Source organism: Nocardioides sp. (assembly GCF_035576065.1).
Classification (GTDB): Bacteria; Actinomycetota; Actinomycetes; order Propionibacteriales; family Nocardioidaceae; genus Nocardioides.
The window spans coordinates 1-57,671 of record NZ_DATLWX010000044.1 but is presented as its reverse complement, the minus strand read 5'-3'; the positions used below and the strand labels follow the sequence as shown (position 1 = coordinate 57,671).

Annotated in this window: 54 protein-coding genes (1 of these 54 running past the window's edge); 23 read left to right on the top strand and 31 right to left on the bottom strand. The window is 69.5% G+C overall.

Translation table 11 applies throughout. The annotated features are described in order from the left end of the window. From VNJ48_RS20245 to VNJ48_RS20220, 6 genes are all read right to left on the bottom strand, one after another. Positions 1-164, bottom strand: partial view of an SMP-30/gluconolactonase/LRE family protein gene (locus VNJ48_RS20245; protein WP_325605507.1) — the start only. Its footprint begins 757 nt before the window's first position; only the first 164 of its 921 coding nucleotides appear in the window; its start codon is at positions 162-164; its stop codon lies off the left edge, out of view. Next, positions 161-1,456, bottom strand: a complete 1,296-nt coding sequence (locus tag VNJ48_RS20240) for an NUDIX domain-containing protein (RefSeq protein WP_325605505.1) — start codon at positions 1,454-1,456, stop codon at positions 161-163. Before VNJ48_RS20240 ends, VNJ48_RS20245 begins: the two co-directional genes overlap by 4 nt. A gap of 121 nt (positions 1,457-1,577) precedes the next feature. Then, positions 1,578-1,910 (bottom strand): hypothetical protein, encoded by a 333-nt coding sequence (locus tag VNJ48_RS20235; RefSeq protein ID WP_325605503.1) that lies wholly within the window; start codon positions 1,908-1,910, stop codon positions 1,578-1,580. A gap of 67 nt (positions 1,911-1,977) precedes the next feature. Further along, positions 1,978-2,604 carry a GNAT family N-acetyltransferase gene (locus VNJ48_RS20230; RefSeq protein ID WP_325605501.1) on the bottom strand — a complete coding sequence of 209 codons (627 nt, stop codon included), beginning with the start codon at positions 2,602-2,604 and terminating at the stop codon, positions 1,978-1,980. A gap of 52 nt (positions 2,605-2,656) precedes the next feature. After that, a complete protein-coding gene (locus VNJ48_RS20225; RefSeq protein WP_325605499.1) occupies positions 2,657-3,061 on the bottom strand; it encodes a YjbQ family protein in 405 nt (134 codons plus the stop codon). After that, positions 3,051-3,356 (bottom strand): MTH1187 family thiamine-binding protein, encoded by a 306-nt coding sequence (locus VNJ48_RS20220; RefSeq protein ID WP_325605498.1) that lies wholly within the window; start codon positions 3,354-3,356, stop codon positions 3,051-3,053. The genes VNJ48_RS20225 and VNJ48_RS20220 overlap by 11 nt, the downstream gene beginning before the upstream one ends. Positions 3,357-3,477: 121 nt before the next feature. On the opposite strand from VNJ48_RS20220, the gene VNJ48_RS20215 reads away from it, so the two are divergent. Then, entirely contained in the window at positions 3,478-4,314 is an 837-nt protein-coding gene (locus VNJ48_RS20215; protein ID WP_325605496.1) for an alpha/beta hydrolase, read from the top strand. Between the two features lie 5 nt (positions 4,315-4,319). On the opposite strand, the gene VNJ48_RS20210 is transcribed toward VNJ48_RS20215, so the two are convergent. The 8 genes from VNJ48_RS20210 to VNJ48_RS20175 all read right to left on the bottom strand — a co-directional run bounded on the left by VNJ48_RS20210 (position 4,320) and on the right by VNJ48_RS20175 (position 14,988). Further along, entirely contained in the window at positions 4,320-5,060 is a 741-nt protein-coding gene (locus VNJ48_RS20210; protein WP_325605494.1) for a DUF3105 domain-containing protein, read from the bottom strand. A gap of 22 nt (positions 5,061-5,082) precedes the next feature. Further along, positions 5,083-5,814, bottom strand: a complete 732-nt coding sequence (locus tag VNJ48_RS20205; protein WP_325605492.1) for a sulfite exporter TauE/SafE family protein — start codon at positions 5,812-5,814, stop codon at positions 5,083-5,085. Between the two features lie 116 nt (positions 5,815-5,930). Next, entirely contained in the window at positions 5,931-8,813 is a 2,883-nt protein-coding gene (locus VNJ48_RS20200) for an aconitate hydratase (RefSeq protein ID WP_325605490.1), read from the bottom strand. A 180-nt stretch (positions 8,814-8,993) separates the two neighbouring features. Beyond that, positions 8,994-9,344 (bottom strand): UBP-type zinc finger domain-containing protein, encoded by a 351-nt coding sequence (locus VNJ48_RS20195; protein WP_325605488.1) that lies wholly within the window; start codon positions 9,342-9,344, stop codon positions 8,994-8,996. Positions 9,345-9,354: 10 nt separating this feature from the next. Further along, positions 9,355-10,128 carry a helix-turn-helix transcriptional regulator gene (locus tag VNJ48_RS20190; protein ID WP_325605486.1) on the bottom strand — a complete coding sequence of 258 codons (774 nt, stop codon included), beginning with the start codon at positions 10,126-10,128 and terminating at the stop codon, positions 9,355-9,357. A 142-nt stretch (positions 10,129-10,270) separates the two neighbouring features. After that, on the bottom strand, positions 10,271-11,773 hold the full coding sequence (locus VNJ48_RS20185; protein WP_325605484.1) for a hypothetical protein: 1,503 nt from the start codon (positions 11,771-11,773) through the stop codon (positions 10,271-10,273). 9 nt (positions 11,774-11,782) lie between these two features. After that, positions 11,783-12,931 (bottom strand): class I SAM-dependent RNA methyltransferase, encoded by a 1,149-nt coding sequence (locus tag VNJ48_RS20180; RefSeq protein ID WP_325605483.1) that lies wholly within the window; start codon positions 12,929-12,931, stop codon positions 11,783-11,785. Next, positions 12,928-14,988 (bottom strand): APC family permease, encoded by a 2,061-nt coding sequence (locus VNJ48_RS20175; protein ID WP_325605481.1) that lies wholly within the window; start codon positions 14,986-14,988, stop codon positions 12,928-12,930. The genes VNJ48_RS20180 and VNJ48_RS20175 overlap by 4 nt, the downstream gene beginning before the upstream one ends. A gap of 93 nt (positions 14,989-15,081) precedes the next feature. Between VNJ48_RS20175 and VNJ48_RS20170 the strand changes: the two genes are divergently transcribed. Together VNJ48_RS20170 and VNJ48_RS20165 are read left to right on the top strand one after the other, a co-directional pair. Beyond that, positions 15,082-15,744: a TrkA family potassium uptake protein gene (locus tag VNJ48_RS20170; RefSeq protein ID WP_325605479.1), complete on the top strand. Its 663-nt coding sequence runs from the start codon at positions 15,082-15,084 to the stop codon at positions 15,742-15,744. A gap of 2 nt (positions 15,745-15,746) precedes the next feature. After that, entirely contained in the window at positions 15,747-16,418 is a 672-nt protein-coding gene (locus tag VNJ48_RS20165; protein ID WP_325605477.1) for a TrkA family potassium uptake protein, read from the top strand. Positions 16,419-16,459: 41 nt separating this feature from the next. Here VNJ48_RS20165 and VNJ48_RS20160 read toward each other — a convergent pair whose 3' ends face one another. Genes VNJ48_RS20160 through dut form a run of 4 tightly spaced genes read right to left on the bottom strand, consistent with a single transcriptional unit; the run spans position 16,460 to position 18,705 of the window. Beyond that, positions 16,460-17,170 carry a DUF3159 domain-containing protein gene (locus VNJ48_RS20160; RefSeq protein ID WP_325605475.1) on the bottom strand — a complete coding sequence of 237 codons (711 nt, stop codon included), beginning with the start codon at positions 17,168-17,170 and terminating at the stop codon, positions 16,460-16,462. Then, a complete protein-coding gene (locus VNJ48_RS20155; protein WP_325605473.1) occupies positions 17,167-17,532 on the bottom strand; it encodes an OB-fold nucleic acid binding domain-containing protein in 366 nt (121 codons plus the stop codon). Before VNJ48_RS20155 ends, VNJ48_RS20160 begins: the two co-directional genes overlap by 4 nt. Before the next feature lie 8 nt (positions 17,533-17,540). Further along, entirely contained in the window at positions 17,541-18,200 is a 660-nt protein-coding gene (locus tag VNJ48_RS20150; RefSeq protein ID WP_325605471.1) for a DUF3710 domain-containing protein, read from the bottom strand. 37 nt (positions 18,201-18,237) lie between these two features. After that, on the bottom strand, positions 18,238-18,705 hold the full coding sequence (gene dut, locus VNJ48_RS20145; RefSeq protein ID WP_325605469.1) for a dUTP diphosphatase: 468 nt from the start codon (positions 18,703-18,705) through the stop codon (positions 18,238-18,240). A 55-nt stretch (positions 18,706-18,760) separates the two neighbouring features. On the opposite strand from dut, the gene VNJ48_RS20140 reads away from it, so the two are divergent. Together VNJ48_RS20140 and VNJ48_RS20135 are read left to right on the top strand one after the other, a co-directional pair. Continuing rightward, a complete protein-coding gene (locus VNJ48_RS20140) occupies positions 18,761-19,234 on the top strand; it encodes a DUF3093 domain-containing protein (protein WP_325605468.1) in 474 nt (157 codons plus the stop codon). Positions 19,235-19,243: 9 nt separating this feature from the next. After that, the gene (locus tag VNJ48_RS20135; RefSeq protein WP_325605466.1) at positions 19,244-19,567 is read left to right on the top strand and encodes a DUF4235 domain-containing protein; all 324 of its coding nucleotides are present in this window, start codon (positions 19,244-19,246) and stop codon (positions 19,565-19,567) included. Between the two features lie 22 nt (positions 19,568-19,589). Here VNJ48_RS20135 and VNJ48_RS20130 read toward each other — a convergent pair whose 3' ends face one another. The 3 genes from VNJ48_RS20130 to VNJ48_RS20120 form a co-directional block, all read right to left on the bottom strand. Further along, a complete protein-coding gene (locus VNJ48_RS20130; RefSeq protein WP_325605464.1) occupies positions 19,590-19,880 on the bottom strand; it encodes a DUF4193 domain-containing protein in 291 nt (96 codons plus the stop codon). A 151-nt stretch (positions 19,881-20,031) separates the two neighbouring features. Next, entirely contained in the window at positions 20,032-20,859 is an 828-nt protein-coding gene (locus VNJ48_RS20125) for an inositol monophosphatase family protein (RefSeq protein WP_325605463.1), read from the bottom strand. Continuing rightward, positions 20,856-21,956, bottom strand: a complete 1,101-nt coding sequence (locus VNJ48_RS20120) for a ferrochelatase (RefSeq protein ID WP_325605461.1) — start codon at positions 21,954-21,956, stop codon at positions 20,856-20,858. The genes VNJ48_RS20125 and VNJ48_RS20120 overlap by 4 nt, the downstream gene beginning before the upstream one ends. Positions 21,957-22,001: 45 nt before the next feature. Between VNJ48_RS20120 and VNJ48_RS20115 the strand changes: the two genes are divergently transcribed. Further along, positions 22,002-23,303: a D-arabinono-1,4-lactone oxidase gene (locus tag VNJ48_RS20115; protein ID WP_325605460.1), complete on the top strand. Its 1,302-nt coding sequence runs from the start codon at positions 22,002-22,004 to the stop codon at positions 23,301-23,303. A gap of 11 nt (positions 23,304-23,314) precedes the next feature. Here the strand turns inward: VNJ48_RS20115 and VNJ48_RS20110 are convergent, their stop codons facing one another. Further along, positions 23,315-23,986, bottom strand: a complete 672-nt coding sequence (locus VNJ48_RS20110; RefSeq protein WP_325605458.1) for a trimeric intracellular cation channel family protein — start codon at positions 23,984-23,986, stop codon at positions 23,315-23,317. Positions 23,987-24,120: 134 nt separating this feature from the next. On the opposite strand from VNJ48_RS20110, the gene sepH reads away from it, so the two are divergent. After that, positions 24,121-25,098: a septation protein SepH gene (sepH, locus tag VNJ48_RS20105; protein WP_325605456.1), complete on the top strand. Its 978-nt coding sequence runs from the start codon at positions 24,121-24,123 to the stop codon at positions 25,096-25,098. A 28-nt stretch (positions 25,099-25,126) separates the two neighbouring features. Here sepH and VNJ48_RS20100 read toward each other — a convergent pair whose 3' ends face one another. Next, complete coding sequence (locus tag VNJ48_RS20100; RefSeq protein ID WP_325605454.1) at positions 25,127-26,128, bottom strand: LacI family DNA-binding transcriptional regulator; 1,002 nt, start codon at positions 26,126-26,128, stop codon at positions 25,127-25,129. A gap of 340 nt (positions 26,129-26,468) precedes the next feature. Here VNJ48_RS20100 and VNJ48_RS20095 point away from each other — a divergent pair, with 340 nt between their 5' ends. The 4 genes from VNJ48_RS20095 (at position 26,469) to VNJ48_RS20080 (ending at position 33,860) form a co-directional block, all read left to right on the top strand. Then, complete coding sequence (locus tag VNJ48_RS20095) at positions 26,469-29,129, top strand: ricin-type beta-trefoil lectin domain protein (RefSeq protein ID WP_325605452.1); 2,661 nt, start codon at positions 26,469-26,471, stop codon at positions 29,127-29,129. A 121-nt stretch (positions 29,130-29,250) separates the two neighbouring features. After that, positions 29,251-30,939 (top strand): family 16 glycosylhydrolase, encoded by a 1,689-nt coding sequence (locus tag VNJ48_RS20090; protein ID WP_325605450.1) that lies wholly within the window; start codon positions 29,251-29,253, stop codon positions 30,937-30,939. A gap of 48 nt (positions 30,940-30,987) precedes the next feature. After that, a complete protein-coding gene (locus VNJ48_RS20085; RefSeq protein ID WP_325605448.1) occupies positions 30,988-33,000 on the top strand; it encodes an SDR family oxidoreductase in 2,013 nt (670 codons plus the stop codon). A 23-nt stretch (positions 33,001-33,023) separates the two neighbouring features. Beyond that, positions 33,024-33,860: an MOSC domain-containing protein gene (locus tag VNJ48_RS20080; protein WP_325605446.1), complete on the top strand. Its 837-nt coding sequence runs from the start codon at positions 33,024-33,026 to the stop codon at positions 33,858-33,860. Positions 33,861-33,882: 22 nt separating this feature from the next. Here VNJ48_RS20080 and VNJ48_RS20075 read toward each other — a convergent pair whose 3' ends face one another. Together VNJ48_RS20075 and VNJ48_RS20070 are read right to left on the bottom strand one after the other, a co-directional pair. Continuing rightward, entirely contained in the window at positions 33,883-34,281 is a 399-nt protein-coding gene (locus VNJ48_RS20075) for a DUF5990 family protein (protein ID WP_325605444.1), read from the bottom strand. Continuing rightward, positions 34,278-35,099, bottom strand: coding sequence for a sulfurtransferase (locus VNJ48_RS20070; protein WP_325605442.1), 822 nt, complete (start codon positions 35,097-35,099; stop codon positions 34,278-34,280). The genes VNJ48_RS20075 and VNJ48_RS20070 overlap by 4 nt, the downstream gene beginning before the upstream one ends. Positions 35,100-35,185: 86 nt before the next feature. Here VNJ48_RS20070 and VNJ48_RS20065 point away from each other — a divergent pair, with 86 nt between their 5' ends. Then, positions 35,186-35,881, top strand: a complete 696-nt coding sequence (locus VNJ48_RS20065; RefSeq protein ID WP_325605440.1) for a thymidine kinase — start codon at positions 35,186-35,188, stop codon at positions 35,879-35,881. A gap of 123 nt (positions 35,882-36,004) precedes the next feature. Here VNJ48_RS20065 and VNJ48_RS20060 read toward each other — a convergent pair whose 3' ends face one another. Then, complete coding sequence (locus VNJ48_RS20060) at positions 36,005-36,262, bottom strand: hypothetical protein (RefSeq protein ID WP_325605438.1); 258 nt, start codon at positions 36,260-36,262, stop codon at positions 36,005-36,007. Between the two features lie 1,387 nt (positions 36,263-37,649). On the opposite strand from VNJ48_RS20060, the gene VNJ48_RS20055 reads away from it, so the two are divergent. Both VNJ48_RS20055 and VNJ48_RS20050 read left to right on the top strand, forming a co-directional pair. After that, the gene (locus VNJ48_RS20055) at positions 37,650-39,086 is read left to right on the top strand and encodes an HNH endonuclease signature motif containing protein (protein WP_325605436.1); all 1,437 of its coding nucleotides are present in this window, start codon (positions 37,650-37,652) and stop codon (positions 39,084-39,086) included. 134 nt (positions 39,087-39,220) lie between these two features. Next, on the top strand, positions 39,221-40,477 hold the full coding sequence (locus VNJ48_RS20050) for an MFS transporter (RefSeq protein WP_325605435.1): 1,257 nt from the start codon (positions 39,221-39,223) through the stop codon (positions 40,475-40,477). Positions 40,478-40,480: 3 nt separating this feature from the next. Here VNJ48_RS20050 and VNJ48_RS20045 read toward each other — a convergent pair whose 3' ends face one another. The 4 genes from VNJ48_RS20045 to VNJ48_RS20030 all read right to left on the bottom strand — a co-directional run bounded on the left by VNJ48_RS20045 (position 40,481) and on the right by VNJ48_RS20030 (position 46,152). Beyond that, positions 40,481-41,638, bottom strand: coding sequence for an alkaline phosphatase family protein (locus VNJ48_RS20045; protein ID WP_325605434.1), 1,158 nt, complete (start codon positions 41,636-41,638; stop codon positions 40,481-40,483). Next, on the bottom strand, positions 41,635-42,219 hold the full coding sequence (locus tag VNJ48_RS20040) for a DUF5998 family protein (RefSeq protein WP_325605433.1): 585 nt from the start codon (positions 42,217-42,219) through the stop codon (positions 41,635-41,637). Before VNJ48_RS20040 ends, VNJ48_RS20045 begins: the two co-directional genes overlap by 4 nt. Before the next feature lie 72 nt (positions 42,220-42,291). Continuing rightward, positions 42,292-43,326, bottom strand: a complete 1,035-nt coding sequence (locus tag VNJ48_RS20035) for a CAP domain-containing protein (protein ID WP_325605431.1) — start codon at positions 43,324-43,326, stop codon at positions 42,292-42,294. Positions 43,327-43,446: 120 nt separating this feature from the next. After that, the gene (locus VNJ48_RS20030) at positions 43,447-46,152 is read right to left on the bottom strand and encodes a GNAT family N-acetyltransferase (protein WP_325605429.1); all 2,706 of its coding nucleotides are present in this window, start codon (positions 46,150-46,152) and stop codon (positions 43,447-43,449) included. A 135-nt stretch (positions 46,153-46,287) separates the two neighbouring features. On the opposite strand from VNJ48_RS20030, the gene VNJ48_RS20025 reads away from it, so the two are divergent. The 5 genes from VNJ48_RS20025 to VNJ48_RS20005 are packed head-to-tail and all read left to right on the top strand — an operon-like array spanning position 46,288 to position 52,196. Then, the gene (locus tag VNJ48_RS20025; protein WP_325605427.1) at positions 46,288-48,786 is read left to right on the top strand and encodes a DNA topoisomerase (ATP-hydrolyzing); all 2,499 of its coding nucleotides are present in this window, start codon (positions 46,288-46,290) and stop codon (positions 48,784-48,786) included. Between the two features lie 17 nt (positions 48,787-48,803). After that, the gene (locus VNJ48_RS20020; RefSeq protein WP_325605425.1) at positions 48,804-49,517 is read left to right on the top strand and encodes an LppX_LprAFG lipoprotein; all 714 of its coding nucleotides are present in this window, start codon (positions 48,804-48,806) and stop codon (positions 49,515-49,517) included. Next, entirely contained in the window at positions 49,514-51,271 is a 1,758-nt protein-coding gene (locus VNJ48_RS20015) for an MFS transporter (RefSeq protein ID WP_325605423.1), read from the top strand. The genes VNJ48_RS20020 and VNJ48_RS20015 overlap by 4 nt, the downstream gene beginning before the upstream one ends. Positions 51,272-51,285: 14 nt before the next feature. Next, positions 51,286-51,780, top strand: coding sequence for a carbonic anhydrase (locus VNJ48_RS20010; protein ID WP_325605421.1), 495 nt, complete (start codon positions 51,286-51,288; stop codon positions 51,778-51,780). After that, on the top strand, positions 51,780-52,196 hold the full coding sequence (locus tag VNJ48_RS20005; RefSeq protein WP_325605419.1) for an SdpI family protein: 417 nt from the start codon (positions 51,780-51,782) through the stop codon (positions 52,194-52,196). Before VNJ48_RS20010 ends, VNJ48_RS20005 begins: the two co-directional genes overlap by 1 nt. A gap of 219 nt (positions 52,197-52,415) precedes the next feature. Here the strand turns inward: VNJ48_RS20005 and VNJ48_RS20000 are convergent, their stop codons facing one another. Beyond that, positions 52,416-54,488, bottom strand: coding sequence for a DNA topoisomerase IV subunit B (locus VNJ48_RS20000; RefSeq protein WP_325605417.1), 2,073 nt, complete (start codon positions 54,486-54,488; stop codon positions 52,416-52,418). Between the two features lie 254 nt (positions 54,489-54,742). Between VNJ48_RS20000 and VNJ48_RS19995 the strand changes: the two genes are divergently transcribed. From VNJ48_RS19995 to VNJ48_RS19980, 4 genes are all read left to right on the top strand, one after another. Beyond that, positions 54,743-54,997, top strand: coding sequence for a DUF7455 domain-containing protein (locus tag VNJ48_RS19995; protein WP_325605414.1), 255 nt, complete (start codon positions 54,743-54,745; stop codon positions 54,995-54,997). A gap of 88 nt (positions 54,998-55,085) precedes the next feature. Then, complete coding sequence (locus VNJ48_RS19990) at positions 55,086-55,565, top strand: DUF456 domain-containing protein (protein WP_325605412.1); 480 nt, start codon at positions 55,086-55,088, stop codon at positions 55,563-55,565. Continuing rightward, positions 55,565-56,392, top strand: a complete 828-nt coding sequence (locus tag VNJ48_RS19985; protein WP_325605410.1) for a DMT family transporter — start codon at positions 55,565-55,567, stop codon at positions 56,390-56,392. The genes VNJ48_RS19990 and VNJ48_RS19985 overlap by 1 nt, the downstream gene beginning before the upstream one ends. Positions 56,393-57,290: 898 nt before the next feature. Next, positions 57,291-57,671: hypothetical protein (locus VNJ48_RS19980; protein WP_325605408.1), on the top strand; the 381-nt coding region annotated here is incomplete at its 3' end.

The following is a 57,671-nucleotide window of genomic DNA, read 5'->3' as shown; positions in this document are numbered from 1 at the left end:
CCGAGTGGCCGACCGCCGGTGTGCGCCACGCGATCGATGCGACGACCGTCCGGGGAGAGCCGGACGATGGCGCCGTCATCGGTGCCGGTGAACACGCTGCCGTCGGGGGCGACGACGACGTCCTCGGCGCCGTGGCCGGGGACCGGGTGGACGGTGAAGGTCATCTGGTTGCTCCTGCGAGTCGGGGATGGGCGGCAGCGTCGAGGAAGGCCGGCACGATGTCCGTCGCAGCATGGCTCAGGGGAAGCTCTCTGGCATGCGTCGGGTCCACGAAGATGATCTGGCGGCCCTCGTGGCACTCGATCTCGGCGTCGGTGAGGGTGGTCGCCGCAACGAAGACCTGCATCCGGTCCCAGGTCCCGTAGGCCTCGCGGTGGTCGACCATGAACTCGCCGAAGAGGTCCAGGTCGCCGGGCTCGAGGCGGATGCCCGTCTCCTCCTCCAGCTCGCGGTAGGCCGCAGCTTCGAAGCTCTCCCCCGGGTCGACGTGTCCCCCGGCCAGTCCCCACGTCTCGGGATCGATCGGTGCGTGCTCGTCGCGCTCCTGCAGCAGGATCCGGCCGCGAGGGTCGACGAGGATGATGCCGGCGAAGCAGCGTTGACCTTCGTTGCGGACCCCGTGCGCCTCGGCGTACGGCGCCCGCCTGAGCACCGTCGGCAGCACCCGGGCAGTAGAGGTCGTCAGGTCGAGCGCCGAGATCTCCGCCGGCTCCCGGAACGTCATCTGGCGGCCCTCGTGGCACTTCACGTCGTGGTCACCGAGGTCGGTGAGGGCGCCGAAGGTGACGAATTCGTACCAGCCGATCGCGGGGTAGAAGCCACGCGTCGTGGCCACCTCGGACAGCGCGATCCCGGTGAGACCCGTCTCCTCCTCGAGCTCGCGGACCGCTGCGGCGTACGCCGTCTCGTCGTCCTCGATCGCCCCGCCGGGCAGGCTCCAGGCGTTCGGCGAGTGGGGAGCGTGCTCGTCTCGTTCCTGCATGAGCAACCGGCCCGTGGCGTCGGCGATCGCGACGTTGACGAAGAGCGGCACGATGCCGTCCCGAAGACGGTGCCAGGCGCGCACGAGAGGGAGGGCCAGCCTAGAGGCGTTGTTCAGGCCGAGGTCGCCGAAGGTGGCCGGGTCGACGAAGACCATCTGGCGCCCCTCACCACACGTCACGTCGGCGTCGGTCACGTCGAGGACGACCGCGAAGAGCTCGAACTCGTCCTCGGTGCCGCACGGCTCGCAGAAGAACCGGGTGAGGCCCAGACTGGTGAGCTCCTCCGGCCCGACCTTGAGGCCCGTCTCCTCCGCGAGCTCGCGGACCGCGGCCGTAAGGTAGTCCTCGCCGACCTCGAGCCCGCCGCCCGGCAGGCCCCAGAGGTTGGGATCGACCGGCGCGTGCTCGTCGCGCTCCTGCATCAGGATCCAGCCGCGGTCATCGACGACGGCAACAGCCGAGAAATCATTCACTGGGCGACCCTAGCGATCGCGGTCCAGGGCCGGCGCGCCCGCCGCACCAAACTGAATCCTTGGACCTGAGTCTCGAGAAGACTCAGGTCCAAGGAGCGGCCATGACGCGGCAGCCAAGGGCTCACAGTCGAGCGACGTAGCGCCGTCCGCGCAGGGCATCCTCGACCAGTCCTACGGACCGGCGCGTCGCCATCAGACGGGCCTCGTCCAGCTGGAAAGTCTGGACCGCGGCGTCGATGACCTCGAGGGTCGCCACGTCCTTGAGGTCGGCGCGGATCTGGCTCAGCCCGCGGCGGCACGCGGCCTGCTGCGCCTCGACGTGCAGGACCGCAAACCGGGCCAGGACGACGACGTGTCGGCGCAGCCCGGTGTAGCGCCGGTATTCGGCCGGGCACAGGTCGAGCAGCCAGCCGGCCGCCGTCGCCTCCCAGTCCGGGGTGTCCGGAGGACGCACCTCGCGAGGCCAACCGGGCGGTGCGACAGGCCTCATTCGACCAGTCTGGATCGAACATACGTTCGAGTCAATCTATGGGCGGGAACGTCCGGGCGAACAAGTCCTCGAGGAAGGCCAGGTCCGGGTCACGCAGCCCAACTGCGTCGTGTCGCCACCAGACCTCGGGGTAGACCACTCGCCCCCGCATCCACTCCTCGAACGCATCGAACAGAACCACCTGGAAGGCCGCATCGGGAGCGCGCGGCGAGGGCGCCTCGAGGCCGTGCTTGCTCGATCGGACGAAGCCGCGACTGCCGTAGAACGCCGGGCTCCCCTCGAGGAAGAGTGCCGGGCCGCCTAAGGTCCCGGCCGCTGCCACGGCTGCCGCGACGAGTGCAGTGCCGATGCCTTGTCCTTGGTAGTCCGGTGCCGTGCTCAACGGGCTGAGCACCGCCGCGTCCACCAGCGAGCGACGCGCGTCGATCCAGCACCGGCTCACGCCCACGTGGCCCACCACCCGGCCGTCACGGACGACCACCGATTCGGCCAGCACGTGCCCGCTCGCGTGGACGTCCGGCCACAGCGTGGCGACCTTCCCGCCCTCGCTCGGGTCCTCGGCACCGAAGGCATCCCGGATCACCCGGTCGATGCCGACGTGGTCGTCGGGCGTCGCGGGGCGGACTTCGGGTTGGCTGTCCAGGCGGGATTGGTTCACGGGCACAGATTATCGACGGCAGATCCGGCGCGGCCGCGCCACGCGACGTTGATCAGCCCTGCAGGAACGAGAACCGCACGTCCCGATCCGCGTTGTCGACGTTGAGGTCCACCAGGCAGATGCTCTGCCAGGTGCCGAGCGCGAGCCGACCGTCCAGGACGGGCACGGAGGCGTACGGCGCAACGATGGCCGGCATGACGTGGGAGCGGCCGTGCCCCGGCGAGCCGTGGCGGTGTCGCCAGCGGCCGTCTGCCGGCAGCAGGTCGCCGAGGGCCGCGAGCAGGTCGTCGTCGGAGCCTGCCCCGGTCTCGAGGATGGCCAGTCCGGCCGTCGCGTGGGGCACGAACACATGCACCAAACCGTCACCGCGACCCGCCACGAACGACGCCACGTCGCCGGTCAGGTCGAGGACGGCCTCCGTGTCGCCGGTGCAGTAGGAGCGAACCTCACTCTCCACCGGCGAGGGCCTCCTCGATCCGTTCCACCTTGGCGGCCAGCTGTCCGTCGTAGCCGGGGCGGATGTCGGCCTTGAGGACCAGTCCGACCCGCGGCGAGACCGCGGCGACGACGTCGACGGCGCGCTTGACCACCGCCATCACCTCGTCCCAGTCCCCCTCGATGTTGGTGAACATCGCGTTCGTCTCGTGCGGCAGGCCGGACTCGCGCACCACCCGGACGGCGGCCGCGACAGCCTCGGTGACCGACCCGGACGGGTCGCTGGACATGGGCGAGATCGAGATGGCAACGAGCATGGGACCACCGTAGCGACCTGGGTGCCGCCCACCTGTCGGGGTGGAACACCTCGCTCGGGCGCTGGCTACCGTGGCCACGGAAGGCGTTCCACCGACGAGCGCCCGGACGAGAGGAACCATCGTGGTCGAGGTCACCGCAAGCTCCGGACTGCTCAGCAAGACCAAGGTGCACGTGGACGACACCGGCGGCACCGGTCGCCCGGTCGTGCTGATCCACGGTTGGCCGCTCTCGGCCGAGTCGTGGAGCGAGCAGACCGCTGCACTCCGGGACGCCGGATATCGGGTCGTGGCCTACGACCGGCGTGGCTTCGGTCGCAGCGACAAGCCTTCCAAGGGCTACGACTACGACACGTTGGCCGACGATCTCGACAGCGTGCTGAGCGAGCTCGACCTCACCGACGTCACGCTGGTCGGCTTCTCCATGGGTGGCGGGGAGGTGGCGAGATACGTCGCCAAGCACGGTGAGGACCGGCTGCGCTCTGTCGTCTTCGCAGCAGCCGTGCCGCCGTACCTCATGAAGAGCGAGGACAACCCGGACGGTCCCCTCACCGAGGACGCTGCAGCCGCGAAGACCAAGGAGCTCGAGTCCGACCGCACGACGTTCTTCGACGGGTTCATGAACGCCTTCTTCTCGGTCGACGGCGAGGTCAAGGTCACCGAGGAGCAGCGTCAGGAGGCCATCGTGCTGAGCCACCAGAGTGACCAGACGGCCGCACTGGGGTGCATGGAGGCCTTCGCCACGACCGACTTCCGCGACGACCTGCCCAAGATCACGGTTCCAACCCTGGTGATCCATGGCGACGGTGACGCCACGGTGCCCTTCGAGGGGTCCGGCAAGCGGACCCACGAGGCCCTTCCGCACTCCGAGCTGGTCGTGGTCGAGGGCGCTCCCCACGGCTTCAACGTCAGCCACGCCGCGGAGTTCAACCGTGCACTGATCGACTTCCTCGGGCGCTGAGAGTCTCAGGCACCCAGACCCGGCTCGGTCACAGCGCCGGTCGGGTCTGGGGTCCCGCCGTGGCACGAGGCACCGAACTCCGGCGCGGTGTGCCCGTCGCCGTACTCCTCGACGAAAAGGGCCAGGCGCGGGTCGCCAGCGCGCTCCAGGGCCAGCTGGGCCCCCCAGACGGTCACCATGACGGCACTGGGCAGACCCTCGTACGGCGACATGATCCCGTTGTCCGGCAGCTGCTCCGCGAGCGCGTCGACCTCGCGCTCCGGCAGCGCGGGGTCGTAGGTGATCCAGACGGTGCCGTGCTCGAGGTCGTGGACCGCGTTCTCCTCACGGACCGGCTCGTCGTAGACGCCGCACTCCAGCCAGACCGGCGCGTGCGCCCCGCCAGCGGGCGGCATCTGCGGGTAGCCGAGGTCGTCGACGGAGTGGTTTCGATCGGTGATGTCGTAGGTCTGGACCCCCGACAGGTCGACCGGCTCTTCGGCGTAGCCGGCCACCTTCGCGACCAGCGGCGCCGCGAGCGCTCCACCGAGGACGACGGCCGACAGGAGCGCGGAGAGGACCAGCACGAGCTTCGACTCGCCGCCGTCGCCGCCGTCATGGCCGTCATGGCCGTCATGGCCGTCATGGCCGTCGACCGGCGTGACCAACTGCTCGATGGTGGGCCCGGAGCGACGGTCCTCATCAACGTCGGGTCGACCCTCGGGCGGGTGCCGGTAGGGCTCGTAGGGCGGGTCGGTCGAGGTCACCGCGTCAGGCTACCGGCGGCCCTCAGCCGAGCAGCGACTTCACCAGCAACACGGTGGCCGACCCGGCACAGAGCAGCAGCACGGCGCGACGGAAGGCCTCGCGCGGGATCCGGGTGTGGGCGTGGTGTCCCGCCCAGAACGCCAGAGCCACGAGCGGCAGGTAGGTGACGCTGAGTGCGACGGAGGCACGGGGCAGCTCGCCCTCGACCCAGAACAGCACGACGCTCATCACCGAGCCGATGACGAAGAACACCGACAGCGTCCCGCGGACCTCGCGCGGCGGACGGTGAGCCATCACGATCGCCATGGGCGGCCCGCCGATCGCGGCCGCGGTGCCTGCGGTCCCCGCCGCGAGCCCGGCACCCATGAGGGTCAGCGGCGTCTGTCGGACCTCGACGGTATGGAAGGTGAGCCAGACCGCCCCGAGCACCATGAGTCCCACGACGATGCCCAAGCCCCGGTCGGAGAAGGCCGTGGTCAGCCAGACGCCGATGAACGTGCCCGGGACACGGGCTGGAAGGGCCCAGGCGATCACCCGCCAGTCGATGTGGTGTCGCTCGACCCACAACACCCCACTGGACACCGGGACGGCGAGGATCAGCAGCAGGGTCGGCACGAGCGAGGGCTCGATGAGCGCGATCAACGGTGCGCCCAACAGGCCCAGGCCGAGGCCGATGGTGGCCTGCACGAAGGCCCCCACCGCAACGATGGCCGCGATCAGGACGACCGCCCAGAGCGGGACGCCGGCGATCAACGAGCAGCGAGCGTGGCCCGCACCTCTGCCGCGGGCCGGCCGAGCGGCAGGCGGCCGTCGTCACCGACGGCCGCCTGCGCGCGGTCCAGGAAGTCCCGACCGAGCTCGCGCACGGCTCAGGCCTTGAGCAGGTTGCGCAGGACGTACTGCATGATCCCGCCGTGCCGGTAGTAGTTGGCCTCACCCGGGGTGTCGATGCGGACGACCGCGTCGAACTCCGTGTCGCCGGCCTTGACCTTGACGGTCCGGGGCGTGGTGCCGTCGTTGAGCTCGGTGATGCCGGTGATCGCGAACTCCTCCTCACCCGTCAGGCCCAGCGACTCCGCGGTCTGCCCTTGCGGGAACTGCAGCGGGATCACGCCCATGCCGATGAGGTTGGAGCGGTGGATGCGCTCGTAGGACTCGGCGATGACCGCCTTGACACCGAGCAGCGAGGTGCCCTTGGCCGCCCAGTCCCGCGACGAGCCGGAGCCGTACTCCTTGCCCGCCAGGACGACGAGCGGCGTGCCAGCGTCCAGGTAGTGCTCGGAGGCCTCGAACACGCTCGTGACCTCACCGCCGGCCGTGAAGTCGCGCGTCACGCCACCCTCGGTGCCGGGGGCCAGCTGGTTGCGCAGGCGGATGTTGGCGAAGGTGCCGCGGATCATGACCTCGTGGTTGCCGCGGCGTGAGCCGTAGGAGTTGAAGTCACGGTGCCCGACGCCGCGCTCGGCGAGGTAGCGACCGGCCGGGCTGTCCTTCTTGATCGCACCGGCGGGGCTGATGTGGTCGGTGGTGACCGAGTCTCCCAGCTTCAGCAGCACCCGGGCGCCCTCGATGTCTGTCACCGGGGTGGGCTCGTCGGGCATGCCGTCGAAGTAGGGAGGACGCCGGACGTAGGTCGAGTCCTCGTCCCAGGCGAAGGTGTCGCCCTCCGGGGTCGGCAGCGAGCGCCACGTCTCGTCGCCGGCGAAGACGTCCCGGTAGCTCTCGTCGAACATGTCGGAGTTGATCGCGGCGGCGACGACCTCCTCCACCTCCTGCGCGCTGGGCCAGATGTCGCGCATGAAGACGTCGTTGCCGTCCTGGTCCTGGCCCAGCGGGTCGTTGAACAGGTCGACGTCCATGGAACCGGCCAGTGCGTAGGCCACCACGAGGGGCGGTGAGGCGAGGTAGTTCATCTTCACGTCGGGGTTGATGCGACCCTCGAAGTTGCGGTTGCCGGACAGCACCGAGACGACCGCGAGGTCCGCGTCGTTGACGGCTTGGCTGACCTCCGGGATCAGGGGGCCCGAGTTGCCGATGCACGTCGTGCACCCATAGCCGACGAGGTTGAAGCCCAGCTTGTCGAGGTACGGCGTGAGGCCGGACTTCTCGTAGTAGTCGGAGACCACCTTGGAACCGGGAGCCAACGTGGTCTTGACCCACGGCTTGCGCTGCAGGCCCTTCTCCACGGCCTTCTTGGCAAGCAGGGCTGCGCCGATCATCACCGACGGGTTGGAGGTATTGGTGCACGAGGTGATCGCGGCAATCGCCACGGCGCCGTGATCCACCTCGAACTCGGTGCCGTCCTCGAGGGTCACGGTGACGGGGTTGCGGGGTCGACCGTCGCGGGCTGCGGACTTTTCGTCGTGCCAGTCGTTGGGCTCGCCCCCGCCGTTGCCGCCCTCCTCGCTGTCGCCGGTGTTCGACGCAGGCGCGTCGCTCGAGGGGAAGGACTCGGCCGAGGCCTCGTCGACCTCCGACCTCACGCCCTTCGGCTGCTCCTGCTGGGGAACGCCCGGCTTGCGGTCGTCCCCACCGGTGGCACCGTCGGAGACGTAGTCGGCCAGTGCGGTGCGGAAGGCCTGCTTCGCCTCGGACAGCGACACGCGGTCCTGAGGACGCTTCGGGCCGGCCAGGCTGGGGACGACCGTCGAGACGTCGAGCTCGAGGCGCTCGGAGTAGCGCGGCTCAGCGTCGGGGTCGTGCCAGAGACCCTGCTCCTTGGCATAGGCCTCGACGAGCGCCAGCTGCTCGGCGGGACGGCCGGTCAGGCGCAGGTAGTCGATGGTCTGCTCGTCGATCGGGAAGACGGCGATGGTCGAGCCGAACTCCGGGCTCATGTTGCCGATGGTGGCGCGGTTGGCCAACGGCAGAGCTGACACACCGGGGCCGTAGAACTCGACGAACTTGCCGACGACACCGTGCTTGCGCAGCATCTCGGTGATGGTGAGCACCAGGTCGGTGGCGGTGGCGCCCTCGGGCAGGTCGCCGTTCAGCTTGAACCCGACGACGCGCGGGATGAGCATGCTGACGGGCTGACCGAGCATCGCGGCCTCCGCCTCGATGCCGCCCACTCCCCAGCCGACCACACCGATGCCGTTGACCATGGTCGTGTGGGAGTCCGTGCCGACACAGGTGTCGGGGTAGGCCTGCAGCTCGCCATCGACCTCGCGGGTGAAGACGGTGCGCGCGAGGTGCTCGATGTTGACCTGGTGGACGATGCCGGTGCCGGGCGGGACGACCTTGAAGTCGTCGAAGGCACCCTGGCCCCAGCGCAGGAACTGGTAGCGCTCGCGGTTGCGCTCGTACTCGATCTCGACGTTGCGCTCGAAGGCCTCCGGCGTGCCGAAGACGTCAGCGATGACGGAGTGGTCGATGACCATCTCGGCCGGCGCGAGCGGGTTGATCTTCGTCGCGTCGCCGCCGAGCTCGGCCATGGCTTCGCGCATCGTCGCCAGGTCGACGACACAGGGAACGCCGGTGAAGTCCTGCATGATCACCCGAGCGGGGGTGAACTGGATCTCCTTGTCGGGATCCGCCGTCTCGTCCCACCCGGCCAGCGCCCGGATGTCGTCCGAGGTGATGTCCGCGCCGTCCTCGGTGCGGAGCAGGTTCTCGAGGAGCACCTTCAGGCTGAAGGGCAGGGAGGCGACGTCGATCCCGTCGCCCTCGACCGCATCGAGTCGGAAGATCTCGTAGGACGTGCCGTCCACATCGAGGGTGCTCTTGGCGCCGAAGCTGTCTTGACTGGCCATCCGCCACATCTCCTGAGTTGTCTGGTGGATCTCTTCTGGATTTCGATCTGCCTGAGCCCGTGCGTACCCATCTTGCCCCGCGCCGGGCGACCGGTGAGAGCAAGGCGTACCTAAGTCAGTCCCTACGTGAGACGTTTGTCTTGATGTCAAGATACATGACAGCGAGAGACTTGTCATGCCTCACTCGTGGATGTGTTCGCGCCAGTCGTCGGGGACGCGACCCGCTGGACCGGGGACGGGCTGGTCGTCGGGATGCGAGCTCGGTGGAGCCAGCTCCGGGCCGAGGATGCCCTTCTGCTTCTGGTAGTCCCAGAACCAGGACTCGCCAGGCTCGAAGGACTGGACGGCCGGGTGCCCGGTTTCGTGGAAGTGCGCGGTCGAATGCTGGGCCGGCGAGGATTCACAGCACCCCACGTGGCCGCACTGCGCGCAGCGTCTCAGGTGCACCCACCAGCCGCCGGCCGCGTCGCACTCCACACACTCCGACCCACTGGGCGGGACCCCTGCCTCGATGCCGTTGTGGTGTGTCATGGCCGCGACGCTACTCACGTGCGGGCGCTGGCACGAGAGTGTGCGCACGACCGACAGGACTGGCTCGCGCGACACTGACCACGCGGGCCAGAGCGCGGAACTCCTCGGGACGCCGGTTGCGTGACTTCTTGGTGTCCTGCAGGGCCCACTCGGGGATCGACAGGATGTTGCGGCGCTGCGGCGCCCAGCTCTGCCTGGCCTCGGCCACGAGCTCGTCCCACGTCGGGTGCTCGTGGATGTCGTGGGTCGTCAGCCGACGACCCAGCTGCCAGCGCCGGCTGTATCGCACCCTCGGCAGCTCCAGGACTTCGGATCGCCAGCGGAACTGGTCGAACCATGCCGTCGTCTCTGAGCCCTCTGGCGCCCACCACCCCTCGGCCCACACGAACGTGTGAGCCGGATATCGGCGGCCGCCTGCGTCCCGGGCCGCTACCGACGCCATCGGCATGACCGCCTCCCCGGTGCCGTGCACGGTCTCTGCCCGCACGGCGGCCACCGCCAGGTCGACCACGCGCAGGATGCTGACCAACATGCGAGCCGTGGGACTCGTGCGCCCCGTCTCCCACTTGGCAACGGCCGATTGCGAGACGCCCAGCTCATGTGCGAGCTGACGTTGCGAGAGCTTTGCCATGCGGCGTACGCGTCGGATCAGTCCTGAGACCTGCTCATGATCCGCGGACGCGGTCACCCGCGCCCCCACCCGCGCCTGCTCGCCATTCATCGGCTCTGTCGGCTGCGCGTGTGCCTCGTCTGGTCTCTCTGCGTGTCCCTCGTCCGTGTCCATCTCGTCTCCCCCAGCGCCCCGTCCTCGTCCTGACACCATCAGAGCGGGAGGCACCGACATCGATGCTTGGACCTGAGTCCTCCCGAGACTCAGGTCCAAGCGACACAGATCAGGCGAGCGGCGACGGAACTGCCAGGACGGCTCAGAACCCCAGCAGCTTGCCGAGCCCCGAGAACATCGCGCCGAACGCCTTCGCGATCGGGTTGCTGGGCCCGCCGGCATCGGACTTCTGCCAGAAGAGCGGGTGGGGGCCCGTGAACTCGTCGTCGACAAGCGGCGTTGTGCCCCACAGGTACGGCCAGAACACCTCGGTGCGATTGACTCCCACGGTCAGGCGGGAGTCGAACCCCATCACCAGGTTCTGGTCCATCCTCGTGGACCTGCCTTGGGGGCTGGTAGCGACGACATCGCCGCTGCCCTGAACGATCAAGCTGCCGCTGCCGGTGAACATGATGTAGCGCACCTGCCACGTTGCGAAGGATTGGATGCCCCACCGCCAGCGCGTCTCCAACCCCGGCATGCCGATGACACCCACGACGTGCCTGGGACGCATCACCAGGCCTGGGTGGTCCGTGAAGTCGATGCGCATCAGGTACGAGTCGGGGTCGGCGGGCGTTGACAGCGTCACCGAGGTGATCCCCTCGTCGCCGGTGATCCGACTCAATCCGTAGAGCCCGGCCGCGTAGCTGATGAACGGCGACGACCAGTCGTAGAGAAGTCGGCTGCGGATCGTCCCTTGCACCGGACGAACATGTTCCGACCGCGCGGACAAGACCTCACCGGCGCTGAGCTGGATCGTCAGGGTCCGCTGAGCAGCGGCGGTACGGAGGTCAGCAGCCTCGTTCTCAGAGCCCGCCGCCAGGTGGATGGGCTTGTGCACCCGACTGACCACCGGCATCAGCAGGAAGTAGCTGACGATGCGCAGGGCTCCGGGTAGGACGAGAACGAGTAGCGCGATGGCAGCCAACCACTTCCAGGACTGGGCCCACTGGTTGACCACCCATCCCACTCCGGAGGCCTGGGCCTCCTCCAGGCTCTTCTCCTCGGCCTTCTTCTGGCCCAGCTCCGACTCCTTGTTGTCGATCTCTCTCTCGACGAGGGACTGGTCGCCACCTTCGCCGAGCCGGTCGAGCTTCTGCTGAGGGGTCAGGTCGGGGTCGGCAAGGACAGCGGCGTCGTCCTCAGCCCGGCCGAGGTTCCGTTCGATGGTGTCCAGCGTTTCGCCCGCCTTCTCAACCAACATCTCAGCGGCCTTGCACTTCTCGAAGGGTGTCAGGAAGTCGATGACCTCTTGTCTGAAGCTGCAGATTTCTTGCTGGTCGTCACGCAGGCGCTCGATCTCCGCCTTCCTCTCGGTGACGTTGCGGCGCCCGTCCTCGATCTCAGCGTCGATCTTGCCCTCGAGTGACGCGACCGCCTTGAGCTGCTCTTCCGCGGCGGCACTCCTCAGCTGCTCGAGGTCCTCCTCCAGAGCTGCTCGTTCCTCAGCCACCTGTTGCAGTCGATCCCGGTCTGCCACGGCTTCACGGAGAGCTGGCACCAAGGCCTGGATGAGCAGGTAGCCGAGGAACAGCGACAGCACCAAGGCAACCAGCAGACCCGCCTTCCTCAGCAGGAAGCCGAGGACAGACGACATCAGGCGCACGCAGCGATCCTAGTTCGCGTCGGGACCGCTTCTCGTCAACAGGGCGACGCACTCCACGTGGTGGGTCATCGGGAAGAGATCGAAGGCACGGATGGTCTCCAGCCGGTAGCCGTGCTCGGCGAAGATGGCGACGTCGCGAGCCAGCGCCGCCGGGTCACAGGCGACGTAGGCCACGGCGCGAGGTGCTCGGGCGACCACCTGCTCCACCACGGTCCGCTTCGCTCCTTCGCGCGGGGGGTCGAGGACGACGAGGTCGAAGGTCTCGTCGTACGCCGCAGCGAGCACCCGGTCCACCGAGCCGCACTCGACCACGGCGCCCGCGTGGGACGCCAGGTTCTCCGTGGCGTGCTGGGACGCCTTCCGGTCGCCCTCGATCATGACGACGCGCGCAGCCGGTCCGACGGCGTCCGCGAGGAATCGGGCGAAGAGTCCGACACCGGCGTAGAGATCGAGCACTCGCTCGCCGGGTTGGGGCGAGAGCAGGGACAACACGGTCGAGACGAGCACCGCCGGCGCGCCGGGATGCACTTGCCAGAAGCCGTCCGGCTCGACGAGGAAGTCGACTCCCAGCACAGTCTCCACGATCACGGGGCCCGGCGTGGGTTCTCGAGCCGAGATCTGTGCGATCAGGCAGTCGTCCACCGGGACGACCCGGCGCGAGCGGTGGGCGCGGAGTCCGCGAAGGCCAGTCGAGGCCGTCGCCCACTGCATGCGCGTGCGCCAGCGCAGCCCGTCCTCGTCCCCGGGGACCGCCTCGACCTCGACGGCCAGCTCGAGGCCGGCCAGGCGACGCAGCTGCTCCGACACCACGGCGGCCTTCAACGCCCGCTGCGAGGGAAGGGTGACGTGCTGGAAGTCGCAGCCACCGCACAGCCCCGGCCCGGCGACCGCACACGGGGCCGCCACGCGGTCCGGCGAGTCGTCGAGCACCGAGACCACGTCGCCACGCCAGAAGCGGTCGCCGTCCGTGCCCTCGGTGATCTCGACGACGACGCGCTCGCCGGGCAGCGCGTGCCGGGTGAACACCACGCGCGACTCGGGCGCTGGCAGTCGAACGATGCAGTGCCCACCGTGCGCGACCGGCCCGACGACTGCCTCGAACCGGTCGCCGACGCGCGAGTGGCCTCGCTCCTTGCGCGGTCGGGGACGTCGGTTCATTCGTGGATCTGCCGGTCTCGGTCGGAGTCATCGGACTTGCGCAGGACCCGTCCACGACGGAGGTCGCCCGCCTGGACGCGCTGGTCCTCGCGGGTCCCGCGCTCCTCGGCGATCAGGGAGGACCGCAGCTGGTAGGGCACCGAGGTGACCATCACGCCCGGCGTGAAGAGGAGCCGGCCCTTGAGCCGCAGGGCGGTCTGGTTGTGCAGGAGCTGCTCCCACCAGCGACCCACGACGTATTCGGGGATGTAGACCGCCACGACTCCGCGCGGGTTGGCTCGACGGATCTCCCGGGCGTACTCCACGATCGGTCGCACGATCTCGCGGTACGGCGAGTGGAGCACCTTGAGCGGCGTGTCCAGGTTGCGCTCGTCCCACTCCTCCAACAACCGGTTGGTCGCCGCCGCGTCGATCGAGACGTAGATGCCCTCCAGGATGTTGGGCCGCGTCGCCTTGGCGAAGGCGAGGGCGCGCAGCGTGGGCTTGTGGAGCCGGGAGACCAGCACGATGGCGTGCACCCGGGTCGGGAGCACCTTGTCCTGCTCGTCGGCGGCGAGCTCGAGCTCAACCATCGCGTAGTGGTTGCCGATCCCCCTCATGATCAGGAAGAAGATGCCCATCGCGATGATCGTTATCCAGGCTCCGGCAAGGAACTTGGTGGCCAGGACGATCACCAGCACCACTGCCGTCATGCCCAGCCCGAATGTGTTGATCGCCCGTGAGCGCATCATCCGGCGCCGCGACGCCGGGTCGGTCTCGGTCTTCAGGTGTCGCGTCCAGTGGCGGATCATGCCGAGCTGGCTGATGTTGAAGGAGACGAAGACACCGACGATGTAGAGCTGGATCAGCTTGGTCGTCTCGGCGTCGAAGACCACGATCAGGAGCACCGACATGGCGGCGAGGAAGACGATGCCGTTGCTGTAGGCGAGGCGGTCGCCCCGCGAGCCCAGCGAGCGCGGGGCGAGACCGTCCTGGGCGAGGATCGAGCCGAGCACGGGGAACCCGTTGAAGGCCGTGTTGGCCGCCAGCACCAGGATGATGCCGGTCACGGTGATGACGAAGTAGAACCCCGGCGAGAACCCGTCGAACACCCCGGCAGCGATCTGCGAGATCACCGGGTGCTGCTCGTAGCCGCGGGGCAACGCTCCCCCGGCGGCGTCCTGGAGCCGCTCGAGCTCGTGCGGGTCGACGTAGCGGATGCTCATCTGCTTGGCCAGCACGATGACGCTCATCATCATGGTGACGGCAATGAGGGCGAGCAGGAGCAGCGTGGTCGCGGCGTTCTTGCTCTTCGGCCGCTGGAAGGCCGGGACACCGTTGGAGATGGCCTCGACACCCGTGAGCGCGGCGCAGCCCGACGAGAAGGCGCGCGCCAGCAGGAACACCATCGCCACCTGGGTCAGTGGACCGTCCCAGCCCTGCGCAGGCTCGATGGTGAGGTCCGCGCTCTCGGCCAGGGGCAGGTCGCCCAACAGCAGTCGGGTCAGGCCGAAGGCGCACATCCCCAGGATCGCGACCATGAAGAGATACGTCGGTATGGCGAAGTAGGCACCGGACTCCCGGACCCCGCGCAGGTTGAGCGCCGCGAGGAACACCACCGCGACGCTGGCAGCCGTCGCCTCATGGTCGATCAGGGCCGGGATCGCTCCGGCGGCGTACTGCGCAGCCGACGAGATGGAGACCGCGACGGTCAACACGTAGTCGACGAGCAGAGCACTGGCCACCGTGATGCCGGCGTTGCGGCCGAGGTTGACGGTCGCCACCTCGTAGTCACCGCCGCCGGACGGGTAGGCGTGCACGGTCTGGCGGTAGGAGGCGACCACGGTGATCATGACGATCGCGACAGCCAGCCCGATCTTCCAGCTCCAGACGTACGCCGACGCCCCGGCCACGCTGAGCATGATGAAGATCTCGTCAGGGGCGTAGGCCACCGAGGACAGCGCGTCACTCGCGAACACGGGAAGCGCGATGCGCTTGGGAAGCAGGGTCTCACCGAGCTGACTGCTCCGGAGCTTGCGTCCGAGCAGGATTCGTTTAGATACGTCGCCGACACCCACGAGGGGACAGCGTAGTCACGGGTCGGCGCCTCCGTTCGCACCCCCGGCTCGGCGGGAGACCGTGGCGGCGACCGGCTGGGATACGGTTCGCTCGTGCACGTCGTCATCATGGGCTGTGGCCGGGTCGGTTCGACCCTTGCCCGAAGCCTCGAGGATCGCAACCATACGGTTTCCATCATCGACAGCGACCCGGACGCGTTCCGGCGTCTCGGTCCGTCCTTCAACGGCGACAAGATCACCGGCTACGGCTTCGACCAGGAGGTCCTGGAGAAGGCGGGCGTTCGTCGGGCAGAGGCCTTCGCGGCTGTCTCCAGCGGTGACAACTCCAACATCATCGCTGCCCGGGTGGCGCGCGAGACGTTCGGCATCCAGCAGGTGGTGGCCCGGATCTACGACCCCGGCCGCGCCGAGGTCTACCAGCGCCTGGGGATCACCACGGTCGCCACGGTCAAGTGGACCGCCGACCAGGTGCTGCGCCGGATCCTGCCGGCGGGCGCCGAGCCCGACTTCCGCGACCCGTCGGGCACCATCCGTCTCGACCACATCCAGGCGCCCGAGCAGTGGATCGGTGAGCGCACGATCCACTTCCAGGAGCAGTCACGCAGCCGCATCGCGTGGATCGACCGCCTCGGCGAGGGGATGATCCCGACCCGGGAGACCATCCTCCAGGAGGGTGACATGCTTCACCTCGTCATGCGCGAAGAGACCGCGGCGCACGCCTACTCAGTGCTCGACCGCGGACCGGAGGAGCAGTAGAGATGCGCGTAGCCATCGCCGGAGCGGGCGCTGTCGGCCGCTCGATCGCCCGCGAGCTCATCGGCAACGGTCACCAGGTGCTGCTGATCGACAAGTCCCCCAGCTCGATCCGTCCCGAGCGGGTGCCCGACGCGGAGTGGCTGCTGGCCGACTCCTGTGAGCTCTCCTCCCTCGAGGAGGCGCAGTTCGACAAGTGCGACGTGGTCATCGCCGCGACCGGGGACGACAAGGTCAATCTCGTGACCTCGCTGTTGGCGAAGACCGAGTTCGGTGTGCCCCGCACGGTCGCCCGGGTCAACCACCCCAACAACGAGTGGCTGTTCACCGAGGCGTGGGGCGTCGACGTCAACGTGTCGACGCCGCGCATCATGTCGGCGCTCGTGGAGGAGGCCGTCAGTGTCGGTGACCTGGTCCGGCTCTTCACCTTCCGCCAGGGCAACGCCAACCTCGTGGAGATGACGCTGCCGCCCGAGTCGCCCTACGTCGGCACCCCGAGCGGGCTGGTGCCGTTCCCCGACAACTGCGCGCTGGTGACGATCCTCCGGGACGGACAGGTCTACTCACCCAGTGGCGAGCAGCTGCTGGAGGCTGGTGACGAACTGCTGTTCGTCGTGCCGGCCGACGTCGAGGAAGAGCTCGAGCGACTGCTGTCGCCCACCAGCCACGGCGGCTGAGCCCACCGCAGGCCGCACCACAGGCGCGCCAGCGCCGCACGTCAGGTCGTGGGAGAGACCGGCGTCTGGTTGCGGGTGAGGAGCCAGGCCATGGACGCCAGAGCGGCGATCTGCAACGGCCATCCCAGGCCGATCTTGAGAGCCCCGAGGATGGCGACCGCCGTGTCCGGATCCATCGAGCCCGAGTTGCCGGCGAGCCAGACGGGAGCCTGGAGGGCGACCCGCAGCAGGCACGGCAGCACCAGGAGCCACGTCAGGCGGGTGCACAGCTTCACGATCTGCTTGTCCTGGTGCCATGCGGTCGGGTCCCCCGTGACGCTGCCGACCATGAAGCCGACGATCGGCCAGCCGATCAGGCAGGTCAGCGCCAGCACCACGGTGTAGGCCGAGTTGTAGAGGATCCCGGGCAGGAAGTAGGCGAGCGCCTGCTCCTCCTCGGAGCCTCCACTGGCCGCCGACCTGGCGACGAACAACCACCCGATGCCGATGCCGACCATCGCGTTGACCACGAACTGGACCGTCGAGCGCTGGAACAACCGGATGACGAGCAGCACCACGGCCGCCGACAGGCTCACGACCAGGGCGAGATTGAGCTCGCGGGTGGTCAGCCACAGGACCGTGAAGGCGATCGTCGGGACGGCCGCCTCGACCATGCCACGCCGCCCGCCGAGGGCCTGGGTGAGCTGGCGGCGTACGACGGCCTCCACCGTCTCGACGGTGGCGGGAGCCTCGGGCGTCGCAGCCTCGCTCACGGGATCAGCTCGTAGCGCGGGTTGAACAGGACACGGTGGCCGGTGGCCGAGCCGATCCGGCCCTCGACGCGCATCGCCCGTCCGGGACCGATCCCGGCGATCCGCCGCCGACCGAGCCACACGATCGTGATGACTCCGCTGCCGTCCTCGAGCTCGGCCTCGAGCGCCGGCACGCCGCCGCGCGGACGCAGCGTCACGGTCTTGATGGTGCCGCGCAGGCTCACGCGTTCGCGGTCGGGCGCCTCACCGATCGGAACGTCGCCGGCGGCAGCGTGGGCCGCGCGCAGGTCGCGCGCGTGCGCCTCGCCGGTGTCCGCCCACCGCGACAGGCTGCGCCGCAGTCTGCTCTTGTGCTCGGTCACGACGTCGGTCACTTCACCCGTCGGGCCTGCTCGGGCAGGGTGGCCGGCAGCGGCTCGCCCACGGGCATCGCGCCGGCACCGCGGCGTACGACGACCTGCGCCAATGCGTCCTCCCACTCCCCCGCTTCCTCGGGCTGCACCGCCGGCCGACCGAGGAAGGAGGCGCGCAGCATCCAGCGCTGGCCGTTGATGCCGACGATCCGGGTGGGCTGCAGCGCCACTTCGCCGTCGGGCTTGCGCACCGGCATCTGGCAGACGAGCTCGGTCCCGAACCGGCCTTCGCGCTCCTCGGCGCGCCCACCACGCCCGACGATGTCGTCGAGGATCTGCGGTCGCACGGTGCCCCACAGGTCACCGTTGCGGGGTGCTGCGAAGGCCTGCAGCTCGAGCGCGCCGTCCGGGCCGGTCAGCATCACGGCCTGGACGGCGCCGCTCGGCTCGTCGACCTGGAGCCGCAGCTCACGCCCGTCGCTGGGGATGATCAGGAGCGAGCCGAGATCGACGCGCTGGACGCCGTCGTCCTGGACCTGGGACTCGTCAAAGGGTCCGTCCGTGCGCGGTCCGGTTGATGCGTCCGGGGCAGGCTGGTCCTCGGCGACCTCCGCACTCGACGGGGAGACGGGTTCGGAGGTGGGCTCCGACTTGCGGCGGAACTTCACGTCAGTCACTCCATTCGTGGTGCTGCAGGTCCGGGCTGTGACGTGCTCACGACGGAGCGAAGCCACCGGTAGAACCGTAACCCCCCGCACCTCGTCGTGAGTCGGGGAGTACGTCGACCTCGACGAAGCGGGCGCGCTCGAAGCGCTGGACGAGGAGCTGGGCCACCCGGTCACCGCGCCTCAACGTCACCGGCAGGTGGCGGTCGTGGTTGACGAGCAGGACCTTGATCTCACCGCGATAGCCGGCATCCACGGTCCCCGGCGTGTTGACGATCGAGAGCCCATGACGAGCGGCCAGCCCGGATCGGGGGTGGATGAGGGCGACGAAGCCCGCCGGCAGGGCGATCGAGATGCCGGTCGGCACCAGGGCTCGCTCACCCGGCGCCAGGGTGACGTCCACCGTGCTGTGCAGGTCGGCTCCGGCGTCACCGGGGTGGGCGTAGGCCGGGAGCGGGAGGTCGGGATCGAGGCGGACGATCTGGACGTCGAGGTCAGTGGCGGGCTCGTCGGGCACCCGCGGAATCTACCCGCCCGCAGCGGCTCCCGGGAGCCCGCCTAGGCTCTTTGGCGTGGAGTTCGCGGAACGGCTGAGCGTGCCGCTGCGCTGGTGGGCGCAGGGAACCATGATGGTCGCCACCCTGTGGCTGGCCCTCGTCGTCGCGGTCCCACTCACCCTCGCCTGGGTCGTGACCGGGGTGGCCATGGCCCTCCTGAGCGCCCTCTTCATCTCGTACGGCGCCGCGCGGGTCAGCGTCGGCGACGGCGTCCTGCAGGCCGGTCGTGCGCAGATCGCGACCGAGCACCTCGGTGCCGTCACGCCGCTCGACCCCGAAGCCATGCGACTGCTGGCCGGGCGCGACGCCGACGCCCGGGCGTTCCTGCTCCTGCGCCCCTACCTCAAGCGTGGTGTGCGCGTGGACCTCGACGACCCGAGCGACCCTGCGCCGTACTGGCTGATCAGCTCGCGGCATCCCGATCGGCTCGCGGCCGCGCTGGTCGCTGCGACCCCCAGCAGCCGCCAGCGGCCCGGATCGTCTGGATAGGGTGGCGACATGGCATCTGGATCCAGCAGCAAGGTATGGACGGCGTTCTCCCTGGCCTCGGCGCTCGGAGCGGCGGCGGTGGCCCGGAAGGGTCTGAACACCACGTGGCGCGCGGCGACGGGCAAGAACCCGCCGGCCAACCCGGCCGACCCCGATGTCGACGTGTGGGAGGCAGTCGCCTGGGCCGCCTTCAGCGGCACGGTCATCCAGGTCGCCCGCATGCTCGCCGGGCGCAAGGCAGCGCACTACTACGCACGGTCGACCGGCCATCTCCCGCCCGGACTGCGGCCCCAGGACCGGGACGCCGATGACGCCCCGGCTCAGGTGACCTGAGCGGGACGTCCCGCGTCACGACTCAGGCGCAGTCGCGGCAGATCAGCTTCTTCTCGTCCGCGAGCTGCGAACGGTGATGCACCAGGAAGCAGCTCCGGCAGGTGAACTCGTCCTCCTGCCGCGGCATCACCTCGACAGCAAGCTCTTCGTGCGACAGGTCGGCGCCGGGCAGCTCGAAGGATTCGGCCGCCTCGGTCTCGTCCTCGTCGACCTTGCCGGAGTTCTTGTCGTGGCGACGAGCCTTGAGCTCCTCGATGCTCTCTTCGCTCTGGTCTTCCTCGGTCTTGCGCGGCGCGTCGTAGTCAGTTGCCATCTTCGTCCCTCTCACCCTCAGCGCGAGATCCGGCGGCGGGATCTCGTCATGCTCGTCGGCGCCAGATTGTGCACCATCGACGTGGCGCCTGCTACGGCGCACCCGTCGTGTCCCGTGAACAGAAGATGTGCACTTCCTATTCCCGCTCGGCTCAGGCGAGGAAGCCGGCGCCGCGAAGCGCCTCGACGAAGGTGTCCCAGCCCGCGGCCGGCGCACCGGTGGCGAGCCCGTGGGAGGCTGCCCCGGGGACAGCCTCGACCAGCCGCCCCGCCAGCAGGCCGAACCGTCCGCCGGCCTCGGTCAGCACCAGCGCTCCGGCGCTGTAGTCCCACGGCTGGGGCCCCTCCTCGACGTACGCGTCGCCACTGCCGTCAGCGACATGGCACAGGTCAAGGGCGCAGGAGCCCAGGCGTCGGATGTCACGCACGTGCGGCAGCAGCGCAGCCACGCACGCCCCCTGGTGGGCACGCACGTCCCCGCGGTAGCCGAAGCCGGTCAGCACGAGGCGTTCGGCCAGGGGCGGGCTGGGGCGTACGGCGATGGGCCGGCCGTCGCGCGTCGCACCGGCACCCAGCGCTGCGGCGTACTCCACGCCCGAGGAGCCGTTGATGACGACACCCGCGACCACCTCGCCCTCGACCTCGGCGGCGATGGAGACGGCCCAGTCGGGCAGCCCGTAGAGGTAGTTGACCGTGCCGTCGATCGGGTCGATGACCCATCGCACGGCGCTCGTGCCGGGATGGTCGTCGCCCTCCTCCCCCAAGATCGCGTCGTCGGGGCGCGCGGTGAGGATCCGTCGCCTGATGAGCTCCTCACACCTGCGGTCGGCCGCAGTGACGACGTCGACCGCGCTGCTCTTGGTGTCGGCGACCTCGATGCCGCTCTCCCGCATCGACCTGGCCAGGGTCACGGCCTCCCGGCCCACGACGAGCGCCAGGTCGCGCAGCTCGATGCCGAGGTCGTGCGGCGGCGTGCTCACGAGTCCTGCTCGCACAGCGCCGGGCGCTCACCTCGCGGATTGGGGCAACAGCCCACCGCGCAGACACCCGACCACGCCGCCAGGGTCCCCACCGACTCGGGCTGCACAGGCTCCCCGCGTTCGGCCGCCGCACGCTCAACGAGCAGGTCTCGCACCATCGCGACGAATCGTCCGTCCACCCCCGGGGTCGAGGCCCGGGCGGCCTCCAGACCGAGCTTCTCGGCCGTGGCCAGCGCCTCGGTGTCGAGGTCGTAGATGACCTCCATGTGGTCCGAGACGAAGCCGATGGGGATCAGCACGACGGCCTTCGTGCCCGTGGCGGCCAGCGCCTCGAGGTGGTCGTTCACATCGGGCTCGAGCCAAGGGGTCCTCGGCGACCCCGAGCGCGAGCAGTAGACGAGGTCGTGCCGCCGCCGGCGTCCCGTCTGGTGTCGCAGCCGTGCACTCACCTCCTCGACCGCGCTGAGGTGCTGTCTCACGTAGGCGTCGCCGTCGGGGCCGCTCGTCCGCGCCATCTCCGTGGGGATCGAGTGGGTGACGAAGACCAGCACGGCCTCGTCGCGCAGCTTGTCGGACAGCTCGGACAACGAGGTGAGGGCGGCGTCCACGACTGCTTCGATGAAGCCCGGGTGGTTGAAGTACTGACGCAGCCGGTCCAGGCGAGGCGCTCCCTCGACCTGGGCGACCGCCTCAGCGAGGTCCTCGCGATACTGACGGCACGAGGAGTAGGACGAGTAGGCCGACGTGGTCAGGACCGCTGCGCGCCGGATGCCGTCGTCGCGCATCTGCGTCATCGCCTCGGTCAGGTAGGGGTCCCAGTTGCGGTTGCCCCAATAGACCGGCAGGTCGATCCCGTTGCCTCGGAGGTCGTCGCGGATCGCCGCCAGCAGCGCGCGATTCTGGTCGTTGATCGGGCTGCGGCCACCGAAGAGGAAGTAGTGCTCCCCGACCGCCTCGAGTCGCTCCGGCGGGATCCTGCGACCACGGGTGACGTTCTCCAGGAACGGGATCACGTCCTCCGGCTTCTCCGGCCCACCGAAGGAGAGCAGCACGAGCGCGTCGTACGGCGAGACGTCTGGACCGAGCGAGGAAGACATGGCGTCAGCGTAGTGACCGCCCCCTACATCACTAGGCTCCTCGGCATGGCTCCATGGACGAACTGGGCGGGCACCGAGACGGCAGAGCCCGAGCGCGTGGTGGCGCCGCACGACGTGAGGGAGATCGTCGAGGAGATCGAGCGCGCCCGCACACGGGGGCGCACCGTGAAGATGATGGGCACCGGCCACAGCTTCACCGGCATCTCCGCCCCCGTCGACACGATGGTGCGACCCGACCACCTCGCCGGCATCGTCGCTGTCGACCGGGACGCGATGACGGTGACCGTCCGGGCCGGGACCCCGCTGCACGTCCTCAACGAGCAGCTCACCGTCCTAGGCCTCTCGCTGCACAACATGGGTGACATCGCCGAGCAGACCCTGGCCGGCGCCACCTCGACCGGGACCCACGGCACGGGCGGCAGGGTCGCCTCGCTGTCGGCCCAGATCGAGGGCTTCACGATCATCTCCGGCCAGGGCGAGGAGATCACGGTCTCGAGGGCGGGCGCCAGCGACCTGTTCGCCGTAGGCCGGGTCGGGCTGGGAGCGCTGGGCATCCTGACCGAGCTCACCGTGAAGGTCGAGCCGCTCTTCGCCCTCGAGGCGCACGAGCAACCGATGACGTGGGACACCGCGCTGGCGGCGTACGACGAGCTGACCTCGGACCACGACCACGTCGACCTCTACTGGTTCCCCCACACCGAGCACGCGCTGGCGAAGGTGTACGACCGGCGGACGGACCTCGACGGCATCCGCCCGCTCGGGCGGTGGAAGCACTGGCTCGACGACGAGCTCCTCTCCAACACCCTCTTCGGACTCATCACGACCCTGGGCACGCGTGCTCCCGGGGCCGTGCCCGTGCTCAACGGGCTGTCGGGCCGGGCGCTGTCGGAGCGCCGGTTCAGCGACATCGCCCACCGGGTCTTCACGGCGACGCGACGGGTGCGGTTCAAGGAGATGGAATACGCCGTGCCGCGGGAGGTGGGCCTGGAGGCACTCCGCGAGGTGCGCCGCGTCATCGACGCCTCGACGTGGCGGATCGGCTTCCCCGTCGAGGTCCGCACCACGCCCGCGGACGACATCGCGCTGTCCACGGCATCGGGTCGCGAGTCGATGTATCTCGCGTTCCACGTGCCGACCGGCGCTGACCACACCGACTACTTCACCGGCGTGGAGGACGTCCTGAGGCACTTCGAGGGACGCCCGCACTGGGGCAAGATGCACACCCGCACCGCTGGCGAGCTGTCGGCGCTGTATCCGCGCTTCGGTGAGTTCCTGGCCGTCCGCGACGCGCTCGATCCAGATCGGGTGTTCACCAATCCCTACCTGCGGAGCGTGCTGGGCGACTAGAGACCTGCGTCCTAGACGTTGGCCGGCCCCCGGGGCTTCGGAGCGCGGATGTCGAGCACGACCGCGAGCAGCCGGAGCACGAGGCACACCCCGAAGCCCGCGAGGGCGACCAGGGCGAAGGGCTGGTCGAAGTGGTCCAGCGCCACCGCGATGGCGGCGCCGAGCAGCGCCGGGGTGGCGTAGAGGCTGCCGGTGAAGACGACCGGTGGCCGACTGGCCAGCACGTCGCGCACCATCCCGCCGCCGATCCCGGTCACCATCCCCATCAGCGCCGCCGGCACGGGTCCGAGGCCGTACTCGACCGCCTTCAACGCGCCCGTGACGCAGAAGAGCGCCAACCCGAAGGCGTCCAGGACGTTGACCACGGGCTCGAGGCGCCCGAGGGTCGGGTGGAAGACGAAGGTGACGAGGCCGGCGGCCAGCGGCACGGTGAGGTAGCGCCAGTCCGTCAACGCCGCGGGCGGCGTCGCACCGATCAGGACGTCTCGCAGGAACCCGCCGCCGAGACCGGTGGTGCCAGCCAGCACCAGGACCCCGAACACGTCGAAGTCCCGGCGTACGGCGACGAGGGCCCCCGAGATGGCGAAGACGAAGATCCCGAGCAGGTCCAGGACGACCAGGGCGGCGGCTGAGTCAGGGACCCAGGCGGTGGCGGAGTCGACGGCGGAGGCGAGGGGAAGCACTGCTGAACGCTATCGGCAGGCACGCCGCTCGCGTGCCGTCCCCCACGCCCACGCTGGCGTAGGGTCGTGGCGACCGGAAAAAGGCGGCTCGAACCACCAGATCTCCACTCATCACAGCTAGGAGTGCAGCATCCATGGCGCACCTCACGCTCGCGGGACGAAGCGATGATGGCAAGCGTCTGCTGCTGGTGAGTGACAACGGAGCCGAGTTCACCCTCGACATCGACGCCCCGCTCCGTGCCGCCCTCCGCGGCGAACATGCCCGCATCGGCCAGTTGGAGATTCAGATGGACAGCTCCCTTCGCCCCCGTGACATCCAGAACCGCATCCGGGCCGGCGAGAGCCCCGACGCCGTGGCCCAGGCGGCGCAGACCACCGTCGAGAAGATCATGGCGTTCGCCGCTCCGGTCATCGCCGAGCGCGCCCACGTCGCCGATCGTGCGCAAGGTTCCTCCTTGCGCCGCAAGGCGGGCGACACCGGCGCCCGCACGCTGGGAGAGGCGGTGGGAGCCCACCTGCGCGGCCTCAACGTGGACCCCAATCAGGTCGAGTGGGACTCGTGGCGGCGTGAGGACGGCCGCTGGACGCTCACCGGCTCCTTCAACACCCCCCAGCGCCGTGGGACTGCGACGTTCGCCTTCGACCTCCGAGGCAGCTTCGTCACGTCCGAGGACGCCGACGCCCGCTGGCTGGTCGGGGAGGAGGTCTCCTCCGTGTCGACCGCTGCGAAGTCGTCGAGGGACGACCTCCAGCAGGCGCGATCACGCAGGCTCAGCGCCGTCCCCGCCGACGAGCTGCCCCTGGGCGAGGACGCGATCGAGCTCGCCGCCTCCGATCACGACGGCGACGTCGAGGAGGTCGAGGCGAGTCCGACCGAGACCACCCTGGACCTGACCGAAGCGGGCCTCCGCACCGATCAGGCATCCGAGGCACCGCCCGCCGACGACGACGCCGAGGGGGCCGACGATCCAGTCGTCGGCTCTGCGTCGGGGTCAGGGTCGAGCGACCCGGCTGCTGACGAGCCGGCGGCACGCCGGCCGGCTCGCAAGGGCCGGGGCCGTGCGTCCGTGCCGAGCTGGGACGAGATCATGTTCGGCGGCCCGAGCGACTAGGGACGAGTGCCAGCCGCCCACGGATCGGCTAGGCGGCCAGCGTCGAGCCGCGCACGACGAGGGTCGTGGGCAGGACGACATCGGTGGCCAAGGCAGCCGACCCGTCGAGGTACTGCATGAGCATGCTCGCCGCCGCACGGCCCATCTCGCGACAGGGCTGCTGGACCGTGCTCAGCGCAGGCGTTGTCCGGGCGGCGAGCGGGACGTCGTCGAACCCGATGACCGCAACGTCCTCGGGCACGCGCAGACCTGCCGCTTGCACCGAGGCCAGCGCGCCGGCGGCCGACAGGTCGTTGGCCGCGAACACGGCGTCGAACGCGATGGCCTCGGCGACGAGGCGCTCGACCGCTTCCGCGCCTGAGGCGAACGTGAACTCGCCGGGGGCGATGCGATCGGGGGGCACCGGCAGGCCGGCGGCGGCATAGGTGTCCAGGAAGCCGCTGAGCCGCTCGTCGGTACACCGCAGGCCCGGGATGCCGCTGACCACGAGCGGTTGACGGCGGCCCAGGGCGAGCAGGTGCTCCGCCGCCTGGCGCGCGCCGGTCTCGTTGGTCGTGGACACCGACGGAAATCGGCCGTTCGACATCCGGTCGTCGATGACGATCACCGGTCGACTGCGGGTGTGCAGGCCGCCGATGTAGTCGAGGGTCCCCTCCTGGTTGATGACGAGCAGTCCGTCGAACGTGGACGCTGAGACACGCGAGGCGAACCGCTGCATCGACTGGTCCGTGCGGTTGCAGGTGAACAGCACGATCCCGAGCCCGTGCTCCTCGATCACGTCGACCGCACCCTCGACGATGTCCCCGACCCAGGGCCAGGACAGCGAGGGCACCAGCATCGCCACGACGGAGCTCCGGACGCCGCCACGGCTCACGCCGCGGGAGCTGGGGACATAGCCCAGCTCCTCCATGACCTGGCGGATGCGCAGGGCGGTGGACTCGTGGAGGTCACCCTTGCCGTTCAGGACCCGCGACACCGTCGTCTTGCTGACCCCGGCCCTCGCCGCGACGTCGGAGATCGTGTAAGCCATCAAGGATCCGTCCCGAGAGGGAACCGGGCGACGGCGTTGCCCACCCGATGTAACCGCTCTCAGATTGAACCGCCTGCGGCCTGGGCCGTCAATGGCCGACGGTCCGCCACGGGGCCGACGAGGCGGCGCGGGCACGTCGGTGCGCGCGGTAGTTGCGGAACTTTCCGATTGCGTCCCCCACCGTTGACGCGGCTTCCCGCGCGGCACTAGAACGGTGTGACCGACCTCACTGGCAGGCCTCCCCCACCGAGCGGAGAGGCCCAGACGCGGGTCGTCGCCACGTCCAGGGGCCGTCGTCCGACGCGCCCCTGTCCCTGCTCGCCTCCACGATTGGTGTCACATGAGCCAGCCCTTGGCCAATCCGTTCCCGGGACGACGCTCTCGCGCGTCCACCCGGAGCCGATTCGCACTGTTCGCCCTTGCCGCCCTGATCGGCTCGCTGCTCGCGGTGACTCCGCTCGCGGAGACCGCCAGCGCTGCCGGGCCCCTCGTCTCCCAGGGCAAGCCGGCCTCCGCCTCAGGAGTGGAAGGGACCGGCACGCCGGCCTCCGCCGTCAACGACGGCAACACCGGCACCCGCTGGGCCAGCGCCCACGGCGTGGACCCGAGCTGGGTGCAGATCGACCTCGGGTCGACGCACGCGATCGACCAGGTCACCTTGAACTGGGAGGCTGCCTACGCGCGGTCCTACCAGGTGCAGACCGCTACCTCGCCGACGGGGCCGTGGACCACCCTCCACTCCACCACCACCGGTGACGGCGGCCTCGACACGCTCGCCGTCAGCGGGACAGGTCGCTATGTGCGGGTGAACGGCACCGTGCGCGCCACGCCCTACGGCTACTCGCTGTGGGAGTTCCAGGTCTTCGGGACCCTGAGCGGAGGTGGGGGCACCCCCACCGGGCAGCAGATCGTCGGCCCGGGCAACAAGTGCGTCGACGTCGCCGGCGACAACACGGCCGGCAACGGCGGCATCGTCCAGCTGTGGGACTGCCAGGGCACCGCCGCCACGGACCAGTACTGGGCGTGGAACGGACAAACCCTGCGTACCTTGGGTCGCTGCCTCGACGTGAGCGGCGGGTCGACCGCCAACGGGGCGCAGGTGCAGCTCTGGGAGTGCAACGGCAGTGGCGCACAGAACTGGGCGCAGGAAGCAGGAGGCTCCTTGCGCAACCCCGCGTCCGGCCGCTGCCTGGACTCGCCGAACGGCTCGACCGCCAACGGCGCCCGGCTCCAGATCTGGGACTGCAACGGCTCCCCGGCACAGGTCTTCCGTATCGGCAGCGACGGCGGGGGTGGCGGCACCTGCACGAACCAGCCGACCGTGCCGAACCTCGGCCCGAACACCCACGTCTTCGACTCGACGATGTCGTCGGCGACGATCCAGACCAAGCTCGACGAGGTCTTCGAGGCCCAGAAAGACACGCTGCGGCACCAGTTCCACGGTCGTCGTGACGCGGTGCTCTTCAAGCCCGGCACCTACAACAACTACGTCAACCTCGGTTTCAACACCTCCGTCCAGGGCCTCGCCCAGAACCCCGACGGCGTCCGGCTCAATGGCGCTGTCACGGTGGATGCCTTCAACGCGAGCGACCAGGGCAACGCCACGCAGAACTTCTGGCGCAGCGTCGAGAACCTGCAGATCAACACCAACGGCGGCCGCAACCGCTGGGGCGTCTCGCAGGCCGCGCCGATGCGACGGGTCCATGTGATGGGCGGGCTCGACCTGTTCCCGGCCAGCTACGGCTGGTCGTCGGGTGGGTACCTCTCCGACGTCCGCGTCGACGGTGGCGTCGAGTCGGCCTCACAGCAGCAGTGGTACACCAAGGACAGCAACCTCGGCAGCTGGTCCGGGAGCAACTGGAACATGGTGTTCTCCGGCACGGCGGGTGCTCCGGCGACGAACTTCTCCACGGCCCCGTCAGGGGTCCACCACACCAACGTGGGCGCGACGCCCACGTCGCGGGACGTGCCGTACATGTACATGGACGGCGCCGGGCAGTACCGCCTGTTCCTCCCGAACCTGCGTACGAACGCGCACGGCGCGAGCTGGAACATCGGCAGTCCGACCCCCGGCACCTCGGTGAGCTTCAACAGTGTGTTCGTGGCCCGTCCGTCCGACAGCGCCGCGACGATCAACGCCCGTCTCGCCGACGGCTGCCACCTGGTGTTCACGCCGGGTGTCTACAACCTCACCGAGACCATCCGGGTCAACCGGGCGAACACCGTGGTGTTGGGCATGGGTTACGCGACGCTCATCCCGCAGAACGGGGTGACGGCCATCCAGGTCGGCGACGTCGACGGCGTGCGCATCAAGGGCATGTTCATCGATGCCGGGACGACGAACAGCAACTCGCTGCTCACCGTCGGCACGCCCGCCGGCGTCGGCACCTCACGTGCGGCCAACCCGGTCACGATCCAGGACGTCTACTTCCGCATCGGCGGCTCCATCGCCGGGAAGGCGACGAACTCCCTGGTCGTCAACAGCAGCAACACCATCGTCGACCACATCTGGGCATGGCGGGCCGACCACGGCAACAGCGGCACCTGGGGCTGGACGATCAACACGGCCGACACCGGCGTCGTCGTCAACGGCAACAACGTGCTGGCGACGGGCCTGTTCGTCGAGCACTACCAGAAGTACGAGGTCATCTGGAACGGTCAGGGCGGACGGATCATCTTCTTCCAGAACGAGAAGCCCTACGACCCGCCCAACCAGGCGGCGTACATGAACGGCCCGCGTCAGGGCTGGGCGTCGATCAAGGTCGCCGACCACGTGACGTCTTTCCTGGCCCAAGGTCTGGGCGCATACACGTTCTTCAACGTCGACCCCTCGATCAACGTCTGGAGCGCGTTCGAGGCACCCAACAACCCGAACGTCCGCTTCCAGAACATGGCCATCGTGTCGCTCGGCGGCGTGGGCAACATGTCGCACGTCATCAACGGAACTGGTCCGGGGGTGAACTCCACCACCCACAACGCGTACATGCTGCAGTACCCGTAAACCTCTCGACGACGTCGGGCGGCCACATGGTCGCCCGGCGCCGTCCGTTCCACCGCGATGCGCTCTCGGGGCGCGGTGCGGCGTACGACCTCTCACGTCTCTCGGAAAGCGAGTTCCCTCGATGCTGCTCTCCCCCTCCCGCCCGCGACGCAGGCTCACTGCCCTCGCTGCGTCCATCTCGGTCCTCGCAGGCGTGGGTCTCACCGCGGCGCTGACCACAACCACCTCGACGACGGCAACCGCCGCAGCCCCACCGACGCCATCGGGCTGGACGTCGGTGTGGGTCGAGGACTTCAACGGCCCTGCAGGGAGTCTCCCGGACCCGACGAAGTGGAACATCGAGACCGGAGGGGGCGGATGGGGCAACGCCGAGCTGCAGAACTACACCAACCGGCCCAGCAACGTCAGTCTCGACGGCGCAGGCAACCTGGTGATCACCGCTCGCAAGGAGGCGTACGGGAGCTGCTGGTACGGACCCTGCACGCACACGTCGGCCCGCCTCCAGACCATGAACAAGTTCACCCAGAAGTACGGCCGCATCGAGGCCCGGCTCAAGGTGCCCGGCGGCCGCGGCCTGTGGCCGGCCTTCTGGATGCTCGGGGACGACATCGGCAGTGTCGGGTGGCCCCAGTCGGGCGAGATCGACATCATGGAGGTCCTTGGCCACGAGACCAACAAGACCTATGGCACGCTGCACGGCCCCGGCTACTCCGGCGGTGCCAGCACCGGCGCGAGCCACACCCTGCCGAGCGGGTCGTTCGCGGACTCCTTCCACACCTTCCGCGTCGACTGGGCCCCGGATTCCATCAAGTGGTACGTCGACGGGGTGCTCTTCTCGACCAAGACCCCCTCAGACGTCGGCTCGAACAAGTGGGTCTTCGACCACCCGCACTTCATCCTGCTCAACCTCGCCGTCGGCGGGAACTGGCCCGGCAGCCCTGACGCCGCCACGCCGTTCCCCGCGCAGTACGTCATCGACTACGTCGCGACGTACCAGGCCGACACCTCACTGCCTCCGGCGCCTGCGGGCGCCTCGATCGCCGGTCCCGGCAACAAGTGCGTCGACGTGGGAGGTGACGACACAGCCGCCAACGGCGGAGTCGTGCAGCTGTGGGACTGCATCGCCGCCGCGTCGGACCAGAAGTGGACGTGGAACGGCACCTCGCTCCGCACCCTGGGTCGCTGCCTCGACGTCACGAGCGGATCCGTGGCGAACAGCGCGAAACTCCAGCTGTGGGACTGCAACGGCAGCGGCGCCCAGCAGTGGCAGCAGATGGCCGACGGCTCGTTGCGCAACCCGGCCTCCGGACGCTGCGTCGACTCGCCGAGCGGGTCCACCGCCAACGGCGCTCGGCTCCAGATCTGGGACTGCAACGGCTCGGCGGCGCAGGTCTTCCGCGTGGGCGGCACGCCTCCTCCCACGAACACCCTGCTGTCCCAGGGACGTCCGACCACCTCGTCGACGAACGAGAACGCCGGCACGACGGCGAACCTTGCGACGGACGGCAGCACCGGCACCCGGTGGGCGTCGGCGTTCAGCGACCCGCAGTGGGTCCAGGTCGACCTCGGTTCGACGCGGACGATCAACCGCGTCGTCCTGAGTTGGGAGGCGGCGTACGCCCGGGCCTTCCAGGTCCAGACGTCCAACGACGGCGTCAGCTGGACGAACATCTACTCGACCACGACGGGCACCGGCGGGACGCAGACACTCAACGTGTCGGGCTCCGGACGCTACGTGCGCATGACCGGCACCCAGCGTGCGACGCCCTACGGCTACTCGCTGTGGGAGATGCAGGTCTTCGGCAGCTGATGTGCCCGGCCCTCGTCAGCCGGCCGCCCGGGACACTAGTCTCCGGAGATGTCGTACTTCCTCACCGGTGCCACCGGGTTCATCGGTCGCCACCTCGTCGAGGAGCTCCTCGGGCACCGCCGGGGCGACGTCTTCGTCCTCGTCCGGTCCGGCTCGAAGGCTCGACTCGATGCGTTGGTCGACCAATGGGCGACCGACCGGGTGATCCCGGTCGTCGGTGACCTGGGCCAGGACGGTCTCGGCGTCGACCCGACGTGGGTGAAGGCCCAGCGCGGCCGGATCGACCACTTCTTCCACCTGGCCGCGATCTACGACATGACCGCAGACGCCGCGGCCAACGACGCGATGAACGTCGAGGGCACTCGTCACGCCCTCGACCTCGCCGAGCAGGTGGGCGCGGGCTGCTTCCACCACGCCTCGAGCGTCGCCGTGGCCGGTGACTTCCGCGGCGCCTTCGACGAGACGATGTTCGCCGAGGGCCAGCACCTCCCTTCTCCCTACCACCGCACGAAGTACGAGTCCGAGGCGCTCGTCCGCGACGAGGCGACGGTCCCGTGGCGGGTCTACCGGCCGGCGATCGTCGTCGGCCACTCCGAGACCGGTGCGATGGACAAGGTCGACGGGCCCTACTACCTCTTCCCGCTGCTCAAGCTGCTGCGCGACAGCCTGCCGGCCTGGTTGCCCCTGGTGGGTGTCGACCTGGGAGACACCAACGTGGTCCCGGTCGACTACGTAGCCAAGGCAATGGACCACCTGGCGCACCTGCCCGGGCGTGACGGCGAGGCCTTCCACCTCGTCAACCCGGAGCCCCAGCCGGTGGTCGACACGCTCAACCTGTTCTGCGCCGCGGCCGGCGCGCCCCGCTTCGCCACCCCGATCGACCGTCGGGTCGCCCGGATGGGTCCTCTGGCGCTGGTCCCCCACGCGCTGCGGCCCTCGGCCATGGTGGGTGCCCTGGTCCGCTCGGCTCCGGTGCAGCTGCTGCTCGACCAGACGATCGGCCGGGCCGGCATCCCGGCGGAGGTGCTGGGACACACCAGCTTCGCGGCGGTCTTCGACTCGCGGCGTACGGCGAAGGCACTGGCCGGATCGGGCATCGCAGTGCCCGACCTGGAGTCCTACGCCCGCACGCTGTGGGGCTACTGGGAGGACCACCTCGACCCGACGACGGGCACGAGCTCGGCCAACCGCGCGGCCCTTCAGGGCAAGCACGTCGTCATCACCGGCGCCTCCTCGGGCATCGGTCTGGTCACGGCGCTCAAGGTCGCGCAGGCCGGTGGTGTCCCGGTCCTGGTCGCCCGCGGGAAGGACAAGCTGGAGGAGACCCGCGCGTTGATCGAGAGGCACGGCGGCCAGGCGCACGTCTACGCGTGCGACCTCTCCGACCTCGAGGCCATCGACGCGATGTGCGAGCAGATGGTGGCCGAGCTGCCGTCGGTCGACGTCATCGTCAACAACGCCGGTCGCTCCATCCGGCGCTCGCTGCGGCTCTCGCAGGACCGCTTCCACGACTTCGAGCGGACCATGCAGCTCAACTACTTCGGCGCGATCCGGCTCGTGATGGGCCTGATGCCGAAGATGCAGGAGCAGCAGTCGGGTCACGTCGTCAACGTCTCCTCGATCGGGGTGCAGACCAACCCGCCCCGCTTCTCCGCGTACGTCGCGTCCAAGTCTGCCCTCGACTCGTGGTCCAACGTCGTGGCCAGCGAGGTCGTGGGCAACGGCATCACGTTCACCAACATCCACATGCCCCTCGTGCGGACGCCGATGACCGCGCCGACGACGCTCTACGACAAGTTCCCCATGATCTCCCCCGCCCAGGCCGCTGACATGCTGGTCCGGGCGATGGTCGAGAAGCCGCACGAGATCAACACTGCGCTCGGCAATGTCGGAGCGGTCATGCACACGGTCGCGCCCAAGCTCACGTTCCGGATCCTCAACATGGCCTACAACGTCTTCCCGGACTCGGCTGCGGCCAAGGGCACGGTGCCGGAGGGCGGCGGCACCCGTGAGTCCGAACAAGTCATGCTCGCCAGGATGTTCAAGGGCGTCCACTGGTAGTCGCCTCACCTAGGCTGGCCCGCATGCTGCTGACCGGTCTCGCCATCCATCCCGTCAAGAGCACTGCGATCCGCCCGGTCGGGTCGGCCCGGGTGCTGCTCGGAGGCCTCGAGGGCGACCGCGCCTGGGTCGTGGTCGATGCCGACGGGGTGATGGTCACGGCGCGCGAGGAGCACCCGCTCTTCACGATCGTGGCCGACACCCCCGCCACCGATCCGTCCGTCGCGTCGGCGCTGCGGCTGCGTGCCCCGGAGATGCCGGACCTGCTCCTCGACCAGCCGGTCGGCGACCGCGTCCGCGCGCGGGTGTTCAGCCAGGAGCTCGAGGGCATCCCGGTGGGTCTCGAGGCAGACGCCTGGGTCCAGAAGTCCCTGCGTCGCGACGACCTGCGCCTCCTCTGGTGCGACGACCCGACCCGGCGCACCCTGGACCCCGCGCACTCCCGCCCCGAGGACTTCACGGCGTATGCCGACGGCTACCCGGTCACGATCGCCTCCGAGGCGTCGTTGCGGCAGCTCAACGACTGGATCATCGAAGGCGCGCTCGAACGCGGCGAGGACCCGTCCGCCCCGCTGCCCATGGAGCGCTTCCGGCCCAACCTCGTGGTCGACGGCGACACGGCGTTCGGCGAGGACGACTGGACCTCCGTGCAGGTCGGCGACGTCCGTTTCCGGGTGGCCAAGCCGAACGCTCGGTGTGTGATCACGACCATCGACCTGGACTCGCTCCAGACGAACAAGGAGCCGATCCGCACGCTGGCCCGGCACCGGCTCGTCGACAGCTTGACGATGTTCGCGACCAACCTGATCCCGGAGACGACGGGCATCGTCCGGGTCGGCGACCACGTTGACGTGAGCTGAGGCCGGGTCGACTGGGTCCGCGTCAGCCGAGGTCCTCGGACCACTCGACCGCGGGGGGAGACAGCCGTGCACACCGCGGCAGGCCGCACTCGTCGGTGAGGTTGACGCGCGCCGTGACCGAGGGTGCGTCGGGTGCGCCGGCCAACATCAGCTTGGCGCGCCGGAACATCGTCGCGTCGGGGCCCTCGAGCCACGTCAGGTAGATGAATCGCTCGCCGCGCTTGCCCTGCACGGCCGGACCACGGAAGTCGCGGTCGCCTGCGGCGTACGACTCCGCGACATCGATCTCCCAGACGGCGTGGGCGACGTCGGCGGGCACGACCTCCACCGGATCTCGGCGGAGCTGGATGCCCACCTGCACGTCACGGTGGCCGCCCGGATTGCGGCCGGGCAGCGTGTGACCCTCGATCCGGATCCTCATCCTCGTTCGACCTCCCGGGCCGGGTCGGCGACCCACCCCGACCAGCTGGCGGGGAAGAGCGCGGCCCGGGTGCCGGCGACCTCCATGGCGAGGATGTCGTGGGTCGCGGTGACGCCGGATCCGCAGTAGGCCGCGACGTTCCCGCCCGGGGTGACGCCGACGCCCGCATAGAGGGTGCGGAGCTCCGTGGCGTCGCGGAAGCGCCCGTCCTGTGCGAGGTTGCGCCCGGTGTCGACGTTGACCGCTCCCGGCACGTGCCCGGCGACCGGGTCGACCGGTTCCACCTCGCCCCGGTGGCGCTCGGGTGCGCGGGCGTCCACGACCACGTCGACGGCGAGCAGGCCGTCAGCGTCGACGACCGGCATCGATCCGGGTGTCCCGTGGAAGTCGCCGCGCAGTGTCGCCGGCTCCCCTGTCTCCACGTCACCGCCCGCTGCCACCCAAGCACCCCAGCCGCCATCGAGCACCCGCACGTCCCGGTGCCCGTAGTGGCGAAGCAGCCACCAGGCACGGCTCGCTGCGCGCCCCTGCCAGTCGTCGTAGACCACCACTGGCAGGTCCGTGTGCACCCCCGCCCTCTGCATGGCGGCCACGAACACGTCGGGGTCAGGCAGCGGATGCCGCCCGCGGTCGTCGACGGGCTCGGCGGGAGCGTCCGCGAGGTCCGTGTCGAGATCGACGTACGCCGCACCGGAGATGTGGCCTGCGGCGTACTCCTCGCGACCGGGAGGCCCGCCCATGCGGTAGCGCACGTCCAGGACGATGACGCGGCCGAGCGACGAGGCCAGCTCGGCGGCCGAGATCAGCGGTGAGCTCACGTCGCCCACCGTAGCGCCGCTCATCGGGGACGAGGAGCGCAGACGGTGCGAGGCAGCACCCGGAGCATGTGAAAGGATCCCGCCTCGTGGCTGAACTGCAATTCTTCACCGGCACGATGGACTCCGGGAAGTCGACCCTCGCGCTGCAGACCAACCACAACCACGCGACGCGCGGGCGGGTCGGACGGATCTTCACCACCCACGACCGCGCCGGACAGGCGGTGCTGTCGAGCCGGCTCGGGCTGACGCACGACGCCCTCGAGGTCGACTCCGACTTCGACTTCTGGCGCTACGTCGTCAGCTCCCTCACTGCCGGCGGCCGAATCGACTACCTGATCTGCGACGAGGCCCAGTTCTACTCCCCCGACCAGATCGATCAGCTCGCCAAGATCGTCGACGAGCTCCAGATCGACGTCTTCGCCTTCGGCATCCTCACCGACTTCCGCTCGTTCCTCTTCCCCGGCAGCGCCCGCCTCGTCGAGCTCGCCGACCGGATGAACGTCCTCCAGGTCGAGGCGTTGTGCTGGTGCGGCAAGCGCGCCACGCACAACGCCCGCACGGAGGACGGCGTCATGGTGGTCGAGGGTGACGTGGTGGTGGTCGGCGACGTGGCCGACGGGGACGACGAGGGTTCAGTCCCGCGACCGCGGCCACGGGTTTCAGACCACCCGACCCCCGAGGTCGCCTACGAGGTGCTGTGCCGTCAGCACCACCGGCGCCGCCTCACCGCTGCTCGGGCCAAGGCGGTCTCGCTGGCGCCTGAGCCGCTGCCCTTCGGCTGAGGCGAGCCAGCGACTCCTATCAGCCCCTGCGGCGAATTCTTACCGCGCTTGGCGGTCGAGCCCGGATGCTCGAGTCGCGCCAGTTGCGAACGAGCGTGGCCGCCTGCAACGCGGCAGCAGAGGCTAAGCGGAATTGATGTCGCCGACCGACGCTCGAGGGAACCGAGCCACGGTCACGACGGCACCGCCACGAATCTCCAGTGCGTCCGGAGACACCTCGTACTTGGTCTCATCGTCCGGGTCCAGATCGATGATGACGCTGAACTCATAGTCCTTCTGATCCGCATCACCTCCCGTGTACCCGTCAGCCCAGACGTCCACTATCGAGCCGTCAGCAAGCGTGACTCGCCAGCGAGAAGGAGGGAGGAACGCAAATCCCATGAGCCGAGCCTAGCTTAGCTAGGCGGTCAGCGGGTGAATGAGCCTGAGCGGAGGTCCCCTCCCGTGGTGCACCGAACCGACGATCCGTGCGGTCAGGCGGCGCCTGCAGATCGGAAGATCCGGACGCGTGTTGGGCTGAGCTTGACTGGCCACATGAGTAGCGAGTCGGAGCAGCCACTGCCAGTGACCGTTAGCGTGCGGGCTCTGGACGGACGCGGGCCCCATTCAAGCTACGGGTGTCCTTCAACGAGAACGAGAAGCTGGTTGGCATTCAAGGCAACCGAGCCGCGCTGAGCTCCCTGCGAAGCACTTGCTCGCCCAGCCCGGAACACTTTCGGGTTACACCTGTCGTGGGAGGCAGAGTCCGGCTGGTTCGAGACCGACGAAGCGGACCTTCACCTCATGCTCACCGGGTGACCGCTCATCGGCACGAGGGACGTGTTCACGCGGCAGATCTGGCCGGTCGGTGGCAAGATCGCGGTGTGGAGGACCGGCACCCAGCCATCGAATTCGTGACCGACGGCAGGTTCTACGTGCCGAGCGGTCGCACTGAAGGCGAGTTCATCGTTGTGTTCGGCAGCCTCGTGTCGGGCCCCAAGGGTCCCGCTCCCGGAACCTTCATCACACCGTTCATCGCTGACGTGATGCGGGCCAACCACGGCGACTCTACAGTCTTCGAGGCTCGACTGGACTTCCCTCTGGAGGACGAGCCCGAACCTAGAGAAGGGCCGTCCGTGCTTCTCTACGGAGCGTCGCTCGAGGAGGTCCCTGCCGGGTCCAGGGTCACCAGTCGTTCGGCTGGCTGAGCGAGCCCAGCCCCCGTGAAGGAGACCTGCCACGTCCCCGGTCGTGCAATGGCGGCCACAGTAGGAGAGTGGCGCGAGCCGTTTGCCCAGTGCCGGCGGTGCGTCGAGCTGGTCCTGACGGTGGACGTCCCTCACCATGGAGGCATGTCGAGACGCAGATCGAGCCGGGCGCTCGACAGTAGAGACGCATCGCCGGAGAAGGCCGTCGGAGTGTTACTCGACGAACTCTGCGGTCGGCTGGGCTTCATCCTTTCCGGCGAGGCACGAAGGGACCTGTTGGCGAGCTTGCCCACCACTGTGGACGAGTTCACAGACGCCGTCTTCGTCGCAGACGGCTCGGATCCGACATACGCGGACTCGTCGTCGCGCCGCACGGTGCGAGACATGGTCCAACAGCGAATAGCCCACCTGCTCCGAGTGGATCGCTAGTCCAGAGCGGCAGATGCCAATCCTCGGGTGCTGGCACTTGCCCTTCTTGCCACCAGTCGGCTGAACAAGATTCTCAAGGTTTCTTGCACTGGACCGCCGAGAAGGGCCGATTTCGGGCCGTCGCTGTCGGTGGCCCCTGCTTGGGTTGAGTCATGCAAGCGACCGCCACCACCGCCACTTTGCCGGACTCCCCAGCAGAGGTGTTGACTGCGTTGCGGTCCGAGCAGGACCTGCGGCGGGCCTCCGACGTCAGGTCGATGCAGCTCGCAGCGCACTGGGTCGCACTGCACCCGGCCGCGAACTCGGAGGACCCCGCCGGGTGCTTCCAATCGCCCAAGACCCTCGCCGGGGAGGGGTCGCCGGCGATTGACGAGTTCTGCGTCCCTGAGGTCGCGACCAAGCTCGGCACGACGTGCGACTCGGTCGGGTCGTACCTCACCGACGTCATCGAGCTCCGCTACCGCCTGCCACGGCTGTGGGCCGCGGTCCTGATGGGCGACGTGACGCCGTGGCGGGCGCGGGTCATCGCGCAGACCACCGTCGACCTCACACCGGAAGCGGCTGCGTTCGTGGACCAGCAGACCGCGTGGTGCGCCAACCGCGTCACCCCCTCCCAGCTCATGCGACTCGTCGCCCACGCCCGGGCCCGGTTCATGCCCGACCAGCTGGCAGCAGAGATCGAAGCCGCAGCAGACAAGCGGCACGTCACCTTCGTCTGTGACCAGGTGTCCTTCGACGGCACCATGCACCTCGAAGCCGACCTCGAGGTCCCCGACGCCCTCGGCCTCGCTCAGGCGGTCGCAGACGGGGCCGCTCGGCTTGCTGACCTGGGCTCGACCGACACCCTCGACGGGCGCCGCGCCACCGCGCTCGGTGACCTGGCCCGCCACCAGCTCGCGTTCGGGTTCGACGATGTTTCCTCCGACGAGCGCACAGCCACGTCAGCCAAGCCGGCGACGACGCAGATCGTGCTCCACGCGCACCTCTCCGCCGACGCGATCCTCCGCATCAACCCCGACGGGGACAAGTGCCTGAGCGGGTACGTCGAACAAGCCGGCCACCGCGGCCTCACAGCCGACCAGATCCGCGACTGGTGCGGACGCCCCGGCGTCCAGATCACCGTGAAGCCCGTGATCGACCTCCACGAGCGGTTGGAGACGGCCGGCTACACGCCCACCGACCGGATCCGCGACCACGTCATCACCCGCGACCGGACCTGCGTCTTCCCGTGGTGCGGCCGCAACGCCAGGCGCTGCGACCTCGACCACGTCGTCCCCTTCGACCACACCGACCCCACCCGCGGCGGACCCACCAGCACCGACAACCTCGCACCGCTCTGCCGACGACACCACCGCCTCAAGACCAAGGGCCGCTGGCGATACCGCATGACCGACCCCGGGGTGTTCATCTGGACCAGCCCCCTGGGAGACCAGTTCCTCCGCGACCACACCGGATCACGCCCCCTCGAGCCGGAACCACGACCCGAACCACGACCCGAACGCCCGACCGAACGCCCGACCCAGAGCCCGACCGAACGCCCGACCCACGGCCCGGCCGAACGCCCCACCGGCCACCCGCCCGACCAGTAGCGACACCGCCCCACACCCCGCAGACCACCGGCCGCGGGGCCACGGGCATGTCCCGAGGACGAAGGTGCAGGCTGAGCGGTGGCTCCAGTAGGTTCCCGAGCGTCAAGAGCAGGCACAAACACTCGGGGGCAGTAGTGACGGATGCACCATCCACGGACCAAGAATCGCGCGTCGAAGAGCCGCGGCAACACCCGGCCTCGGTCTTCTGGCGCTACTGGACGGCCACGACCACCAGCCAGGTCGGCTCGGCCTTCACCGCGGTGGCCCTCCCGCTCGCAGCCGTCAGCCTCCTTGACGCGACCGCATGGCAGGTCGGGCTGCTCGTGGCCGCGGGAGACCTCGGCTGGCTGCTGCTGACCCTGCCGGCGGGCGCGCTCGTCACCCACCTCCCCCTGCGCGGCCTGCAGGCCACCGTCGACTTCACGCGCGGGTTCGCCATGCTCCTCCCGGCGGTGATGTGGATGCTGGGCGACCTCTCGATGGTGCATCTCTGGGTGGCCGCCCTGACCGTCGGCTTCGCCAACGTCTTCGCCTTCGTCGCCAACACGACGTACATCCCGAGCGTTGTCCCGCGGGAGCAGCTCGTGTCCCGCAACTCGCTGATGAGCGGCACCGACGCCATGACCCAGCTCGGCGCCCCGCCGGCAGCGGGCGTCTTCGTCGGCTGGCTGGGCGCACCGGTCGCCTTCGTGCTGGACGCGGTCAGCTACCTGGTCTCCGGGGCCCTCATGTGGACGCTCCCCCGCTCCATACCCGTCGCGGTGGAGCGCCAACCGATGCGCAGCCAGATCCGCGAGGGGTGGAACTTCGTCGTCACGCACCCGCTGATGCGACCGATGATGCTCGACGCAGCTGCGATCAACCTCGCCTGCGGCTTCCTGCTCACCCTGACCCCGCTGTACGTCGTCCGCGAGCTGGGCGCATCGCCGGGCGTGTTCGGCCTGGTCCTGGCCACGGAGGGAGTCGGCGCGCTGCTCGGTGCGACGTTCGGTCCTCGCCTCACGCGACGGTGGGGTAGCGGCCGGATGCTGCTGTGGAGCGCCTGGCTCTCCGTGCCGGCCGTGGCGCTGATGCCACTGGGAGACGCCACCCTCGGCCTGGTCGCGTTCGCGGCGGGCAACGCACTCTTCGCGTTCTTCACGGTGATCCTCTCGGTCATCACCAGGACCTACCGGCAACAGGAGAGCCCGCCGGAGATGCTCGCGCGGGTGATGGCGACGGTGCGCTTCGTGTCGTGGAGCATGATCCCGGTCGGCGGGGTGCTGGGCGGGTGGGCGGCCGGTGCCTTCAGCTCGGGCACCGCCTTGTGGCTGCTCGTTCCGGTGACGGCGCTCTCCCCGCTCGTCCAGACGGCCAGTCCGTTGCGGCACCTCCGTGAGGTGATCGAGTGAGGCTCAGCTGACCAGGATCGGGATGAGCATCTCATCCGGCGTCAGCGAGCCGTGCAGACCGACGAGCGACTTCTCGTAGGGGAAGTCGCGGGTGGTGACGACTGCCGCATCCCCGCGGCAGGCGACGAGGACGTCTCCGACCCGAGGAGCCACCGCGGGTGCCATGTCGCCGAACCAGCCACGCGCGACCGCGTCGTCGCGGGTGAGGACGAGCGCCCGGTCGCCGAGCACCTCGCGCCAGGTCGAGACGACGGAGTCGAGCGCACCGCGCGAACAGTAGAGGTGCCGGAAGCGTGCCTCCCCGCCGAGCAGGTCGACGCCGTCACGCAGCCCCGGCACGTCCTCGACATCGACCCGCGACGACTTCGGCGAGTCGACCATGCCGTGGTCGGCCACGACGACGAACCGGACCGAGTGCGGCAGCGCCTCTCGCATCTGCTCGGCCTCCGCGTCGACCATGGCCAGCTGCTGCAGCCACTGCGTCGAGGCCACGCCGAACTTGTGACCGGTCCAGTCGAGGTCGGAGTCGTAGACGTAGGTCAGCGACGGGGTGTGTCCGGCGGCCGTCACCATGGCCGCGATCCGCTCACCGACGCGATCCGCCCCCACGAAACCCGCTCCCCGGTGCGCCGCCAGGGTCAGGCCGGACCCGGCGAAGTCGCGCTTGTTGACCACGGTGACGTGGACGCCCGCGGCGGCGAGCCGGGAGAACGCGGTCGGGTGGGGCTGCCACTCAAGAGGATCGACCGACTTGTCCCACGAGAGGTGGTTGAGCAGCCGGTCGGTGCCGGGGATGCGCGCGGTGTAGCCGATGAGCCCGTGCGCGCCCGGGACGAGCCCGGTCCCGAACGACGTCAGGCTGGTGGCGGTCGTCGAGGGGACCCCCGCGGTGCCGACCGCCCCACCCTGCACGAGGGAGGACAGGAAGGGCGCCGAGCGCCGGTGCCGGTCCAGGAGCTCTGAGCCCAGCCCGTCGATGAGGAACACGACGTACGCCGACGCGTCAGGCATCACCAGGTCGGAAGGCGGCTGCCCGGCGACCGTGGCCGCCAACCCCAGCCCGCGCGCGACCGCCGGGACCACGTCACCGAGGGAGCGTTCACCGTAGGCGGGGAGGGTGAAGTCGATGGCGGGCGTGCCCGCGTCGCTCCGCTCGCTCATGCGCCCCGGGTCAGGGACGAGAGGGCCTCGGCGAACGCCAGCAGTCGCCCGACCGCTTCGCCGCCGTCGGCCGCCGCCGAGACCCGGAGCGAGAAGTCGTCGCCGGCGATGGTGCCGGTGTAGCCGTGGTCCGCGTCGCACTCGGGGTCGGCGCAGCCGGCAGGCTCCAGGTCGATGCGACCCACCCCGCCCCAGCCGATCGTCATGACGGCCTCGGCCGGCGAGGACGGGCCGGACGTCGGGTTGGCGATCATCCGGGTCACCACGACCGAGCGGATGGTCGACAGGGACACCGCCTCGGTCGACGTCGAGGTGTAGGGGTCAGGGAGCAGGTCGTCGCCCGGGTGCTCGTCGGTGTGCGCCAGGACCAGTCGTGTCGGCGTGAGCACCGCGACGGTGAGGTGGCGACGCACCTCGTCACGGTCGAAGGTCGGCTCGTGGTGCAGGTAGAAGGCCACGAGCTCCTCGCCACCGACGGCGGAGAACACGCCGTCGGAGACGACCTCGGGGTAGTAGCCGGTGTGGTCGATGGCCCGGCGGAGGTCTGTTCCCGGCCCGGGCTCGCTCGTCTTGCTGCGCATGCGGGGCAGTCTGTCACGCGACGTACCGACCGGGTCGAGCAGTCAGTGGGCGGTCAGTGGGTCATGGGGGTTCTAGCCGGCGTGCTGCGGGCAGTCGCCACCCCAGAGGCGCTGGACGACACCCACGCGCCAGATGCCGGGCAGGTCGCTTCGGGCGAGGCCGACCCCGACCCCGGTGCGGCTGTAGGCAGCATCGACCATGACCTGGTGGGGCTGGGGCGAACTCACCCAGGACGCCACACTCAGACGTGCCTGCTCATCGGCCACCTCGTCGCTGAACCCGTCCACCAGGGTGAACCCGTAGATGAGCTCAGAGACGACGCGCTGCTCGGTGCACTGTTCGACCCCCGGGTTGTTCCTCACCTCGGTCGCCGAGGCAGGCTCGAGGACCTCGCGACTGGTCATGGACTGCGCCCTGTCCTGCGCTCCGGTCGTCACCGGCTGCATCGTCGTGAGGGGCGCCACACTCGCCCTGGCGCGCTCGATGTTGGTGTATGTCACGATCGCCGCGCGGACATTGACCGCGAACGCCTGGAGCTCCTCGGTCGTCGGCGGACGGGGCCCCGGGGACGGGACTCCCAGTCCCCGGGACTTCTCCATGGCGTCTCTCGCGGCCGTAGCAGTTGCTCTCCTGACCGCTTCCCCGCGGATCCGATCCCTGCCCCTGTGCGTGGCCTGCGTGATCGCGTTCTTGCGTGCTGCCACCCGCTGGGGGTGCCGCACGCGCGCGACCCGTCCGATCCTGGTCCCGGTCCAACCGGCGGTCCTGGTGACCGCCTCCGGACCCGGCCTACCGATCGGACAGGCATCAGCCTTGACCCGGACCGTGGCCCACGCAGTGCCCTTCACGCCAACGCTCGCGTCAGCGACGAACCCGCCGCCAGCGGCAGGGCGGACCCGCACCGTCGACAGGCTCGTGCGGGAGACCCGCACCCGAGAGCGCCGCAGGTCCACCGACTTGGTCCCGGACGTGCATCGCGCGTCTGCGACCTCGCCATGCCGTTCGCCCGGGACGGACGGCGTGGCCGCGGCGGGCAGCGTGAGCAGCGTCGTCAGCAGCGCCCCGACGCCGACCGCGGCCCAAGTCCTCGTGTGATGTGCGCTCATCGTCTAGGTCCTCCCAAAACCTGGTCACGCCCGACGAGCCGACCCGGGCATGCACGGCAGTGGCGTCCGGGCAGGATACGCGGCTCCGCTCCGCGCAGGGTCAGCGCTCGCCGGCTCCGCTCAGTCGGGCAGGGTGTCGCCGGGGGGCGTGGACAGGCGGCGTACGAACCAGTCCGATCGCGGATCCACGACGGGCTCGATCCGGATCGCCGCTCCCAGCACCGACGCTCCGCTGGCGCCCGCCAGGATCAACGGGAGGTCGAGCGACCGGACCTGCTGCAGGTCGTGCTGGATCTGCGCCGCCCGGCCGACCAGCCGCTCGATCTCGGTCACGTCGACGATCTCGCTGCCGCGGTAGCCGAAGAGGATCGGCGACGCCTTGATCTCGCGCACCATGTCCTGTGCGTCGTGATCGGCCAACGGCGGGATCCGGAACGACCGGTCGCCCAGCAGCTCGGTGAGCGGTCCGCCGATGCCGAAGGAGATCACCGGGCCGAACAGCGGGTCCTCGAGGGTCGAGATCGCGACCGGCACGCCGGGCGGTGCGTTCCTCTGCACGACGAAGCCGGCGTTGGCGGGCTCGGTGATGACCGCGCTCAGCGAGTTCCACGCGTGGGCCATCTCCGCGGAGTTGTCGATGTTGCGCCATACGTGCGCCAGGTCGGGTCGGTGCCGCAGGTGGTCGGCCGTCGCCTTGAGCACGACGTCCCACCCGAGGTGCTCCCCCGCGGCGGTCGCCTCCTTGACGCTCGACACCGAGAGCGTCTCCCACAGGTCGATGCCGTAGGCCCCCAGCAGCTGCTTCTGCTCCTCCAGGGTGAGGTCGTGCCCGTCCGGGTGCTTCATCAACAGCTCGTTGACCAGGCGCCGCCCGGCCTGGGGGTCCACGCGGTCCGCGCTGCTCGCCGCCTTGTCAGGGGTGCGCAGCCACACGGCGTATTCAACGACGTGCGCCAGCGCGCGGACAGCGGCTTCCACGGCCGGGTAGGACGGCACCGAGCCGCGCCCGGCGCTCGATCCCGCGACATCGGGGACCCGGAGCAGCTCGGGGACACCCTCCGCGCCGAGGAACGTCGAGACGATCGGCTTGTCGGACTGCTCCCCCACGGCGGCGAGCACGTTGGCGACGTCCTCGCCGGAGACGTTGAGGGGCGGGATGTAGATCGCCGCGACGGCGTCGACCTCGGGGTCGTCGATGGCTGCGTCGAGCGCGTCCTCGAAGTCCTCTGCGCCGGCGTCCGCGCCCAGTGCCACCTGCTTGTTGACGACCAGGCCGACGCCGGTGGCCGCATCGGCCGCGAGCAGCCCGAGGGCGTCGGAGTTGCCCACGACTGCGACGCGGCGACCCCGGGGCAGCGGTTGGTGGGCCAACAGCTGCGCGACGTCGAACATCTCCTCCAACGTGTCGACCTGGATCACCCCCGCCTGCCGGAACATCGCGTCGACGGCCTGCGAGGGAGCGGCGATCTTCCGCACGGCATGTCCCATGGGTACGCCCTGGGTGCTGCGGCCCGACCGCACCGCAATGATGGGCTTGCGGCGGCTGACGCGCCGGGCAATGCGGGAGAACTTGCGCGGGTTGCCGATCGACTCGAGGTAGAGCAGCACGACCTCGGTGGCGTCGTCCTCGAGCCAGTACTGCAGGAGGTCGTTGCCCGACACGTCTGCACGGTTGCCGGCGCTGACGAAGGTCGACAACCCGAGCCCCCGGTTGTTGACCTTCTCCAGGATCGCCGAGCCCAGGGCACCGGACTGGCAGAAGAAGCCGGCGCGACCCCGGGGCGGCATCAGCGGGGACAGGGACGCATTGAGGCTGACGTCCGGATCGGTGTTGATCACGCCGAGGGCGTTGGGACCGATCAACCGCAGGCCGTAGGAGCGCGAGAGCCCGACCAGTCGCCGCTGCCGCTGCCGCCCCTCCTCGCCGGTCTCTGCGAAGCCCGACGAGATGACCACCAGGCCGTGCACGCCCTTGGCCGCGCAGTCGAGCACGACGTCCTGCACGGCGTCCGCAGGCACGGCCACGATGGCGACGTCGACGTCGCCCGGGATGTCCGCGACGGACTGATAGGCAGGCATGCCGGAGACCGCGTCTGCCGTCGGGTTGACGACATAGACCCGACCGGTGAAGTCGCCGGTCACCAGGTTGCGCACCAGCGCCCGGCCGATGGTGTCCTGTCGCCGGCTCGCGCCGATGATCGCGACGGAGCGCGGGGAGAAGAACTTCTCGATCGACGCTGACTCGGCGCGGTGCTCACGCTGCGCCATGACTCCGATCGCGGTCTCGGTGGGGTCGATGTTGAACTCGAGCTCCATCACGCCACCGTCGTAGGCGCTGGCCACGCGATAGCCGGCGTCGCGGAAGGTGTGGATCATGGCCTGGTTGTCCGGCAGCACCTCGGCGACGAAGCGCTCGATGCCGCGCTCACGACCGGCCTGCGCGAGGTGCTCGAGCAGCAGCTGGCCGATCCCGCGCCCCTGGTGCTTGTCCTCCACCAGGAAGGCGACCTCAGCCTTGCCGTCGTCGATCGCGTCGTAGCGACCGACGGCGATCATCTCGTCGGCGACCGTCAGGATGAAGGCCACCCGTTCGACGTAGTCGACGCGCGTGAACCGCTTGACGTCCCGGTCGGAGAGGAACGGCATCGGCGAGAAGAAGCGGTAGTACTTGGACTCGGCGGAGACCCGGCTGTAGAACTCGACCAGGAGCTCGGCGTCGTCGGGCCGGATCGGGCGGATGTGCGCCGCTCGACCGTCGCGCAGGAGGACGTCGGCCTCCCAGTGCCGCGGCGGTCGCGCGCTCGTCTCGGCCTCGGTCTCGGTCACCTTGGGAAATCTACAGGCTCGCGACGGCGCCCGATGCCCCTTGACGGCACCCGCCCGCGGCCGTACGGCGAAGTGTGGGCCAACACCCGGCGAGCCCCGTGCCCGGATCGGTGGCGGGACCGGGAGAATGCCCGCATGGCTCGACGTACCACCAAGCAACCGCTCCCCGACGACTTCGAGGAGCACATCCTCGACATCGACGTCGGCGAGGAGATGCGCTCCTCGTTCCTGGAATACGCGTACAGCGTCATCTACTCGCGCGCCCTGCCCGACGCCCGCGACGGGCTCAAACCCGTCCAGCGACGGATCCTCTACACGATGGACCGGATGGGCCTGCGGCCCGACCGCGGGCACGTGAAGAGCGCCCGCGTCGTCGGGGAGGTCATGGGCCGACTGCACCCCCACGGCGACACCGCCATCTACGACGCCCTCGTGCGGATGGCACAGCCCTGGTCGCTGCGGGTGCCCTTCATCGACGGCCATGGCAACTTCGGCTCGCCCGACGACTCCCCCGCCGCCATGCGCTACACCGAGTGCCGGATGCTTCCGGCAGCGGTGGCGATGACGGCGTCCATCGACGAGGAGACCGTCGACTTCAAGCCCAACTACGACTCCCGCGAGACCGAGCCGATCGTCCTGCCGGCGGCCATCCCCAACCTGATCGTCAACGGGACGACGGGCATCGCGGTCGGTATGGCGACCAACATCGCGCCGCACAACCTGGTCGAGGTGGTGCAGGCCCTGCGCCACCTCATCACCCACCCCAAGGCCGACCTGGACGACCTGATGCGGTTCATCCCCGGACCGGACCTGCCGACCGGCGGCAAGATCGTCGGCCTCGACGGCATCCGCGACGCCTACGAGACCGGCCGCGGCTCCTTCAAGATGCGCGCCACGGCCCGGATCGAGTCGGTCACCGCCCGCCGCAAGGGCATCGTGGTGACCGAGCTGCCCTACGGCGTCGGTACCGAGCGCGTGGTCGAGCGGATCAAGGCGCTGGTGCTGGCCAAGAAGATCCAGGGCATCTCCGACCTCAAGGACCTCACCGACCGCACCCACGGGCTGCGACTGGTCATCGAGGTCAAGAACGGGTTCGTCCCCGAAGCGCTGCTCGAGCAGCTCTTCAGGCTGACCCCGATGGAGGACTCGTTCGGCATCAACGCCGTCGCCCTCGTCGACGGCCAGCCGCGCACCCTGGGACTCAAGGAGCTGCTGGAGGTCTTCCTCAAGCACCGCTTCGACGTCGTACGCCGCCGGTCGCAGTTCCGCCGCGGGAAGGCAGCCGACCGCCTCCACCTCGTCGAGGGACTGCTCATCGCGATCCTCGACATCGACGAGGTCATCCAGGTCATCCGTACCTCCGACAACGCCTCGGTCGCCAAGGAGCGGTTGATCGACATCTTCGAGCTCAGCCAGATCCAGGCGGACTGGATCCTGGACATGCCGCTCCGCCGGCTGACCAAGTTCTCCAAGCTCGAGCTGGACAAGGAGAAGGCCGAGCTCGAGCGCGAGATCGAGCTCCTCGACGCGATCCTCAACGACGAGCAGCTCCTGCGCCGGGTCGTCTCGGACGAGCTGGCGGAGGTGGCCAAGACCTACGGCACCCCGCGCCGGACCGTCCTGCTCGCCTCGGCCGGCACCACCGTCACGGCGGCCGCCGCCTCGCTGGAGGTCGCCGACGACCCCTGCTTCGCCTTCCTCTCCTCCACCGGGCTGGTCGCCCGGACCTCGAACGCGGCCCAGCCGGGCCACGGCGAGGCCCGCGCCAACCACGACGTGATCATCTCTGCCGTCCGCACGACCGCCCGAGGACAGGTCGGCGTCGTGACGTCGCGCGGTCGGCTGCTCAAGATCTCGGTGCTCGACATGCCCGAGCTTCCCGACTCTGCCAACGACCCCAACCTCCAGGGCGGCTATCCCCTCAGCGAGATGCTCTCGCTGGACAGCGGCGAGCGGGCGCTGGCGTTGACCTCCTTGACGACCGAAGGTCCCGGCCTCGCCCTCGGCACCCGAGACGGGACCGTCAAGCGAGTCAACCCCGAGGCCCTGAACAGGGACGAGTGGGACGTGATCTCGCTGAAGGACGGCGACGAGGTCGTCGGTGCCGTCGAGCTCATCACGGGCAGCGAGACGCTGTGCTTCATCACAACCGACGCCCAGCTGCTGCACTTCGGGGCCGACGCCGTGCGTCCCCAGGGCCGCGCCGGAGGCGGCATCGCCGGGGTGCGGGTGAGCCAGGGCGAGCGAGTCGCGTGGTTCGGCGTCACCACCGGTGACGAGTCGGTCGTCGTGACGGCGTCCGGTGCCTCGACCGCTCTGCCCGGCACCGACGCCGGTGCGGTCAAGGTCACCCCGTTCAGCGAATACCCCGCCAAGGGACGCGGGACCGGCGGCGTACGCTGCCACCGCTTCCTCAAGGGCGAGGACACGCTGGTGACCGCCTGGGCGGGCCCTGCTCCCGCCCGTGCGGCCGCAGCGAGCGGCGCAGCAGTCGATCTGCCCGCCCCGACCGGGAGGCGCGACGGTTCCGGTGTCCCCGGCTCGCAGGCGATCGCCGCCGTGGCGGGCCCGGTCGCCCTGCTGCTCGCAGACCGCGTGCTCGACCCGGCTTCAGGCCAAGGAGCCGACACCTGATGTGCAAGGCTGATCGCATGACTTCCCGCGTCGCCGGCCTGCCCTTCGCGCTCGTCCTTGCCGGCTCCCTGGCCCTGACCGCGTGCAGCGGCGGCGGTGAGAAGAAGGTGACCGACGACCAGAGCCCCGAAGAGGTGCTCAGCGCCGCCGCGACCACTCTGAACGAGACCGAGGGCGTCAACCTCACGTTGTCGACCACCGACCTCCCCGACGGGATCAACGGGATCACCAAGGCGGCCGGCGTCGCCACCAACGCACCCGCCTTCGAGGGCACGATCACGGTGATCTTCGGCGGGCAGAGCGTCGAGGTGCCGGTCATCGCGGTGGACGGGGTCGTGCACGCGATCCTCCCCTTCACCGACGGGGCCTACCAGGACATCGACCCGGGCGACTACGGTGCCCCGGACCCCGCCGCGCTCATCAGTGCCGAGAGCGGCTTCTCCTCGCTGCTCGGGGTCACCACCGAGCTGGAGGAGGGCGAGAGCGTACGCGGCGGCGCGGACAACGACGAGATCCTTACCACCTTCACCGGCACCGTCCCCGGCAAGGCCATGAAGAAGGTCATCCCGAGCTCCGCGGGAGACTCCTTCGACGCCGAGTACCTCGTCTCCGACGACGGCGAGCTGCGCCAGGCCGTGCTGACCGGGGTCTTCTACCCGAAGAGCGACGAGATGACCTACACGGTCGACTTCGCGGACTACGGCACCAGCAAGGACATCGTCGCCCCGTGAGCGAACTGACCGGGTCGGCTCCGACCCGGGGGTTGTTGAGCCTGGCGGCCGTTGCTGTCGCCTTTGCTGCCGCGGACACCTACGTCGTCGTGCTCGCGCTGCCCGACATGATGACGAGCGTAGGGGTGCCGATCGACCAGCTGCAGCGCGCCGCCCCGATCGTCTCCGGCTTCCTGCTCGGCTACGTCGCGATGCTGCCGCTCATCGGGCGCATCGCCGACCTGCGTGGACGCGTGCCCGTGCTGGTCTTCTCCCTGGTGCTCTTCGCCTTCGGCTCGCTGATCACCGCCCTCGCCTACGACATGCCGTCGATGGTCGGCGGACGGTTCCTCCAGGGCGTCGGCGGAGGGGGGCTCGTCCCGGCCACCCTGGCGCTGGTCGCCGATCTCTACCCCCCGGACCGTCGCGGCGTCCCGCTCGGGATCGTCTCGGCAGTCCAGGAGATCGGCTCAGTGATCGGCCCCCTGTTCGGAGCCGTCGTGCTGGCGTTCGCCGACTGGCGCGCCATCTTCCTGATCAACCTCGCCGTGGGGCTCGTCCTGGCGCTCGCACTTCGGGCGCTGGGCGGCTCCGGTCCCGGCCGACGCGCGAGACCGGACCCCCTCGGTGCCCTGCTCCTCCTGGTGGCGCTGGTCACGGGGGCGCTGGTCTTCGTGAGACCCGCGCAGCTCCTTCGTGACCTGACGTGGGGCCAGCTGTTCATCCCCTACACCGGGTCGGGACGCTGGCTGACCCCGATCGGCCTCGTCGCCATCGCGGCGGCAGTGCTCTTCCTGGTGCGGTGCTTCTACGCAAAGCGGCCGCTGCTGGACCTACGCCAGTGGGGTGCCAGCCTCGGCGAGGCCGACGTCGTAGGCGCGCTGCTGCTGGCGGCGGCGCTCGCCGGTGTGATCCTCGCCTTCGCCACGGCCGACCCGAAGATCCAGGTCTTCTCCGACCGCGGCTGGTGGTTCCTGCTCGGGTCCGCCATCGCGTCGGTGCTCTTCGCCCTGCACCTGCGCCGAGCAGCGGCTCCGCTCGTCCCGCGCGGTGCGCTGCGGCGTACCCCTGCCTGGGGCGCCCTGCTCGTCAGCTTCTTCATCGGGGCCGCTCTCATCGCGGCCCTGATCGACATCCCCTTGTTCGCTCGCACCACCGTCTATCCGGAGTCGCAGCTGGCCGCCGCGCTGGTGCTGGTCCGCTTCCTGGTCGCGCTCCCGGTCGGCGCGGTGATCGGTGGTTACCTCATCCGCCGCTTCTCCCCCGGCGTCATCACCGCCGTCGGGATGCTGCTGGCCGCGACCGGATTCGTGCTGATGGCGCAGTGGGACCTCACCACCGTCGAGGAACCGATCGCCAACCTCGGCCTGATCACCGGCGGTCTGGGATTCGGCCTGGCGCTGGCCCCGGTCAACGCTGCCCTGCTCGCGTACACCGACGACGACGTGCACGGGGTCGCCAGCGCCTTCGTGGTGGTCTCCCGGATGGTGGGGATGCTCGTGGGCATCTCCGCCCTGACCACGATCGGCCTGCGTCGCTACTACGCCGAGCAGGGCGACGTCCCGTCGGCGCGAGAGGTCTGTGACGGCAAGACCAGGTGCGAGGAGTTCTCCGACCTGCTGCGGGTCGCCGGCATCGCGCAGGAGCAGACGGTGTTCTACGGAGCGGCGGTCTGCTCCGTCGTCGCCGCGGTCCTGGCGCTGGTGTTGTTCCGTGCGGCGAAGGCCACCCCGCTCTCTCCGCGAGACCTGCTCACCCCTCAGGGCTTGAGTTGAGTAGTTTTCTCCCCGTGAACGACTTCAACGACCTCATCGCCGCCAACCGGACCTTCGCCGACGACTTCAGCCTCGGCGGTTTCGACGGGGTCGCGCACGCCGGCGTCGCGATCGTGACCTGCATGGACTCGCGCATCAACCCGCTGGCGATGCTCGGCCTCAAGTACGGCGACGCCAAGATCTTCCGCAACCCGGGTGGCCGGGTCACCACCGCAGCCCTCGAGGCGCTGGTGCTGGGCTCGCACCTCCTCGGCGTCAACCGCATCCTGATCGTCCCCCACACCCGGTGCGCGATGGCCCGGTTCACCGAGGCGGAGCTCCGCGACAAGGTCGGCGAGTCCATGGGCGTCGACGCGTCGTGGCAGCACTTCCACGTCATCCCCGACCAGCTCGCCGCCCTCGAGGAGGACGTCCACACCGTGCGCTCCCACCCGCTCATCCCCGACTCGGTCGCCGTCGGCGGCTTCGTCTACAACGTCGACACCGGCCTGCTCGACCAGAAGTTCTGATGACCGACACCGAGTTCGCCGCGACCGCGCTCGCCGTCGTGAGCGCCTCCGTGGCCGCGCTGGTGTGGTGGATGACCCGGGAATGCGCCGCCGGACGCATCCTGGCCAAGAGGCGCACGTTCGGGATCCGCACCCGCCACACGCTCGCTTCGGACGAGGCCTGGATGCGGGGTCACGAGGTGGCGCTCCCCTTGACCGTGGTCGGGCGCTACCTCGCCGGACTCCTCGCCGTGGCGACGCTGGTGGCCGTCGGTGCCGATCGTGAGGCGTCGTTCGGCATTGCGCTGGGCATAGCGGCCGCCATCACCGTGGTCGCCACCTACGTCGCCGCGGTGCTGGCCATCAGTCGCGCTGCGTCCGCAGGTGGCCCCGCCCCGACGGGTGACGTCGCCGTCGCGCCGCAGGGCACTGATTAGGACTGGGCGTACGCCGCTGAGCGCGCCTGCTGCGCATGAGGCTGTCCGCCTGAACTTCCACTCGGAGGAGCGGAAGTCCATCCGGAGCTCGGGCGGTTGTCGCCCGGACGGCATCGCAGCGCGTCGGACGTGACGAAGCTGCATACGCGTACGCCACTGAGCGCGCCTGCGGCGTACGGGCCCGACTTCATCACGTCCGACGCGCCGTCCGGCTGAACCTCAGAAGTCGAGGTCCTCGTCGGTCAGGCTCCCGCCGTTGGCCACGATGAACTCCTTGCGCGGCGCGACGTCGGATCCCATCAGCAGCTCGAAGACCGACGCGGCGACCTCAGCGTCGTCGACGGTGAGCCGGCGCAGGGTGCGGTGGCGCGGATCCATCGTGGTCTCCGCCAGCTGGTCGGCGTCCATCTCACCGAGGCCCTTGTAGCGCTGGGGTGGCTCCTTCCAGCGCATGTTCTTCTTCTTCAGCTCGGCCAGCCGGCGGTGCAGCTCGTCGTCGGAGTAGGTGTAGACGTATTTGTCCATCCCCTTCTTGGGGTTGGTCAGCTCGATGCGGTGCAGCGGCGGAACGGCCGTGTAGACGCGCCCCGACTCGATCAGCTCGGGCATGTACTTGAAGAACAGGGTCGCGAGCAGGCACCGGATGTGCGATCCGTCGGAGTCGGCGTCGGCCATGAAGATGATCCGGCCATAGCGAGCAGCCTCGATCTCGAAGGTCCGGCCCGATCCGGCCCCGACGACCTGGATGATCGAGGCGCATTCGGTGTTCTTGAGCATGTCGCCGACCGAGGCCTTCTGGACGTTGAGGATCTTGCCGCGGATCGGGAGCAGCGCCTGGTATTCGGAGTCACGGGCGAACTTCGCCGTACCCAACGCCGAGTCACCCTCGACGATGAAGAGCTCGGTCCGCTCGTTGTCCGCCGAGCGGCAGTCGGCCAGCTTCGCGGGCAGCGCCGACGACTCCAGGGCGTTCTTCCGCCGCTGGGTCTCCTTGTGCTGACGAGCCGCGATCCGCGTCTTGGACGCGCCCACGACCTTGTCCATCACCAGCTTGGCCTGCGCCTTCTCGGCGCGCTTGGTGGAGGTCAGGAACTTCTTCATCTCCGCAGCGACGACCTTGCGGACGACCGTGCGAGCGGCGGGGGTGCCGAGGATCTCCTTGGTCTGGCCCTCGAACTGGGGCTCCGCCAGCCGCACCGTCACGATGCCGGTCATCCCCTCGAGGACGTCGTCCTTGATGACGTTGTCGTCGTTGACCTTGAGCACCTTGGCTGCGCGCATCACGTCGTTGAAGGTCGCGGTGATGGCCTGCTCGAAGCCGCTCAGGTGCGTGCCGCCCTTCGGGGTGGCGATCACGTTGACGTAGGAACGCACCTGGGTGTCGTAGGTGTTGCTCCACCGCAGGGCCACGTCGACGGTGAGCTCCCGCTCGATCTCCTGGGCCGTCATGTGCCCCTTGTCGTCGAGCAGCGGCACCGTCTCGGTGAACGTGTCCATCCCCTGGAGCCGCAGGATGTCGGTGACCGGCTCACCCTGGGAGAGATAGTCGGCGAACTCGCTGATGCCGCCCTCGTGGAGAAACTTCTCCTCCAGCAGATCCGGTCCCCGGCGATCGCGGATCACCAGTTCGAGGCCGGGGACGATGTAGGAGGTCTGCCGCGCCCTGCCGAGCAGTCCCTCGAGCTCGACGGCAGCGTCCTTGGTGAAGATCTGCCGGTCCGGCCAGAAGTGCACGCGGGTGCCGGTCTTGTCCTTGGCGACGCGCTTGCCCTTGCGAGTCAGTCCCGACTGCGGGGCGAACGGCGCTGTCGGGCCGTCGCCGGCGAACACGCCGGGGACACCCCGCTGGAAGGAGATCCCCTGCTGGGAGGGCGAGCGATCGACGTCGATGTCCATCCGCGACGACAACGCGTTGACGACCGAGAGACCCACGCCGTGCAGACCGCCGGTCGCGACGTAGGAGCCGCCGCCGAACTTCCCGCCCGCGTGCAGCTTGGTGGCCACCACCTCGACACCCGGCAGCCCCGTCTTGGGCTCCTTGTCGGTGGGGATGCCGCGCCCGTCGTCGAACACCTCGACCGACCCGTCCGGGTGCAGGGTGATCTCGACGCGGTGCGCGACGCCTGCGAGCGCCTCGTCGACGCCGTTGTCGATGATCTCCCACAGGCAGTGCATGAGACCGCGCGTGTCGGTCGAACCGATGTACATGCCGGGACGTTTGCGGACGGCTTCAAGGCCCTCGAGGACGAGGAGATGAGCCGCGTTGTAGGTGTTGTCTGCCGGTGCTGCCACAAGGAAAGAACCTACCTGCGACACGCCGCGGCACGAGGTAGGGCACGCTGCGCATCCCAGCCCCGTGTCGGGTCTACGGTGAGCCCACAGCACTCGAGCAATCCGAACACCCACAACACAACGAACACCCGATGAGTCCCAACCTTGGGGATACCGCCATCAGGATGTATCCACAGATGGTTGACTGGACTCGTCCCCCCGACCGCAGCGCCCGGGAATGTTTGATCCGGTGGCTACGTTGGACCAGACACCAAATGCTAAGAGATGAGGCCGCCGTGACTACCGCCATTGCCACCCAACCCGCTGCCCTGACGGCCAGCGACCGCTGCGACCGTTGCGGTGCCCAGGCCTACCTGCGTGTCGAGCTCCAGACCGGCGGCGAGCTGCTGTTCTGCGCCCACCACGCCCGTGAGCACGGAGACAAGATCCGCGCGATCGCCGCCAACGTGCAGGACGAGACCCACAAGCTCCAGGCCACGCCCGCAGCCAGCCAGGACGACCAGTTCTGATCCCGCCCCTCCGACGTCTCCGACGGCCCCCGACCACCCGGTCGGGGGCCGTCGCTGTCCCGGCCCTCCGGCGTGGAAGGCTCAGCACGTGACCAGCACTGAACTCGTCGTGGCCGTCCTCCTCGTCGTCGGCATCGCCGGCATCGTCGTGCCAGTGATCCCCGGCATGCTGCTCATCCTCGGGGGCATCCTGCTGTGGGCCGTCGACCTCAACACCACCACCGGCTGGCTCGTCTTCGCCGTCGCAACAACGTTCCTCGTGCTCGGCACGGTCGTGAAGTACGTCGTCCCGGGCCGCCGGCTCAAGGCCGCGGGCGTGCCCCGATCGACGCTGGTCATCGCCGGCATTGCCGGGATCGTCGGGTTCTTCGTCATCCCCGTCGTGGGGCTGTTCATCGGATTCGTCCTGGGGATGTATGCCGCCGAGCGCCACCGCCTCGGCGCCGCAGCCGCCGGGCCCGCCACCCGGACGGCTCTCAAGGCCGTCGGCCTCTCGATCCTGATCGAGCTCGCCGCCGCCCTCCTGGCGTCAGCCACGTGGGTGGTCGGCGTACTGGTCACCGGCTGATGGGCATCGTCCTGGCGCTGCTCGCTGCCCTGGGCTACGGCCTGTCCGACTTCGTCGGCGGACTCGCAGCACGTCGTACCTCCGCCTGGCCGGTGGCTGTCATGTGCTCGGTCGGTGCCATCGTCACCACGGTCCTGGTCGCGCTCGCCTTCGACGGTCAGGCCACCCGTGCCGACCTCGCCTGGGGCGCCTTCGCCGGCATCGGCTCCGGGCTCGGGGGCGGCTTCCTCTACCGAGGACTCGCCGCCGGCCGGATGGGCGTCGTGGCCCCCGTCTCCGCTGTCGGCGCGGCCATCGTGCCGGTCGTGGTCGGTGTGGCCACCGGCGAACGTCCCGAGCTTCTCGTGTGGCTCGGGATCGCCGCAGCGATCCCGGGCATCTGGCTGGTCAGCCGGGAGCCAGGAGAGGGAAATGTCGCCGCCGGTCTCATCGACGGCGTCCTCGCCGGCCTCGGCTTCGGCCTGTTGTTCGCCGCGATCGGTCAGGTCCCCGACGGAGCCGGCTTCTGGCCGCTCGCCCTCGCGCAGGTCACGGCACTGCTCGCCGTGGTCGCGACCGCGACCGCCCTCAGGGCGACGTGGCGTCCCACCGCTCGGTCCGAGGTCACCGGCGGCCTGCTGGCGGGCGCCCTGGCGAGCGCTGCGGCCCTCTGCTTCCTCTTGGCCACGCAGTCGGGTCTGTTGACCGTCGCAGCGGTGCTCGCCTCCCTCTACCCCGCCTTCACGATCCTCCTCGCGTCCACTGTGCTGCGCGAGCACATCCACCGGGGCCAGGCCGTCGGGCTGGCGTTCTGCGGACTGTGCGTGGCTCTCGTCGCCGCCGGCTGAGACCCCGCTGCCCCTATCGTGAGGCCATGAGGTGGGAGGCCCGCGACCAGAGCCGGCCCCGGCGCCGCCCAGACGTAACGGAGCCGCCCGCGGATTCGGGTCCGGGGCGGCTCTGTCGTCTCGAGGCTAGAGCAGCCCGAACACTGCTCGGGGACAGTTCGGACAACCTTTACCCACGACTCCCTCGTCGACGGCGTCCGCGTCCGTCTGTCCCGGGCGCCCGGGACAGACAGAGCCGCCCGCGGGATCGTGCTCCGTGGGCGGCTCTTGTAGAGCCATGGCCGGGGTGAGGGTCGGGCCGAAGCCACCCAGACTCGCCATGAGCTCTGACTCCCTCTTGGGATTGCTTCCAGCGTAAACATGAGGGAAGCAACCTGTCAGCGGATTGTGACTCGTGTCGCACTGCTGCCCGGACGCTGCCGGCGCGCCCTCGACCAGACAAACAGAACCGCCCGCGGACTGTGTCCGCGGGCGGTTCCTGTTGGACCCCATGGCCGGGGTGAGGGTCAGGCCGAAGCCACCCAAACTCGCCATCAAGCTCAATCTCCCTCTCAGGATGAGTCGAGCGTAGGCAGACCGGAGCCCCGCCGTCTGTAGTCATATGACTAGTCCCCCGACTGCTCTGTCCGGCCGAGGTGTAGGACCTACAGAACCGCCCACGACCTCGAGCCGTAGGCGGTTCTGAGAGCGGACCCCCGTGCCGCTCCACTACTACTGACGCGCGAGCGGCTGCTGAGGTTGCATGAAGTCGGTGACCAATTTCGATGGCTGGGCTCGACGACCTCAGTCGAGGTAGTCGCGCACTAGGAACGCGTGAGCGCTGTGCGTTCACGCGGAGCAAGCGTGCAAGTCAGGAGCGCTGTGGGGCGCAATATCTCCGACTGAGAGGGACCAAACCATGACCATCACCGACGCTCCGACCACCACCCTCGACCACCTCCGCGACCATGTCGAGGAATCAGACTTCGCTCTCACTGAGAAGCTCGGCCTGCGACCGACGCACTACCCCGACAGCAGCGACAAGGCAACCCACCCGGATCAGCGCCCGTGCCCGCCGTGGTGCTGGGTCGGTCAGAACAAGGAGTACGGCCACGAGATCGAGTGGAACTATCCCGCCACCGCGCTCCACTCGATGGAAGGGGTCCCGACCGTGTTCGCCTCCAGATATGCCGGCCACTGTTCGGGCAACTCCTCGACGGGAGACAGGGACATCCGCGCAGCGACGATCGAGCCTCACTTGAAGCAGCGCGGGCAGGGGGAGCCCGTGATCGACGTCTAC

Excerpts from the sequence above, each read along its gene's own strand:
- VNJ48_RS20220 (WP_325605498.1), bottom strand. The coding sequence starts at position 3,356 with ATGCTCGTTGCCATCTCGATCTCGCCCATGTCCAGCGACCCGTCCGGG.
- VNJ48_RS20200 (WP_325605490.1), bottom strand. The coding sequence starts at position 8,813 with ATGGCCAGTCAAGACAGCTTCGGCGCCAAGAGCACCCTCGATGTGGAC.
- VNJ48_RS20195 (WP_325605488.1), bottom strand. The coding sequence starts at position 9,344 with ATGACACACCACAACGGCATCGAGGCAGGGGTCCCGCCCAGTGGGTCG.
- VNJ48_RS20190 (WP_325605486.1), bottom strand. The coding sequence starts at position 10,128 with ATGGACACGGACGAGGGACACGCAGAGAGACCAGACGAGGCACACGCG.
- VNJ48_RS20180 (WP_325605483.1), bottom strand. The coding sequence starts at position 12,931 with ATGAACCGACGTCCCCGACCGCGCAAGGAGCGAGGCCACTCGCGCGTC.
- VNJ48_RS20165 (WP_325605477.1), top strand. The coding sequence starts at position 15,747 with ATGCGCGTAGCCATCGCCGGAGCGGGCGCTGTCGGCCGCTCGATCGCC.
- VNJ48_RS20135 (WP_325605466.1), top strand. The coding sequence starts at position 19,244 with ATGGCATCTGGATCCAGCAGCAAGGTATGGACGGCGTTCTCCCTGGCC.
- VNJ48_RS20130 (WP_325605464.1), bottom strand. The coding sequence starts at position 19,880 with ATGGCAACTGACTACGACGCGCCGCGCAAGACCGAGGAAGACCAGAGC.
- VNJ48_RS20120 (WP_325605461.1), bottom strand. The coding sequence starts at position 21,956 with ATGTCTTCCTCGCTCGGTCCAGACGTCTCGCCGTACGACGCGCTCGTG.
- VNJ48_RS20115 (WP_325605460.1), top strand. The coding sequence starts at position 22,002 with ATGGCTCCATGGACGAACTGGGCGGGCACCGAGACGGCAGAGCCCGAG.
- sepH (WP_325605456.1), top strand. The coding sequence starts at position 24,121 with ATGGCGCACCTCACGCTCGCGGGACGAAGCGATGATGGCAAGCGTCTG.
- VNJ48_RS20100 (WP_325605454.1), bottom strand. The coding sequence starts at position 26,128 with ATGGCTTACACGATCTCCGACGTCGCGGCGAGGGCCGGGGTCAGCAAG.
- VNJ48_RS20095 (WP_325605452.1), top strand. The coding sequence starts at position 26,469 with ATGAGCCAGCCCTTGGCCAATCCGTTCCCGGGACGACGCTCTCGCGCG.
- VNJ48_RS20090 (WP_325605450.1), top strand. The coding sequence starts at position 29,251 with ATGCTGCTCTCCCCCTCCCGCCCGCGACGCAGGCTCACTGCCCTCGCT.
- VNJ48_RS20085 (WP_325605448.1), top strand. The coding sequence starts at position 30,988 with ATGTCGTACTTCCTCACCGGTGCCACCGGGTTCATCGGTCGCCACCTC.
- VNJ48_RS20080 (WP_325605446.1), top strand. The coding sequence starts at position 33,024 with ATGCTGCTGACCGGTCTCGCCATCCATCCCGTCAAGAGCACTGCGATC.
- VNJ48_RS20075 (WP_325605444.1), bottom strand. The coding sequence starts at position 34,281 with ATGAGGATCCGGATCGAGGGTCACACGCTGCCCGGCCGCAATCCGGGC.
- VNJ48_RS20060 (WP_325605438.1), bottom strand. The coding sequence starts at position 36,262 with ATGGGATTTGCGTTCCTCCCTCCTTCTCGCTGGCGAGTCACGCTTGCT.
- VNJ48_RS20055 (WP_325605436.1), top strand. The coding sequence starts at position 37,650 with ATGCAAGCGACCGCCACCACCGCCACTTTGCCGGACTCCCCAGCAGAG.
- VNJ48_RS20045 (WP_325605434.1), bottom strand. The coding sequence starts at position 41,638 with ATGAGCGAGCGGAGCGACGCGGGCACGCCCGCCATCGACTTCACCCTC.
- VNJ48_RS20040 (WP_325605433.1), bottom strand. The coding sequence starts at position 42,219 with ATGCGCAGCAAGACGAGCGAGCCCGGGCCGGGAACAGACCTCCGCCGG.
- VNJ48_RS20035 (WP_325605431.1), bottom strand. The coding sequence starts at position 43,326 with ATGAGCGCACATCACACGAGGACTTGGGCCGCGGTCGGCGTCGGGGCG.
- VNJ48_RS20025 (WP_325605427.1), top strand. The coding sequence starts at position 46,288 with ATGGCTCGACGTACCACCAAGCAACCGCTCCCCGACGACTTCGAGGAG.
- VNJ48_RS20020 (WP_325605425.1), top strand. The coding sequence starts at position 48,804 with ATGACTTCCCGCGTCGCCGGCCTGCCCTTCGCGCTCGTCCTTGCCGGC.
- VNJ48_RS20005 (WP_325605419.1), top strand. The coding sequence starts at position 51,780 with ATGACCGACACCGAGTTCGCCGCGACCGCGCTCGCCGTCGTGAGCGCC.
- VNJ48_RS19995 (WP_325605414.1), top strand. The coding sequence starts at position 54,743 with ATGCTAAGAGATGAGGCCGCCGTGACTACCGCCATTGCCACCCAACCC.
- VNJ48_RS19985 (WP_325605410.1), top strand. The coding sequence starts at position 55,565 with ATGGGCATCGTCCTGGCGCTGCTCGCTGCCCTGGGCTACGGCCTGTCC.